Raw genomic sequence first — 57671 nt, forward strand, 5'->3', positions numbered from 1 at the left:
TGGAAAAGGCTCGCGCCCTCGGCCACGAGTTCGAAATTCTCGCGAAGCCCGTTCACCCCACAGACCTGCTCGCCAAGCTCCGCTCGTAAATTCCCCACCTTATGCGGGCGGTCTGCGTCGATTCTTGATGCGGACCGCTGGCGAACCAGCATAGACCGTCCAAGGTTCGAGCGTGTGGGTCGCCACGGACCCAAGCCCGAGCACCGCGCCTTCGCCCATCGAGACGCCAGGCGCGACTGACGCGCGCGCACACACCCATCCATAGGCTCCAAATTCCATCGCATAGGCCAGAAGCGGAAACGCAGGGTCATCATAATCGTGCGTGGCTCCGCAGAGAAAACCATCCTGAGAGAGGATGAAGTGCGAGCCGAGCCGCATTGGAGCAGGATTGTAAATCTCGGCTCCATCCGCGGCGGTCACCTGGTCAGCGCAGACCAGGTTCCAGGGTGCCCAGACTTTGGACTTCGGGTAAAAGTGACAGTTCGGTCCCAGTTTCGCTCCGAAGAGCCGAAGGAGCCCTGATCGCCAGGCGTGAAGCGGGCGTGGGGAGGTTCGATAAAGAAGCGCGTGACAGACGTTCCAGGCCAGACGCCGAGCGCGATCGCTTGGGCGAAAGGCGGGACGGAGATAGGGGTCCGCGGCGCAGCTTTCTGAGACGTTCTCCGCCGCGTTGTAATACGGTTGACGCGCCAACGAGCTACCTCATATCCGTAGCCAGTGCGGGCAACTCGCCGGCATGAATCGCAGCCAACTCGAAGAGGCGCATGATGGCCTTGGCGTTTTCGCGCATGTCGTAGCGCGAGCGGAAGATGGCAAGGGCGTTGTCGGACATCTCCCTGCGTTCCTCGGACGTGGTTTGTATCCAGCGCCGCAGGAGGGCTTCCGTTCCCGCGACGGTGTCCGGTTCCATGTAGCCCGCACCTTCAAGGCTGATCTCCGGCGCAATGTTGACCTTGTCGGAGAGAAGAGTGGGCTTGCCGCAGGATAGCGCCTCAGCGACGGCGATCCCGAAGTTCTCCTGGTGCGAGGGAAGGATGAACGCCTCGGAGCCGTAGAACGCGCCCCACTTGACGTCTCCAAGGACGATGCCGGGCCAATGAATCCTGTCGGCGCAACCCGACTTGACAGCGCGTTCTACAAGCTTCGGACGCCAGTTGCGTGCATCCGGACCAGCCATGACAAGATGAAGGCCGGGGTCGAGTAGTGCTGTAGCCGCGAAGGCTTCGATCAGTAGATCGCAGCCCTTTTTCCTGTCGATTCTTCCCAGGAAGAGAAGGTAGCGCTTATGCCGAACTCCGGGGCAGACCTCAAAAAAACTCTCGACCATCTGATCACGATCGCCGGTGGATCCTTGAGCTCCGTAGGGCACGACATAGGGCTTCCAGCTGTGCAACCAGAAGCTCTGCTTCGCAAGCTCGCTTTCCGCCTTGCAGGTGAAGAGGACCCGGTAAGCGCCCCGAAGGATCCAGTATTCGGCGGGCACCCAGTAGAGCCACTTCTTGATGTGCTTCAGGGGGTACCGATGCTTGAAATAAGGGTCGAGCATACCGTGGGTGAAGACCATGTAAGGCCTGTGTCCCTTGATCGTCCACAGTGTAGCGAGGCCAGTGTATTGCCATAGGCCGTTGACGACGACGCCATCGAAGCGATCTCGGTTCTCGCGAAGCCAGGGAAGCAATTTTCGATTGAAGCCGTAGACCGAGGTTTGCGGACCGAGCGCATGGACGCGAAACGGCAGATCTTGCAGGAAGGGTGCCCCGGGATCATCAAGAGTCACGACCTCGCCCTCGTAACCGAGATCCCGGTACCCCAGCAGCATTCGCACCGATTCGGTCGGTCCACCCGCTGCCGGATTGAGGGTTCCGATGACGTGCAGGATGCGCATGGGACTGGCCTTGCTGCTATGGACGGTGTCGGGCTGCATAAGACTCATGGATGCGTGCTTTTATGGGTAATGTGAGCGATAGCTTTCCGCAAGCCTAAAACATCTTCTTCAAAGCTCCACTTGTCAATTCGAGCCCTTGCGTTTTCTCCCATCCTGGCAACCGCCCCAGGGACGGCGAGCACTCGAAGCAAGGCATTTACGAGCGCGTCCACATCACCGGCCGGGAAGACACACCCTTCAACGCCGTCCGTGACGAGATCGGGTTGACAACCCGCGTCGCTTGAAAGGACGACAGCGCGTCCAGCGTTCATGACCTCGTTGACGATAAGCCCCCACGGTTCATGCCGGGACGGAAGCACGAAGACGCTCGCAAGATCGAAGAAGCGCGGCAACTCCGACTGATTTCTAAATCCGCAGAACCGAATACTATCGGAACCTGTCGATTGTGCCTGCTTCTCAAGCGTCAAACGCTGCTCCCCGTCGCCAACAATGACAAGGTAGGGAAGCGGAGCGAGCGCCTGTAGCCGTGCGTAGGCCGCAATCAGGTCCGCGCAGTTCTTCCGCTCCTGCAGCTTAGAGGCGAAGAGGATGACAGGCCGCTTTGGATCGAGCCCAAGCTCCGCTTGAAGATCGCTACGCCGCAACGAAGCCGCAGCGGAGCGCTCCTGGAAAAAGCGGTTGTCGACAGCGTAGGGCATTCGAATCCGCGGGATTTCGTCGCCGAGATAGCGGCTCCAGTACGCATCGTTCAGCGATCCTATCGGCATGACGCCAGAGACGAAGGGTCGAAGCAAAGCGAAGAAGCCCCGTTTGGCGGCGAGCTTCCAACGGGAACGTGTCCGGTCGCGAAGCCACGATTCAGCGCGCAACAACACCGGAATGCCAAGCGCGCGGGCGGCGATCATGCCGTGGAGTGCGTTCGCGGTTGCATACCCGTGGACCCAGAGAACGTCGAAGTTCCCCCGTCGAAGGCGGGTAAAGAGGCCGTAGCTCAAGGGGCTGAAGACTGTCGGCCGTCCGGTGTCGTGTATCGAGGGAAGAAACTCATATCGATATCCCTCGAGCAGCGGAATATCCCACTGAATGTCTACTCCAAAGCCCTCGTCCTGGTAGTTGCGGACGGAGAAGCCGGAGCCGAAGAAGACGGTCAGGTCGATATCCGGTTCCTGTGCAATGCGCCGCAGAAGAGGCGCCTGATACTGGATGGGGTGACTTACGAGATAGGCCAGACGCAATGCGCGTCCGGCTCCTGTCTGGCTTCCCTGGCGTGCCGGTTGTGTCGTGGCTTTCAGTGCGACCGCCTTCAGCGCACCGCGATGAGCAGAAGAGAGATGAGACTGAAGAGTGTTCCGACCCCACCCGCACTGAGGACGGTTTTCATCGCGGAGGTCGGCAGGAAGACGATGTCGCCAGCCTGCAGAATCGGATCCGGTGCCTTGCCATAAAGCACCTTCTTGATGTCTACCTTGACCTCGGTCCGCTCTGTCCCGGTTGTTCGAACGATGCGAAGATCGTTGTATTTCCCGTTAAAAACGGGTCCTCCGCTGACTGCCGCAACCTGCATGAGCGTCATTGGCCCATTGGCCAGCGGTATAAGGCCAGTCGTTTTGAAGGCGCCCACGACATAAATGACGCCTGACCTGCCGATATAGATTGTGTCGTGCGGGTAGACCGGCACATCCGCCTTGGCCATCTCCTGCGGCGTGTTTCCGAGATCGATCAGGATTGGCTGCTCGACCCCAGGCCGAATGATGGTGACTGTACGGCCAGCCGTTGGTGGAATTCCTCCCTGGCTCGAGATCACTTCGAAGAGGGTGTGCGGTTTGGACGTCAGGGGCACCACGGCGTGAAGCTCTCCGGCCAGCGTGATGATCTGCTGGGTCTGGGGCTCCGCCAGCGTGATGATGATCTCAGGGTTCTGATACATCTGAGCTTCCCTCAGCCTGCCTGCAATCAGAAGTTCCGCGTTCACGATTGTCAGGTCTGAAAGCTTTAGCTGCCCGATCAGCGGAAGGGTAACCGTGCCATCCTTGCTGAGTCGTACCGTCTCGAAATAGTCGGCCGAAGCGAAGAGCCTGACGTTGATAAGGTCACCCGCGGAAAGAACATACTCCTTGGGGTCGGGATAGAAGACTGCCGCACCGGACCCCGGGCCGCCCTGCGGCTGCGACGCCTGCGGGCCCTGAACACCTGGTGCCATTGGATTCTGGATGCCTTGAATCATCCCATTTGGCGTCTGGCCGTTGACGCCTGGAGCCGTGACGGTGTAAGGGTTCACCGTGTTTCCCCCGTTCGAACCCTGTGCAAGAGCCACTCCCGTCGAGATCAGCCCAAGCATGAGGAGGGCCGTCACTGGCGACAACCAAAGCGGGATCATCCGACAAAGCAGGGAGACGATGCGATTGTGGCTCGTCGTCTGACGTTGACTCATCGTACCTCCCTCTTCTCTTCCTTTTCGATCTTCTCTGCCTGGCTCTTTTCCCCGGTTGGCGGCTTCGTCTGCCAACTATCCGAGTCGACCCCGGAATAGGAGTAGCCCTGATATCCGTAGTACCCGTAATACTCCGGAGAATTGAGATCGACCGCGTTGAGGACAAGTCCAGCGATCGGAGCGCCCGAGCGGATGAGAAGGTCGCGGGCCCGGCGAACGATCTGCCTGCTGGATTTGCCGTGACGAACGACAAGAACGACCGCATCCGCGAGGCGCGCGAGGATCACGCCGTCGGTCACGGACAGGACTGGTGGCGAGTCAACCACGACGTGGGTATACAGGTTGCCGCAGCGTTCCAGCAGCTGGGTCATCGCGCCGGAGCTGAGCATCTCGGTCGGGAAGGGAGGTACCGGTCCACTTGCCAGGATGTCGAGGTTCGGAACTTCCGTGACGTGCTGCAGCGAATCCTCGAGGGTTGAGCCACCCGAGAGGACGGTTGAGAGTCCCACTTTGCCAGAGAGGCCGAAACGGTGATGAACATTCGGGCGGCGGAGGTCGGCGTCGATCAGGAGAACGCGCACATCGCCCTGGGCCAGAATGCAGGCAAGGTTGCAGGCCGTGGTGGTTTTGCCTTCGGAGGGGGTGGAACTGGTAAAGAGGATAAACTTCGGTGGTTGTCCCGTGGTTGAAAGCAGAAGCGAGGTCCGCAGCGAACGGAATGACTCGGCGAATTGAGACTTGGGCTGCGTCAGGACGCTGATGTTGCGCTGGGCCACGGACAGGTTTGCGGCTTGATCGGCGGCGGTGCGGCGGGCTTTGGGAATAACGGCCAGCGAGGGCAGTTCGATGACGCTCTCGATCTCGGCGATGCTGCGCAGACCGGTATCGAGACTGTCGAGCACGAATGCCACAACGATGCCGACAATCAAAGCGAAGAGAACGTTCGTGGTGATGATGCTCGAGTAAGGTTGCAGCGTCGGATAGGCGGGCAGGAGCGCCTGGTCGACCACATCGATCTCAAGCGACTCGAGCCCGGCCTGAACGCCGGCGGTCCGAAGGCGCTCGAGCAGGCCCTCATATAAGGTGCGGCTCGATTCGAACTCACGCTGCTTGATCGTGTATTCGATCAGGTCGTCGCGCATTTTGTAGGCGTCGGCCTTCTGCTTCTCGAGCGCCGCGGTTGTCTGCTCTTCGTTGGCTTTGGCTGCGTTGAAATTTTCTCTCGCCTGAGTGAGAAGGCGTTCCTGTTCGGCTTTGAGTTGCTTTTCCAGCTCGGCGAGTTCGTTCGACTGGGCTTTGACGAGGGGATGATTGGCTCCATACGTCGTCAGTAACTGGGCGAGGTTTGACCTGGCAAAGGCGACCTGGCCGCGCAGGGCGGAGAACTCGCCTGGAGCGGTTCCTGGCGTCGTCTCGATCGAGTTGTCGATCGAGTCCGGGTCCATGCCGCTCAACATGCGGTAACGGGACTCCGCGACGATGCGGGCGATCTTGGCGGTTCCCGAAGCCTTCGACAGATCTTCGAGCGACGACGAAATCTGGTTATCTTTTGGATCGAAGCCGAGCACGCCGAGCCGTTTCTGCAGGTCCATCATCTGTTCCTGAGAGAGCTCGACTTGCGCTTTCAGATCGTCCAACTGGCCGGAAAGCCACTGCGATACACGCTGGGTCGAAGCGAACCTGGTCTCGTAGCTCCTTTGGATGTAGTCCGATACAACCTTGTTGACGATGTCTGCCGACAGCTTTGGACTGAGGCTGCTGTAGCTGATCCGCATAATCTCGGTCTTGGGGACGAGCTGGATGCGAAGGCTGCTTTGCAGGCGATGGATCGTGCCCTGACGAACGCCAGGATCGTCAAGTGAAGCGTGCGGAACCTTGCCCTTTACGCCGAGAAACTCAGGATTGTTCGCTAGATTCATCTCGCGCGCGACGGTCAACATCAACGTGTCGCTTTGCAGGATGGCGATCTCCGTCATCATCTTTGTCTGCGGATCGGAGATTCCGGTGCTGGCGCTCACCTTGTATTCGTTGGAGGAGCCGCTGCGCACCTGGATGCGGGCGTAGGCTTCAAACAGGCGGGGCTGAGAGGACGCCTTCCAGTAGCCGTACGCGAAGCCGATGAGGACGGCCAGGATAAGGACCCATTTTCGTTTTCGGAGGGTGGTAAGAGCCTCGGCAAGAGTTGTTTCGGAGCCGGATGTGGATAAACCCCCCAGCGGAGCATGGGGTGTACCCGTGCCGGGACCGTCGTCTGCCATTCTTGGGGCCATTACTCCCAGTCTAACCCGAGGGGCCGTTGTCGTGAACACATATGACGTTGTGCGAAGCAATTCATATCCGCGCATTGGAAATGGAACAAAATACTCTAGAATCAACTCAAACCTCCAACCAAAAGGACTGAGTACCCATAAAGCTATGCCAAAACAAACTCAAATCGCTGTCGTCGGTTCTGGCTATGTTGGTCTTGTAGCCGCTGTCTGCTTCGCTGAGATGGGCCACAATGTCATCTGTGTCGATAACGATGAGCGGAAGGTCTCTGCCCTACAGGGAGGCGACACCCTCATTCACGAGATCTATCTCCCCGAGTTGCTGCAGCGCTATCGGAATACCAAGGTTCGCTTTATGACGGACCTTGCCGAAGCCACACGAGAGTGCGAGGCGATCTTTATTGCCGTCGGCACTCCCCAGAGCGAGACTGGTGACGCTGACCTCTCGTACGTTGAGGCGGTTGCGTGCGAGATCGCGCGCTCCATCACGTCGTACAAGGTCATTGTTGAGAAGAGCACCGTTCCGGTGTACACGAACGAGTGGATCCGCAGGGCGATCGAGCGCAATGGCGTAGCACGGGACATGTTTGATGTCGTCTCAAACCCGGAGTTCCTTCGCGAAGGAACCGCAGTATCGGACTTCCTTCATCCCGACCGCATCGTAGTCGGCGCGGACAGTGATCGCGCGGCGGCCGTGCTCCGCGAGATCTACGCTCCGCTCACCAGCGGCGAGTACTACACCAAAGAGGACGCGATCCCCGGGCCGTGTGGCGTGAATGCCGCGCCTCCGCTGCTCAACACTTCCACCAAGAGCGCCGAGATCATCAAGCATGCCTCGAACGCTTTCCTGGCGGTGAAGATCTCGTTCATCAACGCAGTTTCCAACCTCTGCGAAGCGACCGACGCCAACGTGGAGCAGGTTGCGATCGGCATGGGGCTCGATGCCCGCATCGGGCCGCGCTTTCTACGGCCGGGTATCGGTTATGGCGGATCCTGCTTCCCCAAGGACGTCGCCGCGTTCCGGTCGGTAGCCGATCAACTCGGTGTTGACTTCAGCCTCCTCTCCGAAGTGGAGAAGATCAACGGCCAGCAGAAGAAGCGCTTCCTCAACAAGGTGCGCACCGCTCTCTGGACATTGCGCGGAAAGAAGCTCGGCGTTCTTGGACTCTCCTTTAAGGGAGAGACGGACGATATCCGCGAATCACCGGCGATCGAGCTGGTGGAGATGCTGCTCGCGGAAGGCTGTTCGGTAAAGGCCTTCGATCCGGCTGCGATGGAACGGACGGCGGAACGTCTGCCCGCCGGCCCCAACCTCGAGTACGTCGAGTCATCGTATGCGGCGGCTGACGACGCGGACGCTCTTTTGATCCTGACCGACTGGGCGGAGTTCGCCAAGCTCGATCTGAAGCGTCTCAACACCGCGCTGCGCTACCCGATCGTCATCGACGGGCGAAATCTTTATGATCCGCACGCGATGGTGGAGCATGGAATGACGTACATCAGCGTTGGTCGTCCGACAGCGAATCCGCCGCGCGAACACGCCTGATCGGTTGATCTCAATCACTTCGCACCTGCGCTGGCCCACAGCGCAGGTGCGAAGCTTCTCACCTTCCAACTACTTGTGCGAGGACACCTATTGAGCGCTCAGACCGTACAGACAATTCTTGTTACAGGAGCGGCCGGATTTCTCGGATCGCACCTGTGTGATCACCTGCTCGCCGATGGGCATAGCATCGTCGGCGTCGATAACCTTTCGACCGGCAGTCACGCCAATCTCGCACACCTGGCGGGCAATCCCCGCTTCCGCTTTGTCGAGGCAGACATCTGCCAACCCTTTGACGTAGGACCAGTGGACTACATTTTCAACTTTGCCTCCCCTGCGAGCCCGGTCGATTACACGCGTCTTGGCATCGAGACGCTCCTGGTCGGATCGGCTGGGACGATCAATACGCTGGAATTGGCGAAGAAGTATGGTGCGGGCTATCTGCATGCCTCCACCTCGGAGTGCTACGGCGATCCGGAGGTGCATCCGCAGGTTGAGACCTATTGGGGCAACGTCAACCCGATCGGACCGCGTTCGGTGTATGACGAAGCAAAACGGTTCTCCGAGGCCGCGGTCGTGGCCTATCATCGCTATCACGGGGTGAACACCCACCTCGTTCGGATCTTCAACACCTACGGACCGCGTCTACAGGCCAACGATGGGCGCGTTATCTCGAATCTCATGATCCAGGCCCTCAAGGGTGAGCCTCTGACGATCTATGGTGACGGATCGCAGACGCGCAGCTTCTGCTTTGCGTCGGATCTGATCAGTGGGATCGTGCTGCTTTCGCGTTCCGAGGAGCACATGCCGGTGAATATCGGCAACCCTGTCGAATGGACCATTCTCGAGTGCGCGAAGGAAATTCTCGATCTCACGGGATCAACCTCGAAGATCATCTTCAAACCTTTGCCGCAGGATGATCCTACCCGTCGCCGGCCGGACATCACCCGCGCACGCACACTTCTTGGCTGGGAGCCGAAGGTCAAGCTGCGTGAAGGACTGGAGCGGTCGTTGTCCTACTTCCAGGCATGTGTCAACACACCCCAGGCTGTTTAGCAGATGCATCTGCAACGGGCCGGCGATCCTTCGTGATCGCCGGCCCGTTGTGCATTGTCTACCGCGACCATGAATGCAGCTTGGGGTAGTAGTTGAGTTGAACCGCGATGGTCGTATCGTTGCGCTGGGCGGGAAGATAGATCGGGGCCTTCCAGCGTTCGTACTGCACCCAGTAGTTCAGTTCGTAGTCCCTCGCAAAGCGCTTGACGAAGGTGAACTTCAGCGACCCCTGCGTCGTACCCTGGCTGATGAAGTCCTTGGCGTTCTTCTTGTCCAGGTACTCTAATTCGTACCGCTCAGTGGGTGACGCATGGTAAGTGAGCCAGGCCTGCCCGCCCTTGGCCTCGCGCCCGATCCAGTCGCCCATAATGAATCCTTTGTTCGTGTAACCCTGCTTCTGAATCGTCTCGAAGTAGTTGAATTGTCCGCCGAAACTTCTGGAGACACCAGGATCGGTCGAAACCGCTTCAACACGCAGATCCCATTTGTTGAAGTGCGGAATCTGCGACAGGTAAATTCCAGTACGGTAGCTCGCGCGACGTGGTGCGCTGATTGGCGTCACGTCATCGTGAGCGATGGAGTCCACGTAGAACGTCGCATACTTGCGAACGAAGGGGAGACGATACGAGGCATTGAACGCGGTGAACCTCGCGCCCGGATCATCGCGCGAGTACTTGAGATCCACGGTTGTATCGGCCGTGCTGAAGAAGCTCTTGAAGAACTTCGCGACGGTCACCGGTGAGTGTCCCGCGCCACCGAAGATAATCGTGCGCTGGAAGCCGAACTCGAAGTTTGATGTGGGCCGGAAGGAGAACATCTCCGAGTGGGTGTACGGATGGTTGGGCGAGGTGTGGCCTTTCAGGCTGCCGTAGAAGAAGTCGTATCGCAACGGTCCAACGAGACGGGAGAGGAGAGGGACATTCAGCGGCTCGACCCGGTTGATGCGAAACGAATAGATGTTCTCGGCATTGTTCGACCAGGCCATCGCGCCGCCCTGTGCCGGGCCAAGCCAGGCGTCATTCTTGCCACCCGAGATCTCGTGTCCCGCGACATGAAACGAGAGCGAACCTTCGACGATGCGGAAGGGATTCTGCGCATCGATGGGCCCACGCGGAATAGTGGCCTGGTTGTGGTTCGGCCCGCTTGGATCGATCTGATCCAGAATCGACAGGGCATCAGCCAGCGTATCGGTATAGCCTGCTGCCGAGGGGGCGTGCTGGTACTCCGCGCGAGCATAGAACGAGAAACGTCCTAGCTCTGCAAGATAAGAGCCGCCAAGAATGTTGTTAAAGCCCTTCTGGTAGGGCCGGCCATAATCATTCACGATCGTTTGACCAAGATGATAGCTATCGCGCAACGGATCGCCGGTGATGTACATGCCGCGATCGTAGACTTGATGAACTCCATAGACGAGCGCCCGGTTGCTCGGTCCGGCCGGTTTCTCCGCCTGTAACTCCCGCAGAAGTCGGGCGAGGATATCCTGCGCCTGGTCGTCCTTGCTGTTCAGGATCGCCTGTTGCGAGTCCTCCAGCATGTGCAGGACGCTGCGCCTCGTATAAGGACGCATGGCCAGGAACATCGTGTTGAGATATCCCAGCGAGTAAAGCCGCGAGAGCTCCGGGTAGACCCAGCTATCAAGGGAGATGTAAGCCGAACCATCGTGATCCTTTTTTCTCTCCTCCCCGGGCTTGCCATACGGCTCGTAGGCGGAGTAGGCCGGCGGAGTTCCGGACGGTGGAGGAATCACGACCGGGGAAGCGCTTTGATTCGGAGCTGGCACTGTTGATGCCGGCGCCGTCTGGCCGCCATACGCATTCCGAGATGGAGCATCGTCTGCTGGCTGGCTGGTCGGGGCGGGTATCGTTGTTACCGGCGCCGGAGCAGGCGTGGTCTGGGCTAGCGCGCCCTGCAGACCGAAGGCCGCGATACTGGCCGGTAAAAGAAAAAATCGCTTACGCACGTATACCTCGCCGATTGAGCCTTGGGGTTCCCGGACAGTGTACCCTCTCGCCCGTCGCTCGAACGTCCGGATTCTAATCCGCTACGCCAAAGATCAGGATGCGATGCTGTTCATCCAGCTCTGCTTCGCGACACCGCGTCGCAGCAGGTATTTTCCAAGCTCTTCAACTGCAGTCGACGCCACGGCACTTTTATCAGCACCCTTCGAGAGCCGGAAGCGCACGCCCTCGATAAGGGCCGCGCCGCCATGCGCCCGCGCGCGTCCGATCGACTCTTGCGCTACGCGGTAAAGCGCGACCGCATCCTGGCCATCGACAGGGATCCCGGGAACTCCCGCATCGCGTGCCTCCCGGCACAGATCGCCTTCGTTCTCACGGCCTTTCCAGCGCGGCAGAACGACAACGATCAGGGGAAGTTCCACCGCATACCGGAGTGCTTCCACCCATCCACTCTTTTCCACCTCGTGCCGCTCGAAGAACCCAACCGCGAGACGTGATCCTCGCAGCGTCCTGGCCGCACCGATGGCCGCGTAAAGCCGCTCTACGCCACCCTGGATGATCGTGTCCTTCCTGGTGACCTGCGAGAGCCCCCGGGCTATGGCGAGTGCCTGGTCTTCTCTGCATCCGAAGACCACATCTTCTTCGTTGGTACCGGCAAGCGTACTCACCCAGCAGGCAACATCATCCATGCCTGGTTTTTTCCGACGCGTCGAACCGAGCATTGCGCGCACCTTGACCATGCGCGAGTACATGGCACGCAGGGTCTTGTTGCTCATCAGGGGGTGCTCTTCTGGAGTCGTCCCCACAGTCTTGTCTACTGCCATGCTTCGCCACCCTGATCTGAGGAAAAGGCGGGCGCTGTGTCATGGCGCCCACCGCCAAGCTCTAGGCCCGCGCCGGGTCGCCTGCTTCAATATTCACGCCAAGCTCAGACAGGGCTTCCTGTGCCTTGCCGCCGTCGAACTTGCCGTCGCGTGCGAGCTTCGAAAGTGTCGCTCCCACGATCGAAGCGGCATTCACCTCAAAGTGGCTGCGGAGATGCTCGCGGTTGTCGCTGCGTCCGAAGCCATCCGTGCCAAGCGTCACGAGACGTCCGGGGAGCCAGGAGGACAGGCCATCGGGGATCACCTTCATGTAGTCACTTGCAGCGATGATTGGTCCGTTCGCGCCTTCGAGCACGGTCTCGAGATAGGACTTCCGCGCGGGCTCGGCAGGATGCAAGCGGTTCCAGCGCTCGATGGCAAGCGCGTCGCGGCGAACCTCGGTATAGCTCGGCACGCTCCATACCGTCGTCGGCACGCCGTACTTGGTCGCGAGAATCTCCTGAGCCTTGACCACCTCGTTCAGGATCGGACCCGATCCGAACAACTGCGCCACGGCCTCGCCTTCGGCGGCCTTGAACTTGTAAAGGCCCTTCAGGATGCCCTCGGCGCAGCCTTCCGGCATCGCGGGCATGGCGTAGTCCTCGTTGTACATGGTCACGTAGTAGAAGACGTCTTCCATGTCTTCGTACATGCGCTTGATGCCGTTCTGCAGAACAACCGCAAGTTCGTAAGCGTAGGCCGGGTCGTACGTGACACAGGTCGGGATCGTGCTCGACAGCACGAGGCTGTGACCATCCTGGTGCTGCAGGCCCTCCCCAAGCATGGTCGTTCGGCCTGCCGTGCCACCCATCAGGAAGCCCTTGCCGCGGGAGTCCGCGAACGCCCAGGCCATGTCGCCGATGCGCTGGAAGCCGAACATCGAGTAATACATGTAGAACGGGATTGTCGGGATGCCGTAGTTCGAATAGGCCGTCCCGGCAGCGGTAAAGGAAGCCATGGAACCGGCCTCGGTGATGCCTTCTTCGAGGATCTGCCCGTCCTTGTCTTCGCGATAGAAGAGAAGCATGTCGGCGTCGTGCGGCGAATACTTCTGACCCTCCGGCGCATAGATGCCGACCTGGCGAATGACGGACTCGAGCCCGAAGGTGCGTCCTTCGTCAGGGACGATGGGCACGATGAGTTTGCCGACAGTTGTGTCCTTCAAGAGCGCACGCAGAACACTGACAAAGCCAAGCGTAGTTGAGACGGACCGACCGCCCGAACCACCGAGCCACTCCTTGAAGAACTCGATGCCCGGAGCCTTGAAATCGATCGCGGGAACCTTACGCGAAGGCATATAGCCGCCCAGTTCCTTGCGCCTCTGCTGCATGTACTGAATCTCGGGGGCGTCCTGCGAAGGGCGGTAGGGAACTCCGTCTTTTGCCGCCTGCTCGGGAATTGGAATATCGAAGCGCTTGACGAAAGCCGCGAGTCCGTCGTCCGCAAGCTTCTTCTCGGAGTGCGTCGCGTTGCGTGCCTGCGCGGATCCGAGGCCGTAGCCCTTGACCGTCTTCGCGAGGATGACGGTCGGGCCGCCTTTGAACTCGATGGCCTGCTTATAGGCGTTGTAGATCTTGGCCGGATCATGTCCGCCGCGATGCAGCATGCCGAGCTGCTCGTCCGTTTTGTCCTTCACAAGCTCCAGCAATTCGGGATATTTGCCGAAGAAGTGCTCACGAAGATAAGCGCCGTCTTTTGCCTTGAAGGTCTGGTAGTCGCCATCGACGCATTCTTCCATGCGCTTCAGAAGAAGACCACTCTTGTCCTTCGCGAAGAGCTCGTCCCAGTCCGAACCCCAGATGACCTTGATGACGTTCCACTTGGCTCCGCGGAACATGCCCTCGAGCTCATCGATGATGCGCTTATTGCCGCGGACTGGACCGTCGAGGCGCTGCAGGTTGCAGTTGATGACAAAAATCAAGTTGTCGAGCTTCTCGCGTGCGCCGAGAGAGATGGCACCGAGGGTGTCGACTTCGTCGGTCTCGCCGTCGCCGACGAACGCCCACACCTTGCGATCCGTCTTCTCGATGAGCCCACGATTCTCGAGATACTTCATGAAGCGCGCCTGATAGATCGCGTTTAGCGGCCCGATGCCCATCGAGACGGTGGGGAAGCGCCAGAAGTCCGGCATCAGCCACGGGTGCGGATAGCTCGAGAGACCGGGCGTGTCGCGGAGTTCGTGGCGGAAGTTCTTGAGATGGTCGTCGGTCAGGCGATCTTCAAGATAGGCCCTGGCATAAACGCCGGGCGAGGCGTGCCCCTGGAAGTAGATGAAGTCTCCCGGCTGCTCGCCGTACTTCGCATGAAAGAAGTGGTTGAAGCCGACTTCCAGCAGCGTTGCCAGCGAAGAGTATGTCGAGATGTGGCCGCCGATACCGGCGTCCTTCTTATTCTGCCCATGGACCATCGCCATGGCGTTCCAACGGATGAGGCTTTCGACGCGGCGCTCCATGGCGCGGTCGCCGGGGTAGGGAACTTCGTCGTCCTTGTCGATCGTGTTCTTATAGGGCGTCGACACGCCGGCGGGTGTGGCGACACCGGCTTCGTGCGCACGCTGCCGAAGTGCCTCCAGAAGCTCCGTCCCCAGCTCCCGCCCTTCTGCCACTACATCATCAAACGCTTCAATCCACTCCGCGACCTGTGCGGTAAAGTCCTGCCGTTGGGCGTCATCCATCTTCGTCATAGGGTTCCGTTGCAGCTCCAGTTTTCGCAAAAACGCATCGTTGGTGAGCCGGCACATGGTCCTGCCGGGCAGCGTCGCTTATAACGATATAAGGCTTAGGCTAAAACGTCATCTACGCGGGTCGGTCAACGCTGCCTCACGGATTCCGCCTGAAGGTCCTTGAGGTACTGTTTTACCGGCGAATCCTCTTTCGTGACGTAGTGCTCGATGAAGCGCCAGACCGGCGACCGCTTCCTGGTGTGTTCGGTAATCGTTATGCGGGTTCGGGCCGGACCATCAGGCTCCAGATCCCAGATCCAGATTCCGCGGAACGGATTTGGCCCCTCACCTCTAGGTGCATGCGTCATCCGTATCACCTGCCGGAATGGCGGCTGCTGCTCCTGTATGCAGAAGGGAATGGAGAGCTCACTCTGTTGCTCCTCCCAGCAGAATTCGCCATCCTGCGGATCGAGGTGCCGGAGGTAGTGAATGCCGGTGCGCCAGTTTGAATTTTGTGGAGTGTCGCTCACGAGCTCCCATACGCGATCGATCGAGGCGGGAACGATGCCGGTAACGCTGGCTATACGCTCCTCGGGAACACGCCGCCCCATGACCTCGACGGCCGCAAAGCCGCACATGGCAACTACGAGCAACGCGACCCATGCACTCTTCCAGCTCATCTGCCCTCTAGGTTGAGTAGTCCGCATTGATTCGAACGTACTCTTCGGTGAGGTCGCAGGTCAGGAAACGGCACTCGGCTTCGCCCTCGCCCAGGTCGATCGCAATAGTGTACTTCCGCGCAGTCATGGCTTTGTGTGCTGCTTCCTTATCAAAGGAAGGCGAACGCGTTCCGAGTGCGAACACCTGGAGGCCGCCTATCGAGATCGTTACCCGCTCCGGCTTAAACGCCACCCCACTGTACCCAGCCGCTGCAAGCAGACGCCCCCAGTTCGGATCCGCGCTTGACCAGGCCGTCTTGCACAGGGGAGAATGCGCGATCGCCCGCGCCACTCGCTTCGCGTCCGCCGTAGTTGCCGCGCCAGTGATATGCAGCGTCACAACATGCCCGACGCCTTCTCCGTCATCGACGATCTGATGCGCGAGCGACTCGCAGACCAGCTTGAGCGCGTTATCGAAGGCCTCGGAGACGCGGTCCGTCAGCCTCACCCCGCTCGCCCCGCTCGCCAGCAGAAGCACCGTATCGTTGGTCGAGGTATCCCCGTCGATCGAGATCGAGTTGAAGCTGCCCTCAATGGCCGCAGGCATGATCTCGCGTAACTGCGATGCCTCCGCGTAAACATCGGTGAAGAGATAAACCAGCATTGTGGCGTGCGCGGGCATGGTCGGAGCCCCAAGCTGCGGATGAATCATCCCCGCACCCTTCGCCGCGCCAAAGATCCGCACCTCGGTTCCATCGATGTCGATCACCGCCCGCGCGACCTTCATCCTGGTATCCGTCGTCATGATCGCCCGCGCAAAAGCCTCGGCATGGTCCGGAGTCTGTCCAAGCGCGTCCTGCATCGCAGGCATTGCGCGAATCACCTTTTCGGCCGGAAACGGTACGCCAATGATCCCGGTCGACGACGGGAACACCTCATCGAAGATGCATTGGAACGTCTCGGCTGCCGCCACGCAGGTTTGCTGGCAGGCTTCAATGCCCGCCTCACCGGTCGCACAGTTGGCATTGCCCGCGTTGACGAGAACTGCCATCACACGCCCGCCGGTTGCCGCGAGATGTCTCCGCCCGACGGTCACCGGCGCGGCCACCACCTGGTTGCTCGTAAACATCGCCGCCGCTGTCGCACCCTGTGGCGCAAGAGCGACCGCGAGATCCGGATTCCCACTTGCTTTGATCCCCGCCTTCACTGCTCCCCAGAAGAACCCCCGGGGCAAAGCTCCTCCACCCGCTGCCATTGTCTCTACCCCAACCGCCTCGCTCGCGAAGCCGAAGCCGCGTTCATTGTCCATGCCCCACTTTATCCCACGGACGCAGTATCCTGAAGGAGCCGGTAGCCCGTAAACGTTTCCCCGAAACCACCTGCAACTCGCCAAGGACACCATCATGCTTCTCGAATCGCTCCGCGCTGAAGTCCTCGAATCCAACCTCGAACTCGTTCGCCGCGGCCTCGTCCTCTACACCTTCGGCAACGCCAGTGGCGTCGACCGCGAGCAGGGACTCGTCGTCATCAAGCCTTCAGGCGTCGACTACGACGACCTGCGCCCCGAGCACATGGTTGTCACCGACCTGAATGGCAAGATCGTCGAAGGCAATCTCCGTCCATCTTCCGACCTCGACACGCACACGCTGCTCTACCGCGAGTTCCCAACGATAGGTGCGGTCGTCCATACTCACTCCGAGTACGCCACAAGCTGGGCGCAGGCTGGCCTCGATATCCCCGCGCTTGGCACCACGCACGCCGACTACTTCTACGGACCCATCCCATGCACCGAACCGTTGACCGATGAGGCCATTGCGGGTGACTACGTTCACGAGACCGGTCTGGCCATCGTTCGACGGTTTCGTGCCAACCCATCGGGCTCGACGTCCCAGGCCGCAGTCCCCGGAGACGCCACCCACGCCGCCTCCGCCGGTGGACGCATGAGCCCCGACCCAAGCGGCTTCGCCATTGACCCGCTCGCTGTCCCCGCCTGCATCGTCGCCGGCCATGCCCCGTTTGCCTGGGGGCGCACCCCACACGAGGCAGCCCACAACGCCGTTGTGCTCGAATACGTCGCCAAGATGGCCTACCGCACGGTCACGCTGCAAGCCGAAGCAGGCGTCTCGCAGTCGCTTCTTGATCGCCACTACTTCCGCAAGCACGGCGCGAAGGCGACCTACGGACAGAAGTAATCCTGTGGGATGGGTGGCCCCTACTGCCCATCCCCGTCCAGGTCCGTGCGCTCCCGCACCACCTCGAGATGATCCCCCGCATCGTGCATCTCGTAGAGCTTCCCACGTGCCTGCCGGAAGGGCCGATGCAGCACCATCATCAGCTTCCCGTCAAAGCTCGTGAAGAGCATGCCGTGACCGCTGTCCTGTTTCACCAGCGGTTCTCCCTGCACCCACGGACCTTTCAACTCGCCCGAAACGGATCGTGCCTGCGTCTGCACGTAGTGGCTTCCTGAAATGCCATCGGTCTGGTGTTCGTAGCTCGACCAAAGCATCAGCAGGTGGCCGTCCTTCGAGCGATACAGCTCCGGCCCGTCCGTGACGTAGGTCGCACCCTTCGCCGTGGGCATAGCCTCCTCGTTGATCCACGGCGCGTCGGACGCCTTGAACAGCGAGACCGGCTTTCCATCGGAGCCCGAGAGATCGGCCTTCAACGGAACCGCTTCGATCGTCCCATCGATAACCTGGAGCCACTCATGCGCATAGACCATCCACGGCTTGCCGGAGTAATCGACGAAAAGCGTGCCATCAAGCGTCATGAAGTTGTCTGGAGCGATTGGGCCATCGGTTTTGACCGGAGAAAACGGCCCTTCCGGCGAGTCGGCCACGGCGATGATCGTGCCACGCATGTAGGTCGCGTGGCCGAGTGGAGTCTCCTGCGCAATCGTCTTCGTGTCGTTATGTAGCGTTGTCAGCAGGTAGAACTTGCCATGATATGCGTGGACCTCTGGAGCCCACCCACCCTTCTCCGCCCAGAAGCCCTCCGGTACCGCGAAGACGACCTTCGGCTTCGTCCAGTGCTTGAGGTCCTTGCTTGTGTAGACCATCGTGCCCACCCGCTTCGTCTCGGTCAGCGTGGGCACGTTCGAGGTGTACAGGTAGTAGGTCTTCGTCGGCGCATAGGCCAGGATGAAGGGATCGTGCAGAGGCATGGAGGGCAACTCCATCGAAGCCGCATCCTGCGCCGCGGCGCGGAAGGACGGCAAGGCTCCGACGACCGCGGCGAGAAGCAGGAGGGAGCGCAACGGTGCGGCAAAAAACTTATCCATGGATCCCCTCTTGTCGCGCCTAGAAATCTACCGGCACCGTTCTGCCTTCCGCCGAACTCACCCTTGCAAGTTCCAGCAGCCGAATGACCGTAAAGCCATCCTCGGAGGTCACTTGCAGCGGAGCGACGCCCCAGATCGCGTCGCGAACGTTCGCATAGAAGCTGCGATAGTCCCCAAGCTCGGTCTTGACGTCGCGCTTCACCAGATTCCCCGGATCAGCCGGCACCGGAGCGACGGTTAAAGTTCCCCACTCCGCACGATCCTCCTGCAGCCACACGCCTGGCGTACCCATCACCGGAACCTTCGCTCCGGCAAGAAGCGCCGGCTCCTGCGGGTCGACGCCGAACTTCTTGAAGCTTCCATGGGTTCCGTGGACTAGATACCGGGGAGACGGATCAGCTGCCAGCATGGTCGATCGGCAATGCATCAACACTTTGCCGTAATGCAGCGTGATGTCGAACGCATCTTCGATATCTGTCTTATCGCGATCCGTGCGGACCGAAGCCGTGACGGCGGAAGGTTTGCCGAAGAGCGCGACTCCCTGGTCGACCAGGTGTGGTCCAAGGTCGAACAGGAGCCCATTCATGGTTCCTGCCGACTCCTTCCACGAGTTCTCGCGCTGGATGGGCCGGAAGCGGTCGAAGTGAGACTCGATCGTCACCACGCGGCCAAGCTCGCCGCTGGCCAGGATCTTCTTTAGCGTGAGAAAGTCACCATCCCAGCGCCGGTTGTGGAACGGGGCGACGACCAGCTTGTGCTCAGCCGCAATGTCGATCAACTCACGCGCCTCGACACTGGATCCGGCAAACGGCTTGTCGATCACGACATGCTTCCCCGCAAGCAGGGCCTGCCTGGCCAGGTCAAAGTGCGTGCCATTCGGCGTGCCCACGACGATCATCTTCGCGTCCGATGCCAGCGCTTCCTCAAAAGACCGCAGCACTGTCGTCTCCGGGTAAGCAGCCGCAGCCTCGTCCCCTTTGCGTTGGACGATGCCCTGAAGCTTCAACCCTGGAACCGCGCTCACGAACGGCGCGTGAAAAACGCGGCCCGCAAGCCCGAAACCGATCACAATGACGCCAATCTGCGTACCCTGTGCCTCTGCCATCAAGCCCTCCCAATCTCTTTGAGCGCCGGGTAGATCCGGCGGTATTGACGATAACCCTTCTCCATGACAGCGGTGTTCTTCGGCTCGATCACCTCCGCTGCTCGCACCGTCGCCTCGCAAGCCGCCTCGACGCTCGGCCACGCCCCGACCCCGGTTCCTGCAAGAAGCGCCGCGCCGAACGCTCCACCCTCTTCCGCTTCGAGCCGCTCAACGGCCATGCCATAGACGTCCGCCTGGATCTGCCGCCACAGCGGACCACGTGCGCCACCTCCGCCAAGCCGGATCGACGAGACTGGGATCCCAAGCTCTGCGAACAGAGTGAACGTGTCCTTAAGGCTGAAGGCCACGCCCTCGAGCACCGCCCGGATAAAGTGAGCCCGTGTGTGCGATGCGGTGATGCCGACGAAGGCAGCCCGTGCCTCAGCGTCGAGGTGGGGGGTGCGTTCTCCGAAAAGGTATGGAGCCCACAGCAACCCGTTGCTTCCCGGAGGCGCGTCTGCCGCGAGGATCGATAGTTCGTCGTAGCTGTTGATCGGCGTGAACGTATCGCGGAAGTAGCGCAGGCTGAGGCCAGCCCCGTTGGTGACGCCCATGACGTGCCAGCGGCCCGGAGCCGCATGGCAGAAGGTGTGTAGACGTCCCAGGCGATCCATCGTTGGTGCATCCGTCGCGGCAAAGACGACGCCGCTCGTTCCAATCGTGGCAGAGACCGAGCCTGGGGTAAGGATTCCCATGCCGACCGCCCCGGCACCCTGGTCTCCGGACCCGGCTGCCACGGGCGTTCCCACATCAAGCCCCGTCGCTGCCGCGCCCTCCTCCGAGATACGCGAGCATATCTCGGGCCCCTCGAACAGCCGTGGAAGCCAACTCATCGGGATCCCTGCCGCCTCCGCCACCTCGGGCGACCAGCGTCGATGGGCGACGTCGAGCAGAAGCGTTCCACTCGCCTCCTGCATATCCATGGCGAACTCGCCCGTCATGCGGTAACGAACGTAGTCCTTCGGACAGAGGACATGCGCGATCCTGGCGAAGATTTCCGGCTGGTGCTCCTTCACCCAGAGCAGCTTGGTCAGCGTGAAGTTGGGCAGTGCCGGGTTGCAGGTGAGCTCGATCATCCGCTCAAACCCGACCTTCTCGTTCAACCAGTCGCATTGCGGCTGCGTTCTCTGGTCGGCCCAGATCAACGCCGGCCGAAGCACGCGCCCGTCGGCGTCCAGCATCACGGCACCGTGCATCTGCCCGGTCAGACCAGCGGCTTCGATCCTGACCTTGGTCTCCAGCCCGGCGTTTGCCTGTTGGATCGCTGCGCCGATAGCCGTCTGGGCCGCCTCCCACCAATTCTCAGGTTCCTGTTCGGCCCACCCGATATGCTCCGAATGAATCGGAGCGTGCTCCCGCGCCTGCGAGGCGATCACCTTGCCAGACCGGTCGATCACGATCGCCCGGGTTCCACCCGTCCCGACGTCTACGCCAAGAAACATCCTGCCTCCATATGATTCGGTACCGAAACTAAGCCCGCCTGAGTCTGCACACGAGTGTATCCGCGAACCCGCAGGACGGACCAATCTGGCCCCGGAAAGGGTGTTAACAACAAATCACGATACTTTTTGAACAAGTTGGCGTCTTTCGCGCATCTGGAATAACACCGGGGCAAAAGCCGGTAAACCCACGAAGACTCCACACCATAGAAGCCCAAAGAGGTACAGGTACCATACTTACGATGAGTCAAAGCAAATCAGCCTCAAGTCGACGATGTATCCCATTGGCGGTCACGGCCCTGGCACTTCTCGGCGTTCCCGCTGTCCTGGCCCAGGCGCCAGGAAGCAATGGACCGGCAAACGCCGGCTCCAGCGGAGCCTCCGGATCGAACGGATCGAACGTTCAGACGGCCCAGCAGCAGCTCGGATCCGCCACCGGCCAGAGCTCCGGCGTCAGTTCCGATTCCTTCAAAGGCAGTATCGTTTCCGGAAAGTCCACCGGAACCACCATCGATCTCTCGCTCGACGACGCCATTCAGCGCGGCCTCAAGCAGAATCTTGGCCTCATCCTGCAGACCTCGGCCGTCAAAAACGCCAACGGCCAACGCCTCGAGATGCTTCAGGCTCTCCTTCCGACGGTCACCGGTCAGGCCTCAATAGAAGTCGAGCAGGTCAACCTCGCCGCCTATGGCCTTAAGTTTCCCGGACTGAACCCCATCATCGGTCCCTTCCAGGTCGTGGACTTTCGCGCCTACCTTACCCAGAAGGTCGTCAACATCAGCTCGCTGCAGGACTATCTTCAGTCCAAGCACAACTTCCAGAGTGCCAAGCTCACCGCCGAAGACGCCCGCGACATGGTCACCCTGACCGTCGGCAATGCGTACCTCCTCTGCATCGCCGACGCCGCCCGCATCGAGGCGGTCAAGGCAGAATTGGCCACCTCGAAGGTCTCGCTTGACCAGGCGGTCGCCAACCACGACGCCGGCACCAGCCCCCGTCTCGACGTCCTCCGCGCCCAGGTCGACTACCAGAACGAACAGCAAACCCTCATCTCGACCACGAACCAACTCGCGAAGGATAAGCTGGCTCTGGCGCGCACCATCGGCCTGCCGCTCGACCAGGAGTTCGCCCTCACCACCCTGGCTCCCTATGCGGCCCTCGATAATGTCGATCCCGAAGCCGCCTTTGAACAGGCCCTGAAGACCCGCAAGGATCTTGCCGGTTCCGAAGAAGCGCTGAAGGCCGCCAAGGCAGGGAAGGCCTCCGCCCGCGCCACCCAGTACCCCACTGCCGGTATCATCGGCGACTTCGGCGATCTCGGCACCACCCCCGGCCACTCCCACGGAACCTACACCGCCACGGGCGAGGTCTCGGCCCCGATCCTGCAAATCGCCAAAACCCGCGGCGCCGAGCAGACCGCAGCAGCCAACTACGACAACGCCCAGGCGAAGCTCTCCGACCAGATACAGCAGGTGAACGCCGACGTCCGCGATAACATCCTCGACGTCCAGGCCGCCGCCAAACTCGTCGAAGCCGCCCAGTCGAACGTTGCGCTCGCCAAGGAAGCCCTCAGCGAGGCGCAGCAGCGCTTCTCCGCCGGTGTCGCCGACGACCTGCCCGTCTCCCAGGCTCAGAGCCAGACCGAGCAGGCAAACGACCAATTCATCAGCGCGCTCTACCAGCACAACGTCGCGAAGCTTTCGCTCGCCCGTGCCATTGGCGTCGCGCAGACCAGCTATAAGACCTATCTTGGAGGAAAGTAACTGTGGCAGACGATCAAAATCAAAATAAGCAGGGCGGCGGTCAGACCGCTCAGATCAGCGGCACCGTCCAGATCCAGCCGCAAGATGGCGACCAGGGCCAAAAGGGAAAGCCGAACGGCGGCGATGACGCCCCCGAGCCGGAGAAGAAAAACCCCCTTCGCACCCTCATCGTCGTTGCCGTCGTCCTCCTGCTCATCGCCGGAGCCGGCTTCTATTACTGGCGCTCCACCTTCTCCGAAGACACCGACGATGCTCAGGTTGATGGCGACCTTTACCAGGTAAGCTCTCGCGTCACCGGTCAGGTGGTCAAGGTCTACGTCGACGACAACCAGACGGTGCAGGCTGGCCAGATCATCGCCGAAGTCGACCCCACCGACTACCAGGTCGCGCTCAACCAGGCGAAGGCCAACCTTGCCAGCGCGGAGGCTGCCGCCACCCAGGCGAACGTCAACGTCCCCATAACCTCGGTCACCAGCACAACAAGCATCAACACCTCCGGATCCGATGTCCGCTCGGTTCAGGCGCAGATTGCGCAGTCGCAGAGCCAGGCGACTGCCGCCGTCGCACGCGTCGTCCAGGCGAAGGCCAATGCCGAAAAGGCCCAACTCGACGTCGACCGCTACACGCCGCTCGTCGCGAAGGACGTCATCTCCAAGCAGCAGTTCGACACCGCCGTCGCCCAGGCTGCCGCCACCAAGGCTGCCGTAGCCGAGGCAGAGGCCACGGTGATCGCTCAGCAGGAAGCCACCCGGCAGGCTCAGCAGAAGCTCGCCCAGTCCCGCTTCCAGGAAATCGAGTCGCAGCGCAACGGACCGCAGCAGGTGAAGGCGCAGCAGGCAAAGGCCAATTCGGCGATCGCCGATGTCCTCCAGGCCCAGGCTAGGGTAAAGCAGGCTGAACTCAACCTCTCCTACACCCGCATCACCGCGCCCACGGCCGGTGTTGTCAACAAGAAGAATGTGCAGGTTGGCGCGAACCTGGGCATCGGCCAGGATCTCCTGACCATCATTCCCCTCACCGACCTCTGGGTCACTGCCAACTTCAAAGAGACGCAGCTTGGTCAGATGAAGGTCGGCCAGGAGGTCGACATCAAGGTGGACGCCCTCGGTGGTCGCCACTTCACCGGCAAGGTCACCCAGGTTGGCGGAGCTACCGGCTCGCGCCTGTCGCTTTTCCCGCCCGAGAACGCCACCGGTAACTACGTCAAGGTCGTCCAGCGTATTCCCGTCCGTATCGACTTCACCAACCTTCAGAAGGAGAACGGCGACTACGCCCTGCGCCCTGGCTTCTCGGTCACTCCTGAAGTCCGGGTGAAATAGGCAACGGCTTTCGTCCCATTGCATCTGAACCTCTGAAACGGGAATATGAGGTCCACTATGGCAGTCGCAATGAAGAAGCAAAACGTTACAGAACTCGATGTCACGCCTCACTGGCACGCGCAGGCGAAGGAAATTCAACAGTATGGTTCGGTAATCGAGGACATGCCTCACTACCTCGATGCCAAGGTTCGCACCAAGATGTGCGAGATGCTTAATCAGCTTCTCGCAGACTCCATCGCCATCCGCGACATGTACAAGAAGCATCACTGGCAGGTCTCTGGCCCGACCTTCTACCAGCTCCATCTCCTCTTCGATAAGCATTTCGAGGAGCAGGTGGAACTTGTTGACACGATCGCCGAGCGCATCCAGCTTCTTGGCGGCGTCACGATCGCGATGGGCGGCGACGTTGCCGAACTGACCAAGGTGCCTCGTCCGCCGCGCGGCAAGGAAGAGGTTCCGGTGCAGATCTCACGCCTGCTCGAAGCGCACAAGATCATCATGCAGCAGTGCAAGAAGATCGCAGATGCAGCGGACGACGCGGGAGATGATGGCACGAACGATCTCGCGATCTCGGACATCCTTCGTCCCAACGAGCTTCAATCCTGGTTCATCGGTCAGCATCTCGTAGAGATGCCCCTGGTGTTCCCGAAATAATTGCTTTTATTCGTACGACCGAACGGCCCGGCGAATCAGTCGGGCCGTTCGCTTTTGGAAATTCGCAACGCTTTCACCAACAGCACATCTACACTTATAGATAAGTCCATGGCCCTCGCTCTCCAACTCTTCGTCCAGCACGCCTATCTGATCCTGTTTGCCTGGGTTCTGATCGAACAGCTTGGCATCCCCATCCCCAGTATCCCCGTGCTTCTCACCGCGGGGACGCTCACAGCCACCCATCGCCTCCACCTCAGCTATTCGCTGATCGCCGTTCTCGCGTCGTGCCTTCTCTCCGACAGCTTCTGGTACTTTCTCGGCCTGAAATTTGGCGGTAGCGTTCTTCGCCTGCTCTGTCGATTCTCGTTTGAGGCATCCACCTGTGTTTCGAAGACTGAGGGTTACTTCACCCGGCGTGGCCCTGTTACGCTTCTCTTCGCCAAGTTCGTCCCCGGGCTCTCCACCGTTGCCGCCCCCATCGCCGGTCAGACCGGCATGCCCTACCAGCGTTTCCTCCTCTTCGACCTCGGCGGTTCCGCCATTTGGGCGTTGACGTTCCTTCTCGCCGGTCGATTCTTCGTTGACGTCGCCAAGCGCAGTCAGGAGTTCTTCTCCTTGCTCAGCCACTTTGCTGGAGCTGTCTTCGTTCTCATGGTCCTCGGCCTCCTCGGCTACCGCATTATGAAGCAGCGGCGCTTCCTCAACGGCGTTCGCGCCCTGCGTCTCGAACCGGCTGAACTGAAAGCAATGTACGACCAGGCAAAGCTAGCGGGCCTGCCCGCCCCCTTTGTTGTCGACCTGCGCCACCCGCTCGACTACCTCCCCGACCCGCGCGTCCTCCCCGGCGCACTGCGGATTCTGCCCTCGGATCTGGCACAGCAGAGCGACAGCATCCCACGCGACCGGGATGTCGTTCTCTACTGCACCTGCCCGAGTGAAGAGACGAGCGGCAAGGTCGCACTTCAGCTTCATAAGCTCGGCGTGAGTCGCGTGCGGCCCTTGCGTGGAGGCTTCGACGGCTGGAAGGAAGCAGGCTACCCCCTCTGCGAATACAGCGAGCCGCACGTCAACGATCAACCGGTCACAGAGTCCACAGTACTGCACATCGTCCCGCAGTCCGAGACAGCCTAGGATCCCAGCCGGAAGACCACCGTAACGGTCGTCTGAACCTCGGTGGCTTCTCCATTGAGCCGGTACGGCTTGTACCGAGCCAGCTTGACGGCTTCGATGGCTGCCCCCTGTAGCATCGCTGGCCCGCTCAGGACGTGCGCACTCTCGATCGCGCCCGTCTTCGAGATCGTCGCCTCGATCATTACGGTACCCTCCTGACGGGCGGCAACCGCGATTCTCGGATAAACGGGCTTGATCTCCGTCAGGAGCAGTCCAGCCGAAATACCGGATGAAACGCGCACCGGACCGGTCTTCTTCGGCGGAGCGACTGTCACATTCAGGCCGGTTCCGGTCGAGGGGCCAAAAATTTCCGTCCCTGTGCCCGGGCCGCTCGTCATGCTTCCGATTGTTACGGGCGGGGGATCTCCCATCGCCAACTCGGGATCGGACGGATGCAGGGAGGGAAGCATGGCCGCCCGCGTCGCCGTTTGAATCACCGGCAGGGATGCCGCCGAAGATTGCCGCGCCACCGGCCGCACCTGTTCGACGACCACAGGTGGCTTCTTCAACGCTGGCACCACCACAACTGGCGCTATCGAACGAAACGCAAGCGCCTCGGGCCTTACCAGGGGCACCATGACAATCGCCCCAGCAATCAGGCACTGAAGCCCGACCGAACCCACCGTAATCCACCGCCGGCTCTTGGACACAAGCCGGTTCCGCGACTCCATAAGGCTATCTTCGAACATGGAAAGCACCTCACTCCAGACACGCAGTTCCGGCCGAATCGCCGGTTCCGGTGCGCATTGAGCGAGAATGCGTCCGTAGCCACTTAGACACCGCGAACCCACCGCAAGGTTCCGGAGGCAGGGCGCTACCTCGATATCTGGCATCGCTGCTCGCATCCAACTGGAAATGACGTTGATGGTAAAAGAAGTCATGGCCAGCATCCCCGTCGTCGAGGCTTCGCTGAACCCGGCCGTTTCCGCCGCCCCGGTTTCCATGACGCGTCCGGCGTCCTCCCGCGTCCTCGCCATCGACATACTCCGCGGAGTGACCGTAGCCTTCATGATCCTGGTCAACGACCCAGGCGACGGAACACACGTCTACGCGCAGCTCGAGCATGCCTCCTGGAATGGATGGACGCTCACCGACCTCGTCTTCCCTAACTTCTTATTTCTCGTCGGTGCGGCCACGATCTTTTCGCTCGATGGCCGCATCCGCAAAGGCGATTCCCGCGCGGAGCTTGCAAAACATCTCTTCCTCCGCTCTGGCAAGATCTTCCTGCTCAAGATGATCCTGACCGCCGTGCCCTACTTCCACATGACTCACCTGCGGATTTACGGCGTCCTCACCCGCATCGCACTCTGCTATCTCGCGGGCGGCCTCATCCTCCTGGGAACCCGCAGCATGCGCATCCTCGCGCCCCTCGCGGCTGCCATCCTCGCCGCTTACTGGGCCATCCTGCGCTTCGTCCCTGTCCCCGGTTATGGCCTTCCGGGACGAGACGTTCCGTTCCTCGACAAGGACGGAAATCTGGTCGCCTGGATCGATCGCGGGATCAATGCTTTCCTCCAGCGCACGATCCACACTGGCGCGCTGTATGAGCACACTCGCGATCCCGAAGGTCTGCTCTCCACCCTGCCTGCTATCGCCACGGTCCTCATTGGGGCTATGGCGGCCCTATGGCTGCGCGAAAACGTCAACGATCGCAGCCGTGCGCGCAATGGGCTCCTGCTCGCTGGTGTCGTCTCCTTCGCCGCCGGAATCTTCTGGGGTCAGTGGTTTCCGATCAACAAAAACCTGTGGACGAGTTCTTTTGTCCTGATGGCGGCAGGATGGGCGATGACCGGACTTGGCCTCTTCTACTGGCTCATTGACGACCGCCGGCTCCATGAGACAAACCGGGTCGGCCGCTGGCTCACGAAGCCAGCCCTTATCTTCGGCTCGAACGCCATCACCGCCTACGCCATGTCCTCCATCTTCGTGAAGACGCTTCTCTTCATTAAGGTCCACGATGGCGACAAGATCACCAACGGATGGGGCTATGCCTATCACCGTCTGCTTGCCCCGAACAACAACAGCACAGAGTTCAAGTCACTCGCGTTCGCGATCGGCTTTGTCGCCGTCTGCTTCATCCCAAACTGGCTCCTCTTTCGCAAGAAGATCTTTATCAAGATCTGAAGGAAAAGTGGACCTCCTGAAACGAAGTCCACCCCTAAAGTATCTGGATCGAATACTTTAGGACCAAACCCCGGGTGGGGGTGCAGGTCCGTTTACCATGGAAGCACATGGCTTACACCGACCTGCGCGACTGGATCAAGCAACTCGAACGCTCGAACGAACTCAAGCGCATCGCCCTCCCCGTTTCGCCCCACCTCGAAATGGCCGAGATCGCCGACCGCACTGCCAAGCTGCACAAGGGAACCAGGGATGCCGGTGGTCCTGCCCTCCTCTTCGAAAACGTCACCGGCTTTCCTGGCGCTCGCGTTCTGATGAACCAGTTCGGCTCCGAACGCCGGATGAAGCTTGCCCTCAACGTGGACTCGCTCGATGCTATCGCCGACCGTATCCGCGTCCTGCTTCATCCCGTCACACCGGTGACCATGATGGATAAGCTCAAACTCCTGCCGAAGCTCGCGGAGGTTGGGAGCTTCTTCCCCAAGGTGATCTCCCGCGAACAGGCCCGCTGCAAGGAAGTCATTCACAAGGGAGCTGACGTGGACCTGAACAAGCTTCCGATCCTCCAGACGTGGCCGCAGGACGGAGGCCGCTTCATCACTCTTCCATGCGTTATCACACGCGACCCGAAGTCCGGGAAGCGGAATGTTGGGATGTACCGCATGCAGGTCTACGATGGCCAGACTACCGGGATGCACTGGCAGCGCCAGAAGGTCGCGGCGGAGCATATGCGGGAGAGGCTGCGGGCTGCATCTCCGGATACGGCCTCTGCGATTGACCTTATGGCGCTCACTGCCGGTGGAACAGCTTCGGCTACGAATGTGGGCAGCGTCTCGACACAGACGGTGACGCGGATTCATGGCGAGCGCATGGAAGTTGCGGTTGCGATCGGGACTGATCCTGCTACGACGTTCTCAGCGATCGTTCCTGCTCCGCCTGAGGCTGAGGAGTATCTCATCGCCGGTTTCCTGCGGCAGAAGCCGGTGGAACTCGTCAAGGCTGAGACGGTCGATCTCGAGGTTCCGGCGCATGCGGAGTTCATCCTCGAAGGGTTCGTCAATCTTGGCGAGTTGCGGACCGAGGGGCCGTTCGGCGATCACACCGGCTTCTACACGATGGAGGACGATTATCCGGTCTTTCACGTGACGTGCATCACCCACCGGAAGAATCCGATCTATGCGGCGACTGTCGTGGGGAAGCCTCCGATGGAGGATGCGTGGATGGGCAAGGCGGTTGAGCGCATCTTCCTGCCGCTGATGCAGCTCACGATGCCGGAGATCGTCGATGTCAATCTGCCTTCCGAGGGCGTCTTCCACAACCTCATGATCGTGTCGATTCGCAAGTCCTACGCGGGCCATGCGCGCAAGGTGATGAACGGGATCTGGGCGATGGGTCAGGCGATGTTCACCAAGTGCATCATCGTCGTGGACGAGGACTGCGATGTGCAGGATGTGGCTGAAGTTACGCTGCGGACGGCCAATAACATCGATCCGGAGCGTGATATCCAGTTCACGCTTGGTCCTGTGGATTCACTGGATCATGCGAGCAGGCTCCCGAACTTCGGGAGTAAGATGGGCATCGATGCCACCGGTAAGTGGGCTGCCGAAGGATTTACACGGCCGTGGCCTCCGATGCTCAGGATGCCTTCGGACGTGAAGGCTCGCGTTGATGCGATGTGGAAGAAACTTGGGATTAGCTGAAGTTTGACGGCAATCCCCGCATATTCACAGCCACATAACAACCGGTCTCGTAGGATAATAGTTATCGAAGAGGAGACTTCTCATGGCAGATCACAACGGAAGCAATGGCAACAAGCTTAATCAGGGCGGAAGCACGCGTATCGGCAGCGAATCGCCTGTCGGCAACGGTTCCAAGGGACCTGGAGCGACGGATGACGGTGCGACGCACATCAATCCGATCCTGACGACGAACCAGGGGCGCCCCATTGGGGACAACCAGAACTCGGTGACTGCCGGCCGCCGTGGTCCGATCACGCTTGACGACTTCCAGCTCTTCGAGAAGATGGCTCAGTTCAACCGGGAACGGACTCCTGAGCGCGTTGTGCATGCCAAGGGCTCGGGCGCGCATGGCAACTTCGTCGTGACGCATGACATTACCAAGTACACCAAGGCTGCTATCTTCTCGAAGATCGGCAACACCTGCCCGGTGTTTGCACGCTTCTCGACCGTTGGTGGTGAGAAGGGCTCAGCCGATACGGCGCGCGATCCGCGTGGCTTCGCGGTCAAGTTCTACACCGAGGAAGGGAACTGGGACATGGTTGGCAACAACACGCCCACGTTCTTCATCCGCGACGCGATCAAGTTCGGCGACTTCATCCACACGCAGAAGCGCGAGCCGGGCTCGAACCTGAAGTCCGCGACGATGATGTGGGACTTCTGGTCGCTCTCGCCTGAGTCGCTGCACCAGGTGACGATCCTGATGTCCGACCGTGGCATTCCGGATGGCTATCGCCACATGCACGGATACTCCTCTCACACCTTCTCGCTGATCAACGACGCGGGCGAGCTGCACTATTGCAAGTGGCACTTCCGCTGCAACCAGGGCATCAAGAACCTCATGAACGCCGAGGCCGATACGCTGGCCGGAACCGATCCGGATTACTCGCAGCGCGACCTGCTCCATGCGATCGACCAGAAGGACTTTCCTTCGTGGACGGTTCAGATCCAGGTGATGAAGGAGTCGGAGATCGACAACTTCAAGTACGATCCTTTCGATCTCACCAAGGTCTGGCCGCATGGAGAGTATCCGCTGATCGATGTCGGTGTGATGACGCTCGACCGCAAGCCTTCGAACTACCATGCTGAAGTCGAGCAGGCTGCGTTCAATCCTTCGAACATCGTTCCGGGCATGGGCTACTCGCCGGACAAGATGCTGCAGGGACGTCTGCTCTCGTACCCGGATGCTCATCGCTATCGCATCGGAACGAACTACGATCTGCTTCCGATCAATGCGCGCAAGAACAACGGCTACACCTATAACCGCGATGGGCTGATGCGCTTCGATGGCAACGGCGGCGATCTGCCGAACTACGAGCCGAACAGCTTCGGCGGACCGAAGGAAGATCCGAAGTACATCGAGCGTCCCTACTCGACGGCGACGACGGAGAAGGTCGGCCGCTACGATCACCGCGAGGAGAACGACGACTACACGCAGGCGGGGAATCTCTGGCGGTTGTTCGACGACGGCGAGAAGGATCGGACGGCCGAGACGATTTCCAAGAGCCTTGGACAGACTCCGCTGCGCATCCAGAAGCTGCAGCTTTCGCACTTCAAGAAGGCTGATCCTGACTACGCGGCTCGCGTCGCGAAGGCGCTCAACAACAACGAGCATCCGGAGTACCTGCACGCGGATGATGCGGCAACTGTGCCTGCGGGAGCTCGTCTGCACGAGAAGTAGATTTCGATTGTCAAAGAAAAAAGGGCTGCCTTTGGGCAGCCCTTTTTTGTTCTTCCAGGGGGTATACCCCCCCTCCCCATAGCCCGCGTCCAAGTGATTTCTTTTCTTTGACTTACAGGGAACATGCCGCTGTAAATATAAGATAGGAAAGAGGTTGCGGCTAAATATTAGATATCAAACAAGTTAGCCTCGTATGTCAAATAAAAAGAGGCCCATGACGGGCCTTTTTTCTTCTTTGCTTTCAGTGTATCAAGCTGGCCGAAACTAAATGGACAACGACTTTTCCTTTTTGAATGTTGGAGTTACGGCATTCAGGGGCTTGACATGCGTTTTTGCTGAGGAAAATGACGAAAGAAAGTTATGGCACGCGCTCCAGGAGGTCCGAACGAGGATGCGATGGCGATGCGGATCGAGGGCGAAGACTATGATTGGAATGTTCAACGATGGCCGAATGGCCCAGGGAGTGGGTTGATTATGTTCGCTGATGTGACTGAGGCGGTTGCGGAGATCAAGGCCGGGCGAATGGTAGTGGTCGTCGATGACGAGGACCGGGAGAATGAAGGGGATCTGACCCTGGCGGCGGAGTTTGTGACACCCGAGGCGGTGAACTTCATGGCACGGTTTGGGCGTGGGTTGATCTGCCTGACTCTGACAGAGGAGCGAGCCGACTATCTCCGGCTGGGGCCGATGACGCAGGAGAATACGTCGCGGTTTGGAACGGCGTTCACGGAGAGCGTGGAGGCTCGGGAAGGGGTGACGACGGGGATTTCGGCGGCGGACAGGGCGCATACGATGCGGGTAGCGATCGACCCGGGGTCGACGGCGCATGACCTGGCCCGACCTGGGCACGTGTTTCCGCTGCGGGCGCGGAAGGGTGGGGTGCTGGTGAGGGCGGGGCAGACGGAGGCATCGGTGGACCTGGCGCGGATGGCGGGGCTGATTCCAGCGGGGGTGATCTGCGAGATTATGAACGAGGATGGCACGATGGCCCGGGTGCCGGATCTCGTCGGGTTCTGCGCGGAACATGGGCTGAAGATGGTGACGGTCGCTGATTTGATCCGGTATCGGCTGCAGCATGAGCGTTTGATACGGGCGGTGGCGGAGGGTGTGCTGCCTACGGAGCACGGGGAGTTTCGGATGATCGCGTATGCGAGCGAGGTGGATGAGGGCGAGTCGCACGTAGCGCTGGTGTATGGCGATGTGGCGGGGGACGAGGTGGCGACGGTAAGGGTGCATACGCATAACCTGGCAGCCGACGTGTTTGGGACGACGCTTGGGAATGGGCATGCCGTGATCGATGAATCGCTGCGCAGGATTGCGGAGGCTGGCCGGGGAGCATTGATTTATCTGCATAACGGCACGCCGGGGTTCGGGATCGATAAGGGAGCCGGCCTGATCGGCGGGCGGGAGAAGATCGTGGTTTGTTCCGAGAATCGGGGTGGGGAACAGAGGACGCTACGCCAGGTTGGGCTGGGAGGGCAGATCTTGTCGGATCTGGGCATTCACAAGATCCGGCTGCTGACGAATACGGTGACGCATGTGCCTGCGCTCCAGGGGTTCGGGATTGAGATTGTGGAGCAGGTGTTGGTGGGATCGGGTTCAGCTAAGGCCTCGTCTGGGCGGTGATGATGAGGCTGGCGGTGACCGTCTGGGTGATCGGCGTGCCGGTGGTGGATGTGGCGGTGACGGTGAAGAGGTAAGAGCCGGGGACGGCGTAGCGGAGGTTGGGTTCGGGGCCTCCGCCACAGGATGACAAGAGGAGAAGGGCCAGCGTGGCGAAGATGGCGCGGGGGCGGGGGCGCGTCTTTTTGCGGAAGAGAAGGAGGAGGGGCAGGAGGTAGGCGGCGTTGAGGTTGGTGAGGGTGGTGAGGGTGAGGGCGGCGGTTTGGGGTGCGCCGGCAAGGGTAAGGGATGTGGGGGCGATGGCGCAGGTGACGTTAGGGGTTGGGGCTGCGGGGGCGCAGGCGAGGGTGACGGGTCCGGTGAAACCGTTGATGGGTGTGGCGGTGAGGGCGTAGGTGGCGGTGGCTCCCTGGGTGACGGTGGCGATGGCGGATTGAGAGTTTTCTATGGTGAGGGTGAAGCTGGGGGTGCCCGGGGTGGCGTTGGTGCCGGTTCCGGTGAGGGGGATCGTTGTGCCGTTGACGACGAGGGTGCCGGGGCGGGTGCCTGACGCGGTGGGAGTGAAGGTGATGGTGGGAGTGCAGACCTGGGCTGGAGCGAGGGTGGCGGGGCAGGGGCTGGAGGAGTAGTCGCCGGTAGTGGCGAGGGTGAGTGAGATGGGCACGGTGGCGTTATTGGCGAGGGTGACAGGTAGGTTGGCGGAGGAGCCGATGGGGACGGAGCCGAAGTTCAGAGAGGACGGGCTGATCTGGAGCTGGGGTTGAATGCCAGTGCCGGAGAGGGGAATCGAAACGATTGGGGCGGAGGTAAAAAGGACCACTACACCAAGGCGGGCGGCGGTGGCGGTCGGGGTGAAGGTGACCTGGATGGTGCAGGTGGCGGCTGGTGCGAGGCTGGAGCAGGAGTTGGTCTGGGTGTAGTCGCCGCCGGGGGCGATGTTAAGAAAGGTGACGGAGACCTGGCCGGTGTTGGTGACGGTGAGGGTTTGAGTGGAAGAAGAGCCGACCTGGATGAAGCCAAATTGGAGAGTGGTGGGGGTGACCTGGATTTGAGGCTGGGGCGGGGCGGTTGTGGTCGTGCCTATGCCGGTGAGGGAGACGGTAAGGGGCGAGGCGGTCGAGGTTGAGATGCTGAGGGTTCCGGGGCGGGGGCCGGTGGTGGTGGGGGTGAAGGTGAGCTGGAAGGTGCAGGTGTCTCCTGCGGGCAGGGTAGTGTTGGGGGAAGGGCAGTTGTTGGTCTGGGTGTAGTCGCCGGTGAGGTTTGCGGTGTAGAAGGTGACGGGTACGATGCCGGGGTTGGTGATGGTGACGGACTGGGTTGAGGGGGTGCCGACCTGAATCGATCCGAAATCCAGAGCGGTGGGGGTGATCTGGAGCCGGGGCTGGGTTCCTGCATCCGCGCCTATGCCGGTGAGGGTGACCGTGATGGGGCTGGTGGAGGCGGAGGTGGCTACGGTGAGGGTTCCGGGGCGCGTGCCGGTGGCGGCTGGGGTGAAGGCGATCTCCACAGCGCAGGAGGCCCCTGGGGAGAGAGTGCCGTTGGGGGCTGGGCAGGTGGTTATCCGGGTGTAGTCGCCGGTGAGGGTTATGGCGGCGAAGGTGATGGGGATTTCGCCGGTGTTGGTGACGGTGACGCTTTTGGTGGAGGACGCGCCGACCTGGATGGAGCCAAAGTCGAGGGTGGTGGGGTTGATCTCGATCTGGGGTTGCGTGAGTGTCCCTGTGCCGGTGAGGGTGACCGTCAGGGGGAGGGTTGAGGCTGAGGTGGAGACGCTCAGGACGCCGGGACGGGGGCCGGCGGCGGTGGGGGTGAAGGTGACCTGGATGGTGCAGGTGGAGTTAGTGGGAAGGGTGGCGTTGGGGGCGGGGCAATCGCTGGTCTGGGCGTAGTCGCCGGTGAGTGTGATGGCGGTGAAGGTGACGGGAACGAGACCGTTGTTGGTGACGGTGACGGTTTGGGTGGAGGGAGTGCCGACGAGGATGGTGCCGAAATCGACAGAAAGCGGGGCCAGGAGAAGGGACGGAGCGGAGGCTATTCCGTAGAGGGTGAGGACGTCAAGGGAGATGCCGGAGTCGGTGGCGACTTCGAGGGCGGCGGTGCGGGGTCCGTTGGCTTGCGGGATGAAGGTGAGGGAGATGGTGCAGGTGGCGGCGGGAGCGATGGGCTGGGAGCAGGTGGTGGTGACGGGGAACTCGGGGGTGGTAGTGAGGGTGCCGAGGTGAAGGGTGGTGTTTCCGGTGTTGGTGAGGGTGACAGTTTGGGGCGGGGAGATTTCTCCGACGGCGGTGGTAAAGAAGGTGAGGGAGCCCTGGGTGAGGGTATAGCTCGACAGGACTGGGGTTTGGGAGAGATTGCCGAACGAGATGGGAGAGGCTCGGCCGGTGAGGGGAATGAGGTTTGGGCTGGAGACGGCGTCGCTTTCGATGATGAGGGAGCCGATGTCCTGGGAGGGTGGGCCGACGGGGGAGCCGGTTGGAATTTGATTGATGGGGGCGTAGGTGAGGGTGATGTTGCAGGTTTGGGTTGGGCCGAGGGGCGGGCCGCAGGTGGTGGTGGAAAGGAATGGAGGCTGGCTGGTGATGCGGCGGATGGAGATGGGCTGAGTCGTGGATTGATTGGTGAGGGTGAGGGTAGTGGTGGCGGTTTGGCCGGAGTTGAGCTGGCCGAAGTCTATGAGGCCGGTGCCGGACGAGATGGGGCTTGTGACAGCGAGGATGGAGTCGTCGGGCGCTTGGCCGTAGGACTGGAGGTAGGCGAGGGTGGTGCTGGGTGAGGAGCCGTCGGTGGGGGTGGCGGTGGCGAAGAGGGTTCCGGTGGGGTCGCCGGTGGTGAGGGGGATCGAATCGACGTTGAAGGTGCAGGAGGCGTTGGGGGTGAGAGTGGCGCAGGGGTTCGCGTCGGTGACGGCGAACTGGGCGGGGACGGTGAGGGCTACGGAGACCGTTTTGGAGGTGAGGTTGTTGAGGGTGATGGTGCGAGTGCCGGCGAGGGCGCCGGTGGGGGCGGGGCCGAAATCTATCTGGGCGGGGAGAAGCTGGAGGCCGGCATTTTGGCTGGTGTAGGCGCCGGTGAGAGGGATGGTGTAAGTGCTGGAGCCGGCGGGGATCTGGAGGGCGGCGGTTGCTTCGGCGTTCGATGGGATGTAGGTGACGGTGACGGTGCAGGTTGCGGTGGGGGCGAGAGTGGCGCAGGTGGTGGTTGCGGTGAAGTTTGCGGTGGATGTTGTGGGAACGCCGATGGTGAGGGCGTTCGCGCTGGTGTTGGTGAGGGTGAGGAGTTGCCGGGTTGCGGTGGGGCCGGGGACGTTCTGGAAGGTGAGGGCGGTTGGGTTGAGGGAGAGGCCGGGGTCCGGCGAGCCGGTGCCGGTGAGGGAGACGGCGGTGGTCGCGGTGGGGGACTGGAAGGTGAGGGTGCCGGTTGTGGCGCCGGTTGCGGTGGGTGAGAAGGCGATGTTGGTGAAGCAGGTGGAGGAGGGTGCCAGGGTTCCGGTGCAGGCTGGGCCGCCGGTGGGGGTTGGGCTGATCGAAAAGCCTGGGGCGATGGTGGGGGGGCTCAGGGTGACGGAGTCCGCGGTTAAGTTGGTGAGGGCTATGAGGGTGGGTGGGCTTGTGCTGTTGACGGGGATGGTGCCGAAGTCCTGGGTGGCGGGGGTGGCTATGAGGCCGGTGAGAGGAGTGGCGGTTCCGGTGAGGGGGACTAAGGAGGGAGAGCCGGTGGACCAGAGGGTGAGGGTGCCGGGTTGGGGGCCCGTTGTTGTGGGGGAGAAGCGGAGGCCGAGATAGCAGTTGAAGCAGGTGCTGGTGGCGGTGGAGGAGAAGGCGGATGGGGCTGGGCTGCCGTGGCCGTAGCCGGTGTCTTCGACGAGGATGGTTTGGTAGGGGGAGGCAGTTGTGGCGGTGAGGGTTTGGAAGGCGTGGGTGATCTTCAGCCACTGGACGCTGGATTCGGTGATGGGGAGGGTGCCGAAGGGGATGGCACCGTTGGTGGTTTGGAGAATGGGAGTGGCGGTGCCGGTGAGGCCGACGTAGATGGGAGCGGCTCCGGAGGTGGAGGCGATGGTGAGGAGTCCGCCGCGGGTTCCGGGGGCGGTGGGAGCGAAGGTGAGATTGACGGTGCAGGTGGCCTGGGCGGGTAACGAGGCGGGGCAGGTGGTGGTGTCGGTGAAGTCTCCGGTGACGCCGATGGTGATGGGGTAGGGGGTTGTGCCGGTGTTGGTGAGGGTGATGGGCTGGGGTGCGGAGGTGGCCGTGATGGCGATGGCGGTGGAGAAGGTGAGGGTGGTGGGGGAAGCGGTGAGGCTGGTGGTTGGATTGGAGCCGGAGGTGGGTTGGGGGAGGGTTTGGCCGGTGACGAGGACGGAGATGTTCTGGTCGAGGGTGAGGGTCGCGGCGTCGTTCGATGGGGTGTTGGGGGGAGTGTAGTCGAGCTGGATCTGGCAGACGGAGTGAGGCGGGAGGGTGGCGGGGCAGAGGTCGGTGAGTGTGAAGGGAGTGGACGTGGTGGCGGGGGTGTGGGAGATGGCGGTATCGGAGTTGTTGGAGAGATAGAGGTAGCGGGAGGTGTGTGGGGTGAGGGGGTAGCGGGTGCCGAAGTCGATGGTGGTGGAGGATGGGGTGAGGGCGGCGGACTGGGCGAAAGCGGTGAAGAGGACGTCGTGATGGCCAGAGGCGGCGACGGTCCAGTTTGCTGTGACGGGGCCGTCGGGGGTGGAGGAGTTGAGGGCCAAGGCAAAGGTGATGTGGCAGGTGGCGTCGGGAGCGAGGACTTTGTCGATGAGCAGGACTGGCGATGGGCAATCGCTGAAGGACTCGGAGAAGGGCGAGGTGGTGGATGTGCTGTCGAGGATGGAGGTGAAGGTTTGGGGGGTTGAACTGAGGTTGGTGATGGTGAGGGTGCGGAGGATGGGGGCGCTGGAGGCGGTCTGGACGCCGAAGTCGAGCTCGTGGGGGGAGAAGACGATGGGAGTGGGGGTGGGGACGACTCCGGGGAAGACGGTCTGGGTGGGAGCGTTGTCGGCGATTGCGGTTAGGACGCCGGGTCCCGGTCCGGTGAGGGACAGGGCGCACTCGGTTCCGGGGGGAAGGCTTCCAGGGCAGTTGGTGTCGAAGGTGTAGCCGGTGGTGGTGAAGTGGAGGTTGGCGGCGGCGAGGCAGCCGAGGTTGCGGAGGGTAATGTTGGGCGAGGCTCCGGTGGAGAGGGCGAGGGTTGGGGCAGCGGTGGCCGCGAGCTGGGCGAGGTAGGCTGCGGAGCCGGTGCAGAGGCTTCCCTGGCAGGTGCCGGGGGCTTGGCCGGTGTCGGCAACAGAGGATGGGAGGAGTGGCGGCTGAGGGTCGGTGAGGGAGAGGTTGTACTGCTCGGTGGCGAGGAGGTCGGAGCTTGTGGTGGGGGTGAAAGAGCCGGCGAGGTAGGGTTGGCCGATGCTGTCGAGGGCGAGGGAGGTGAGGGTAACGGGAGCTGAGCTGTTGTTTGGGTTAGTCGCGGGCAGGCCGCCGAAGCGGGCGGTCTGGTCGATGGTGGCCTGGGCGGTGATGTGAGCGACGAAGGCGGTTCCGGTCGTCGAGAGCGGCGGGATGGGGAGGAGCGGCGAGGTGAGTGTTCCGGTGGTCCATGCGGTTGAGTTTGGACCGGGGACGACGACGGATTGCGTGCCGGGGGCGAGGAGCGTGGAGGCGGTGATGGTTGAGCCATCGAGCGAGATGCGGAGCAGGGATTGATAGGGGGTGTTGACCAGGGGTGTCTGGACGGTGGCTATGGGGAATTGAGAGAGCGAGATGGCTCCGGTGAGGAGGAGGGTCTGGGTGGCCGGGTCGAGGACGATAGAGGCGATGCCGTTGCCGGGAATGTAGGTGGAAAAGGTGAGAGCATCGCCGGTGGGGGTGAGTCTGGTGAGGAACCCCGAGGCGGTAGTGGACGTGGGGATGAGCGCGGCGGCGGTTGGGAAGGCAGCGGAGGTGGTGTAGCCGGCGATGTACGCGTCATCAGAGGAGTCGGCGGCGATGGCTCCGGGGGCGGTATTTCCGTTGGCGCCGCTTAGATAGGTGGCGTAGACGAGAGTGGTGCCGTCGGAGGAGAAGCGTTCGACGAAGCCGCTCTCGGTGCTGCCCTGAGCTGGGATTGGCTGGTAGGCGCTGGGGGTGGCGGGGAGAGTTGAGGCGAAGAGGCTTCCGGTGAGGAAGGCGGCGTCGGCGGTGACGGCCAGGCCTGTCGCGGCGAGGCGGCCGCTTCCGGCGAAGGTGACAAAGGTGGTGTTCAGCCCGGGATCGAACCTGGCCAGGAAGGAGTTGGTGGAGGCGTCGGCGCGGGTGGGGAACGCGGCGTTCTGGGTTCCGGCTAGGGTGGTGGAGGTTGTGGTTCCGGCGACGTACGGGTTTCCGGCGGGGTCGAGCGCGAGGGCGAGGCCCACGTCTCCCTGCGCGCCGAGGTGTGCTTCGGCGAGGACATTGGTTGCGGTGGGGTCGGTCTTGAGGAGACGGACGCCGTCGTGCTGGTCGAGGAGGAGGTAGAGGTTGCCGGAGGCGTCGGCCTGGATGGCGTTGAACTGGCCCTGGTTGGAGGCCGTGCGAAGGCCGGCGAACGCGAGGTGTTGCGGGGCGGTCTGGGCGCACGCGCTTGCCAGGACGATCGAGAAGGCGAGGCCGACGGATCGGGATACGGTGCGGCGCATGGGGTTCATCATGGCCTTGTGGCTGCGGTGCTGCTCTGAGTGCAGCCTGCTCTCAATCCATGGAACGGTCAGTTAGGGGTGAGCGTTTATCTCCGGGTGAAGGAGGGAATCGAGGCTACGGGAGTGCATCTCCTGCTCGAAGGCGGTGTGGGTGGTGTAGCGGAGGGTCTGCATGCCGGCAGCCTGGGCAGCGGCAATGTTGTCCTCGCGATCATCGATGAAGAGGATGTTTTCGGGTGGGGTCTCGAGGCCGGTGGCGGCGTGGGCGTAGATGGCGAGGTCGGGCTTGGCGGTGCCGAGGGTGTAGGAGAAGGTGCGGTGATAGAAGCCGTTGAGCCAGGGGTGTCGTGAGAGAACCCCCTCGGTCATGGCGTCGCCGAGGTTGGAGAGGATGCCGGTGCGTATGCCGGCTTTCTGCAGGGAGAGCGCCCAGTCGATCATGGGCTGATTGGGCTGGGTCCAGAGATCGGTGTCGGCGGCGATGAGGTGATCGATCAGCTGGTCGAAGGCGAGGTCAGTGTGGTTTTCACCGGCGGCTGCAACCTGGGTCCAATACTCGCGGCCGGTGAGGGCTCCGCGGTCGTAGTCGTGGCGTGGTTCCCAGTAGGCGTGGTGGAGGGTGGTTTCGTCGTGGCCGGTGAGCGAGCGCATACGAGCCCAGGCGGAGGGGTCCGCGGGGCCGGAGAGAACCATGCCGTAATCGAAGAGGACTGCCTGGATGGGGAGAATGCTTTCCATGGATGCGCCAATTGTAGGGGATACGAGGCGGTTAGGATGTGGGGATGCGTGGGTTTTCCAAGAGGACTGGTTGGGATACGTCGGAGAGTGCGTTTGCGGGGGCGATCCGGGAGGCGCGAGCGGCGGGGCGGGACGTTTGTGACCTAACGGTGTCGAACCCTACGGTTTGTGGGTTCGATTATGACGTTGAGGGGATCCTGGGAGCGCTTGGGGATCCGGGATCGATGGTCTACGACGCGGATCCGAGGGGGATGCGATCGGCCCGGGAGGCGGTCTGCGGTTACTACCGGGATCATGGGGCTGAGGTTGGCGTCGACCAGGTGCTGATGACGACCTCGACGAGCGAGGCGTATGGGTTCCTGTTTCGGCTGCTTTGCGATGCGGGGGATGAGGTGCTGGTGGCGTCGCCGGGGTATCCGCTGTTTGATTTTCTGGCGGATCTGGAGGATGTGCGGCTCAGGACATATCCGCTTTTCCACGACTACGGGTGGTGGATCGATTTTGGGGAGCTGGAGAGGCGGATCGGGCCCCGGACGAAGGCTGTGCTTGTGGTGCATCCGGCGAATCCCACGGGGCATTGGACTTCCGCCGCAGAGAGGACGCGGCTGGAAGAGATGTGTGCGCGGTATGGGCTGGCGCTGATTGTGGATGAGGTTTTTCTGGATTATCCGGTGGGCGAGGCGGAAGACAGCTTTGCTGTTGGGCAGGCTGAGTGTTTGACGTTTGTTTTGAGTGGATTGAGTAAGGTCGCGGGGTTGCCGCAGATGAAGGTGGGGTGGGTGGTGACGCTTGGGCCCATGGCGGCTCGGGAGGAGGCGCTGCGGCGGCTGGAGGTGATTGCGGATACGTTTCTGTCGATGGGGGCTCCGGCGCAGAGGGCTTTGCCGATGTGGATGGCGAGGCGAGCGGCGATTCAGGGGCAGATTCGGGGGCGGGTTCAGGAGAATCTTGGGGTGCTGGCTGGGTCGGGGTTGGGGTATCTGCCGGTTGCTGCGGGGTGGAGCGGGGTCTTGCTTTTGCCGGGAAAGCTGGGGGGCGCGGAGGAGATTTTCGCGGAGCTTGGGGTGGTGGTGCATCCGGGGAGCTTCTATGGGCTGGAGGGAGCGGGGCGGGTGGTGGTGAGTTTGATTGGTGGGGCTGAGGAGTTTAGGAGGGGAGTGGGGTTGCTGGGGCGGGCTTAGGACTATCGGCTGGGCGGTATGGGATCCCACCTTAGGCGCGTTGCGCCGAAGGTGGGGCACCCGGGTTTCTTTTTTGGGGGGAGAGGGTTAGTACCTTTTGAGGTGCCGGTAAGGTTCTGGTTTTGAGAGTGGCGGTAGGTTGTTGTTATGGCTTGGCTTGGAGGAACGGGTTCGACTCTCGCTCGGCTCCGATGGAGGTGGAGGGGCCGTGGCCGGGGATGACGCGGGTGGCGTCGGGGAGGATGAGGAGGCGGTCGTGGATGGAGGTGATTAGGGTGCGGGCGTCGCCGCCGGGCAGGTCGGTGCGGCCTACGGAGCCGGCGAAGAGGGTGTCTCCGGCGAGGAGAAGGTTTTCTGCGGGGAGGTGGAGACAGATGCTTCCGGGAGTGTGGCCGGGGGTGTGGATGACGGTTCCGGTTAGGCCGGCGATGGAGACGGTGCGGTTGTCGGCGAGGTGGTCGTCGGGTGGGAGGACTTCAGGGGTCTCGATTCCCAGCCAGCCGGCCTGGATGTCCATCATCTCGACGAGTGGGAGGTCCAGCTGGTTGTAGAAGATGGGAGCTCCGGTGAGGCGCTTGAGTTGCTGGGCCCCGGCGATGTGGTCGATGTGGGCGTGGGTGATGACGATCTGCTTCAGGGTAAGGCTGTGACGGGCGAGGATGGCGAGGATGCGGGGGATGTCGTCGCCGGGGTCGATGACCATGGCTTCGCGTGTAGTCTCGTCGCCGAGGATGGAGCAGTTGCACTGGAGAGGGCCGACTGGGAGGATTTGGTGGATCATGATCGTTTCCTGCTTTCGGGTGCGGCGAGCATGAAAAATGCGCAAGCCGTTTGGCCTGCGCATGGGGTTGCTGAACGGTTGACTACTTCTTGGCCGGGGTCGTCTGGGTGGTCTTCGTGCCCTGGAGGACCGAATGGTCGCCGCCGGAGCGGGAGAGCAGGATGGTGAGGCCGATGGAGGTCAGCATGAAGACGATGGCGGAGTAGGTGGTGAGCTTGGTGAGGAGATTCGAGGCTCCGCGCGGGCCGAAGGCAGTCTGGGAACCCTGTCCGCCGAAGGCGCCGGCGAGATCGGCCGACTTGCCCGTCTGGAGAAGGACAACTCCAATGAGGAAGAGGCAGACAACGATGTGGATGAAGACGAGAAAGTAGACCATCGGGGAAGCTCGATACCTCTTGTGGCTCAACCCCTTGGGGCGATGGCCTGAAATGTTGGATTGGTGCGGAGGAGGGGACTTGAACCCCTATGCCTTGCGGCGCTAGCACCTCAAGCTAGTGCGTCTGCCAATTTCGCCACCTCCGCTCGGAGTCGCCTGCACTTGTTATGGTGCAGGGCAATGACGAACAAATGCTCAATCCGAAGATGAGTATAGCATTTCCGAGGTTCGATTTTGGGTAAGCGGGTTGAGGATTTCCAGAGGTATTCAGCTACAAGGCGGGGGAGTGGCGGTGCGGGTCCAGGTTTCGGTGCGACCGAGGGTGGGGACGCCGATGTAGCCTCGGAGCTTGAGTGTGTCGCCCTTGCTCTCCATCTTGGCGCTGTAGGTCTTGCCGGACATGGGGTCGTAGATCTGGCCGCCGGACGCGGTGGTTGGGCTGTCGGGTTTGAAGCCGTCGCCAATCCTGAGGCCGCAGAGCGGGCGATCGCGGAGGGTGGCATCGGGGTTCATGGCGTCGGTGGTGCCGGGAGCGGTGGGGCTTACCCTGGCTACGGTAAAGCAGAGTTGCCTGGCGTCATTGGCGCACGTGGACACGGTGACGACATCGCCGGAGAGGGTGAGCCAGCTTCCAACGACGCCCTCTGGCGCAGCCCAGGCGGCCGTTGACGATGCGACGATGAGCAAGAGCACGAAGGCTATGAATCGATTTCTCTTCATGTTGTTCATGACCTCTGTTTGAACTCGTTTGTTGCTGCTCAACTTACATGAATGACGGGAAGGTGATCCGGATCCTTTACGGCTCGGCGTAGAACCTCGTGCGTGAGGGGAGCGGCGTCGCCCTCGCCGAGGAAGACGAAGCGGAAGGCATTGGCGACTGGATTGCCGTCCTTCCACTTGAAGTACGCGTGGGGGACGTTCCCGGTGCGCCTCTCGAGTTCGATGAGAAGGGCGGCGATGGAGTTGGCGACAACCGGGCTGCGGGCCTTGAGAATCTTGTTGTTGCCGAGGCGCTCGCCGTCGACGACGAGAGTGCAGTCGAATTCGGAGGCGTCTCCCTTTTCGACCTCGAAGAAGTAGACGGACTCCCTGGGATCGAGACCGTAGCGCTTGCGGACCGCGCGCTCGATGCGGTCGAGGTCTGCCGCGGTTTCGTTCTGGGGTCTGCGGGCGATGACGCGGATGACCTGGTCTTCGTCCTCGGCGAGCATGTCGAGGGCGCCTTCGGAGAGGTCGACGGACATGATGCGGAGTTCCGTGGAGCGCATGGCGCGGGAGACGAGAGAGACGGAGATCATGGTCAGGATGAAGAAGGACGCGATCTTCAGGCCTTCAGGGCGTTCCCAGATATTAAGGGCGGTGGTGTAAATGAAGATCGCCGTGATGAGCATGTAGGCATAGCGGCGTTTGCGCTTGCCGAGGGAGATGACGACGGCTACGGCGGCGGAGGTGATGAGGACGAGGACGCCGGTGGCGTAGGCTCCCCCCTGAGCGTCGACGTCGGCGTCGAACATGTACGTGACGAAGAAGGCGACGGCCATGAAGACGAGGACGAGAGGGCGCGAGGCGAGGGCCCACTCGGGCGCCATGCCCAGGCGTGGGAGGTAGCGTGGGATGAGGTTGAGGAGGCCGGCCATGGCGGAGGCTCCGGCGAAGGCGAGGATGAGGATGGTGCTGACGTCGTAGACCGTGCCGAAGGCGTTGCCGAGATACTGGTGGGCGAGATAGGCCATCGCGCGGCCGTTGGCGGGACCGTTTTCAGCGAAGAGCTCGGGCTTGATGAGGAGCGTGGTGACGACGCTGGTGAGCATGAGGAAGATGCTCATGATGACGGCGGCGGTCATGAGGAGCTTGCGAGTGTTGCGGATGCGCTGGCGGATGTCCGTGCCGGCGATGAGAGGCATGACGGCGACACCTGTTTCAAAGCCGGAGAGGCCGAGGGCGAGCTTGGGGAAGAGCAACAGGGAAATGCCGATCATGCCGAGGACGGTGGGGTGCTGGGCGAAGAGAGCACGCTTCCACTCGGGGATGAGATGAGGGTGGCGGAGGACTTCGCCCAGGGCTACGGTGGTCACGACGGCATTGAGGGCAAGGTAGATGCCGACCAGGACGACGGCAATGCCGATGGCTTCCTTGAAGCCGCGAAGGAAGATGGCGGAGAGGGCGGTGAGGAGGAGGAGGGTGATGAGCATCTGGCTTTGGAGCCAGTGTGGGGCGAAGGGATTGTGAACGAAGTGAGCGGCGGCATCGGCCGCCGAGAGCGTCATGGTGATGATGAAGTCGGTGGTGGCGAAACCGAGCAGGATGAGGACGAAGACCTTACCTCCCCAGCGGGGGAAAAGGCGCTCCAGCATCGCGATGCTGCCCTGGCCGTGAGGGCTGGCTCCAGCGACGCGGCGGTACAAGGGGAGAGCGGCGAAGAGGGTGACGAGGACGAGAACGAGGGTGGCGATGGGGCTGAGGAGGCCGGCGGCGAGGAAGGCGATGCCAGGCTGGTAACCGAGGGTAGAGAAGTAGTCGACACCAGTGAGGCACATGACGCGCCACCAAGTGTGGACGGATTCGGGTTCGCTGTGAACTCCCTTGGGCAGAAGGATATCTGCCAGCAACCAATCTCGTAGTCCGCTCTTCGTCACTGGGCCTCTTAGGTCGCTTCCTGGTTGTACGGCGAGACCCGTTGGGTGTCCCGGATGTTCTCGCGCTCTTCCTATTGTAGAAGTCAGCGGGCGCACAGGGTGAGATGCAGTTTTGAGCTTTATCGCTTACGGATAGACTGGGGTTCGGCCCGATGCTACCACTTGCCCATCGACGGATTGTGATTACGCGGAGCCGCCACCAGGCTTCCGAACTGGCAGCGCGGGTGGAGGCGCTGGGCGGGACAGCGATCTTGATTCCTACGATCGAACTTGTTCCGCCGGAGTCGTATGCGGGGCTGGATGCTGCTATCGGGGAAGTGGAAGGCTTTGATTGGGTGGTGTTTACAAGTGCGAATGCGGTGAAGGTTTTTGTTGAGCGCAGGAATCACCTGGGTGCGGGGTTGGAGCCTGCACGGGTTGCGGTGATTGGTGGGGCTACGGCGCGGGTTGCGCGGGATGCGGGGCTGCGAGTGGACCTGGTGCCGGAGGTTGCCGTGGCGGAGGCACTTGCGGTCGAGATGCTGCTGGTGGTGGGGGCGGGGGCGAAAGTTTTGCTGGTGAGGGCGGCGGTGGGGCGGGATTACTTGGTCAGCGCGCTGCGGGAAGCTGACGTCGAGGTGACGATTGCCGAGGCATACCGGACGGTAGCTCCGGAGGCTTCCGTGACGACGTTGCGGAAGATTTTTGGGGATGCAGGCCAGTATCCAGATGCGATTACTTTTACCAGTTCGTCGACCGCGGGAAACCTGAGGAGGCTATTGGAGGCGGCGGGAGTGGAGTTGCCGCGAGAGGTAGTGCGGGGTTCGATTGGGCCGATTACTTCGGGGACTTTGCGGGAGCTGGGGTGGGGGGTGGATCTTGAGGCTCGGGAGGCGACCTTTGCCAGTCTCGCGGAGGGATTGGCGGAGTATTTCAGCGTTAGCGAGATTTCATCCCGACGGCCTTGAGGGTGTCGGGCGTAATGCTTTGTTTCTTCACGCCGAGGGACTTCCAGGGGTCAGTGGACTCGAGGCGGCCACCCCATTCAGGGAAGGTGGCGAGGCGGAAGATGGGGCGGGTCTCGCCGCCTAGTTCGGACCAGTCGAGAGGGACGGCGATGCCGACGCCGGGACGCGCGCGGGTGCTGTAGGGGGCGACGGCGGTGGCTCCGCGCTCGTTTCGGAGGTAGTCGAGGTAGATCTTGCCGGTGCGGGCGGCTTTGGTCATCTTGGTGAGGTAAAGCCTGGGGTTCTGGCGCTCGAGGGCGTTGACGACGGCGTGGGCGAAGTCCTTGATGATGGGCCAGTCGTAGCCGGGGGTGATGGCGAGGACGACGTGGAGGCCCTTGCCGCCGGTGGTCTTGACGAAAGATTCGAGGCCGAGGGTTTGCAGGTAGGCGCAGACCTCCTGGGCGGCGGCGGTGACTGTCGGCCACGAGAGGGATTCGTCGGGGTCGAGATCGATGACGAGGCGATCGGGGTGTTCGAGGTCTTCGTTGCGGGAGCCCCAGGGATGAAGTTCGAGGACGGACATCTGGGCGAGGGAGGCTAGTTGTTCGGGCGTGTTGAGGGTGATGTAGGGCTCGGGAACGCCGGTCTTTTTGTTGGGGATGTCGACGGAGCCGAGGTTGGGGAAGGACTTGCTGGTGTGCTTCTGGAAGAAGGTTTCGCCGGAGACGCCATCGGGGGTGCGGACGAGGGTGAGGGGGCGGTCGGCGATGTGGGGGAGGATGCGGGGGGCGGCGGACCAGAAGTAATCGGCAAGCTGTTGCTTCGTGATCTTGGATTCGGGGTCGAGGATCTTGTCGGGGTGCGTGAGGCGGACTGGGGCTTTCTCGAGGGGCTTCGCGGGGAGGAGTTTGGCGGCTTTTGGTTGAGGGGCTTTGTGGGTTGCGGAGGATTTTGCGCGCTTCGGGGTGGGGGCGGAGGTTTCCCTGACGACTTCGGTTGCAGGCTTGTCTTCGCGGAGGCCGAGGAAGGCGGCCTGGCGGAGCTGATGGTCGGCGGTCCAGGTGGCGAAGCGGACCTGGGCTACGAGGGTGGGGGTGACCCAGATGGCTCCGCGACGAGCTTCGGCCGGGGTTGAGTCGAAGGCGGGTTTTTCGGAGCGGAGAGGTTCGAGCTGCTGGCGGATCTGCTTGCTGGACTTCTGGGTGAAGCCGGTTCCGCTGCGGCCGGCGTAGATGAGCTTCTTGTCGCGGTAATAGCCGAGGAGCAGGGCACCGATGCCTCCGCTTCCGTTCGAGGGGAGGGTGAAGCCTCCGATGACGAACTCCTGCTCGTGGAGGCATTTCATCTTGAGCCAGTCGCTGGCGCGGCCGCTCTGGTATTTGCCTTCGGCGCGCTTGGAGATGATGCCCTCGGCGCCGAGTTCGCAGGCTTTCTTGAACATGAGCGGGCCACCGGATTCGAGGTGCTCGGAGAGCTGGAGGTGGTCGGAGACGGCGGGGGTGAGGATGTCGACGAGGAGGGCTTTGCGGGCGCGGAGGGGCAGGGCTCGTGGGTCGCGGCCTTCGACATGGAGGAGGTCGAAGACGAAGTAGGTGAGGGGATTCTTGGCTCCGTCCTGGAAGGAGGCCTGGAGGTCGGCGAAGTTGGTAGTGCCGTCGGGAGAGAGGACGACGACTTCGCCGTCGAGGGTGAGGTCTTCGGTTGGGAGGGCGGCTACGGCGGCGGCTACCGAGGGGATGCGGGCGGTCCAGTCGAGGCCGGAGCGGGTGAGCATCTGGACCTTCGTGCCGGACTTGCGGGCCTGGATGCGGTAGCCGTCGAGTTTTAGCTCGTGGAGCCAGCCGGGGCCGTCGGGGGCGTTTTCAGATTGCTGGGCTAGCTGCGGGGTGAGGAAGGTGGGCTGGTTTTCTTTTGGGAGGGCGGCCAGGTCGAGTTTTGGTGCGGGTTGAGGGGTGGGGGCTTCGCCTTTGGAGGGTTGGCGGTACCAGGCTTTGGGGCCGGATTGCGTGTCCTTGGAGTTCCAGACGTGGTCTTCGCTGTGGGCGATCTGATCCATGGTGCGGTTGGTGACGACGGAGTCGGGCTCTTCGTCGGTGATGGATGGGCCGTCGGGACGTTCGAAGTCGTCGTGCTCCTTGATGAGGAGCCAGTTGGGTTTGCGCTCGGTCGCGGCCTTGCCGCCCATGCGGATGAGGGCCCATTTCCCCTTGATCTTGGCGCCGTGCATGATGAACTTGATCTGGCCATCGCGCAGGGCGGCGTCGACGTCGGTGTGGCCGGGCTGTGGTTCCCAGGTGCCCTGGTCCCAGACCATGACGGTGCCCCCGCCGTACTGGCCGGCGGGGATGATGCCCTCGAAGCCGCCGTATTCCATGGGATGGTCTTCGACCTGGACGGCGAGGCGCTTGTCCTTGACGTTGTAGGACGGGCCCTTGGCGCAGGCCCAGGATTTGAGGACGCCGTTCCAGCCGAGGCGGAAATCGTAGTGGAGGTGGCTGGCGGCGTGCTTCTGGATCACAAACGGCCATTGCATGGAGCGGACTTTTTCGCCGGCTTGTTGCCCGGCAGTGGAGGCCCCGGAGGGCTCGGCGGTGATGCCGAAGTCGCGCATGGAGCGGTAGCGGGCGAGCTGCTCGTCGACGGCGTCGGAAGGAGTAGCTTTGGCGACTGTCTTTGCAGCCTTCGCCGTACTGGCTTTCTTCGCGACCTTTTTCGCAGTCGTCATTGTCAGGCGGACTTGCGGCGGCTCGCAGGCTTCGTCGGCTTGGTCTCAGGCTTGTCGGCCTCCTCTGACTTGACGAGGGTGATGCCTTTCTTTGCTTCGGCCTTCGCTGGGGACTTCTTCTTTGAGGCGACGGGAGCAGGCGACTCCAATACGAGGTCGTCGGCCTTGACGCTGCTGACCGACTTGCGCAGGGCGTCCATGAGGTTGATGACCTTGCCGCGCTGCGGAGCGGGGGCTTCGTCCTTGGGGATGGGGGCGTGTTCGATCTTGGCTTCTACGAGTTCCTTTAGAGCGACTTCGTAGCCGTCGACGAACTTAGTTGGGTCAAACTTCGCGGCTTTGCGCTTGATGAGTTCCTTGGCGAGGCCGAGGGAATCCTCGTCGACGTCGGGCTTCTTGATGTCGCGGAAGTACTCTTTGGGGTCGCGGAGTTCCTGGGCGTAGCGCATGGTGTAGGCCATCATGCCGCCGAGAGAGTCGTCCTGCGTGGGGGTGAGAGCGACGACGTGCTCGCGGCCGGAGAAGGCGATCTTGGTGAGGGCGACCTTCTTCGTCTCCTTGAGAGCCTGACGGACTACGGCGAAGGCTTGTGCCTGGGCGTCGTTTTCGGGTGTGACGAAGTAGGGCTTCTCGAAGAACTCGGGGTCGATGTCGCTCTCGTCGACGAACTGGGTGATCTCCATGGTGTGCTTGGAGGGGACGCGAAGCTGCTCGAGCTCTTTGGGCTCGATGGTGATGTATTCGCCCTTGCGGTACTCGTAGCCCTTGACGATCTCGTCCTTTTCGACAACGGCGGCGGGGGACTCGCTTTCCTCGGACGGATTGTCCACCGCGGAGGCGAGAACCTTCTGGTGGCGGACACGTTCGCCGGTCTTGCGGGAGATCTGATGGAAGCGGATTTCGCTCTTGGCTTCGGTCGCGACGTAGAGCTTGACGCCGAATTGAACGAGCGAGATCTGGATTTGACCGGTCCAGTACGGGCGTATCGCCATTTCTTGGCCTCACGGAGTGCTGTGATTTTGATTCCTAACTATAAGGCCAAGATGTCTTTACTGGTTGGTACATAGGCTCTTCTTGGTACATAGGCCAGGGATTACAGCGATCTAGTTAGCTTCCCGTGGCTGGTCCGCTGCTACGAGGACAAGTTCTCCGAGGCGGTTCGCGAAGGGAACGTGTTCCAGAAGGCGTGAGAGGCCGACTGTGGGCAGGCGCAGGGTGCGGGACATGGGGAAGTAGATCTGGATGGGCCGCGCGTGAACTTTCTTGAAATACGGCTTGACCTCGGCGGCTGCTTCCGAGAGATCGAAGGCGTAGCGGTAGATGCCGCCGGGGGTGTAGTGCTCGGACTTCTTCTGGCCGGAGAGGGCGTGGCGGATTCCCTGCAGATGACCGCTGTAGACGAAGCGTCCGCGCGGCTGGAGGGCGGTCTGCGCGAGACGATAGAGGGCGTCTCGATGCCTGCGCGTGGGGAGGTTCGAGGTGAGCGTGGAAAAGACGTAGTCGAACTTGCGGGTCGCCGTCTTGATTGTGGTGACGTCGCCGAGGACCAGGCCTACGTTTTTTGTTCCCTGTGGTAAGCGGCGCTGCAGGATTCGGAGTAAGCCAATGGAAAAGTCGACGGCAAGTACGTTTGCACGGCCGGCAAGGACTGTCGTGTAGCGGCCCTCGCCGCAGCCTACTTCGAGGATCGTCTGGGAGATGGTGAGGGGCAGGGCTTCGAGTGTCGGGGACATCTCCATCTCGTGATGGGCGCGCTGATCCGGCGTATCCATGGCGTCGAAGGTGAACTGGCTTTCATTCCGCTGGCGCTGTTCGTTGACGCTTTCCTCGTCGAGAGAGGATTGGTCGAGCAGATTGAGGATGCCGTTGTCGATGTGAAAGGTTGCGCCGCACGCGCAGCATACGACCTCGCCGCAGTGGACCCAAGCGTCCTGGGCGGACGTTGGAGTGTATCCCTCCGATAGATTCAGTTCCGCGCCGTCGTAAAGGCACCGCGTGAACGAGATGAGTTTCTTCGGGAAACCGGGGACACGCTGTTCTTCAGTCATGGTTTCTTTTGGACGAGGATCAACCTGCTCGCCGTTCAGATATCCCCTATCGGCAAAAGCTGGACCGCGCTACAGCCCCTCGGCGAAGACCTGATCGTAGGCCGGAAGGGTGAGGAAGGTGGTGAACTTCCGGCTGGCGATGAGGTCGCGCATAAGGTCGGCGGCCTGCAGATAGGCCTGAAAGCGGGTGTCGTCAACCTTGGGGCGGGTGAGGGCTAGTTCGTCTTCGATGACCTGTTCGACGAGTTCGGTGGTGACGGGTAGGCCGTCGTCCATGACGGCATGGTGGTGGACCCACTGCCAAAGCTGGGCGCGGCTGATCTCGGCCGTCGCGGCGTCTTCCATGAGGTTGAAGAGGGGGACGCAGCCGATGCCTCGGAGCCATGCTTCGACGTAGCCGAGGCCTACTGCTACGTTCTGGCGGACGCCTGCTTCTGAGATTGTGCCTTCGGGGATGCGGAGGAGGTCTTCGGCGGTGCAGGTGTATTCGGGGAGTTGTTTCGAGATCTGGTTGGGCTGGGGCATGACGCGGTCGAAGACTTCGAGGGCGATGGGGACGAGGCCAGGGTGGGCGACCCAGGTGCCGTCGTGGCCATCGGTTGCCTCGCGTTCCTTGTCGGCGCGGACCTGGGTGAGGGCGCGTTCGTTGGCTTCGAGGTCGGACTTGATGGGAATGAATGCGGACATGCCACCCATGGCGGGTGCCTTGCGGTGGTGGCAGGTCTTGATGGCGAGCCTGGAGTAGCTGCGCATGAAGTGGGTGGTCATGGTGACCTGGCCGCGGTCCGGCAGGAGGATGCTGGTGTCGGCGGCGAATTTTTTAATGAAGGAGAAGATGTAGTCCCAGCGTCCGCAGTTGAGGCCGGCGGAGTGGTCCCGGAGTTCGTAGAGGATCTCGTCCATCTCGAAGGTGGCGAGGATGGTCTCGATGAGGACGGTGGCTTTGATGCTGCCCTTGGGTAGGTCGAGGGCGGCCTCGGCTACGGTGAAGACGTCGTTCCAGAGACGAGCTTCGAGGTGCGACTCCATCTTGGGGAGATAGAAGTAGGGGCCGGAGCCTCGGTGGAGGAGCTCTTTCGCGTTGTGGAAGAGATAGAGGCCGAAGTCGAAGAGGCCGCCGGACATGGGGACGCCGTCGACGAGGAGGTGGCGCTCTTCGAGATGCCAGCCACGGGCGCGGACGAAGAGGACGGCTACCTGGTCGTTCAGCTTGTAGGATTTTTTCGTTTTGGGGTCTTCATACGTGATGGTGCGGCGGACGGCGTCGCGGAGGTTGAGTTGGCCTTCGAGGACGTTGTCCCAGGTCGGGGTGGTGGAGTCTTCGAAGTCGGCCATGAAGACTTTCGCGCCGCAGTTGAGGGCGTTGATGATCATCTTGCGGTCGACGGGGCCGGTGATCTCGACGCGGCGGTCGAGGAGGTCGGCGGGGAGCGGGGCGATGTGCCAGTCGGCGTCGCGGATGTGCCTGGTTTCGGGGAGGAAGTCGGGCTTTTCGCCGGCGTCGAGGCGGGCCTGGCGAGTGTCGCGGGCGGCGAGGAGTTCAAGGCGGCGGGCGTTGAAGGTGCGATGCAGGTTCGCGAGGAAGGCGATCGCTTCGGGCGTGAGAACCTCGGCGTGACGGAGCGAGAGCGGGGTCGAGAAGGTGATGCCTTCCGGGTACTCGGACATGCGTGAGACCTTTCTTATGCTGCGGCTTACGGGGAAGACGGCCCATCCTGCTTTTGCAACAGAGGGATCCACATCGTGCGGCTAGTCTTCGACGGAGTAGCGCAAGGTGACGCGGCCAGCGGTGTGGAAGCGAACGTCGACGCTGGATTGTCCCATGGCGAGGGTGTTGCCGGTCCAGGAGCCGGTGGTGATCCATTGGCCGGCATAGAGGCCCCGGGTACGGATGGCGCCTTCGTTGGCGAGCCAGGGGAGCAGCTTGACGAAGTCGCCGGAGGTGTTGGATCCGGTTCGCTCGACGCGGATGCTTCCGTCGACGGCGAGGGCCACCGTTTCCTGAGTCCAGTCGATGGACTGCCATTCGGGGACGGGTGCGCCGTAGACGAGGCCGCCGTGCATCTGCAGGTCGGCGAGCATGGACATGCGATCGGCCTTCATGGGATCGAGCAGGCCGGACTCGAGGACCTCGATGACTGGATGGCAGGAGGCGACGGCGGCGAGGACCTCTTCGCGGGTGTAGGGTGTGTCGGAGCGGGGCGGGAGGTCGGCTCCGAGGAGGAAGGCGATCTCGGCTTCGAGACCGCGATAACGCCACTGCGAGCCGGAGAGTAAGGCTCCGGAGGGGGCAATCCAGACTTTGGGCAAGGGGGCGTAGGCGGGCGTGGCCTCGGGATTGGGCGCGCCGATCTTCCAGCCGCCGATGCCGTCTTCCGGCGTGGTGTAGGCCTGGGCGATGAGGCCCTGGACGAAATAGACCTCGTCCATGGTGGTGGGGCGAAGCTCGACGGGAAGGTCGTCGATGAGGACGCCGGTGCGGCGTGCGTCAAGCAGGATGTTCGAGGTTTCGATCAACTGGGCTTCGCGTGGTCCGGTGGGTTCGATCATGGGGTGTCGCTCCTGGATATTGTGATGCGCCGGAGTCAGTGTCGCCGATGGGGGTTGGTTCTGTCTCGTCTCCAGGACCGCGACGGGCTGAATGCGCTTTTGGGTGAGTTCCTGTGTGGGTACCCCCTGCCGGTGGCGCTTCGAATGGATCGGCGTCGAGGCTATAGTGAGGGAGATACGGGCCAGGTTGCGGCAGGGTGTGGGTTCGCGGCGGGCGTGCGAAGTCAGGAAGAGTCGATTATGGCCATGCAGGCGATCAGAGAAGAACGGTATGCGGACTCGGAGACGGGCAGGGCGGGGCAGCGGATCGGCACCGTTCCGGAACGGAAGCTGCGCCGTGCCTATGGAGAGAGTGCGACCGGTGGCAGCGAGGTTCCGGGTCTCAGCAAGACGCGGCGTTCGGGATTCGGGTCGGGGTTCCGGCTGACATTTCGACGGGGAGCCGTTCCGAAGACGACGCGGGGGCGGGTGCTGGCGGGGGTGGCGCTGGTTGCGGGGCTCGGTTTGGTGGCGACTGCCGCGTACGAGACCCAGAAGTTTTTGCTGCATGATGAGCGATTTGTCATTCCGGCGTCTTCGTCGATCCAGATCGAGGGGAACAGCCACCTGACGCGGGCGCAGTTGTTGAGCGTGTTCGGCGAGGATGTGGAACGGAACGTTTTCAATATCTCGTTGGCGGATCGGCGGGAAGAACTCGAACGTCTGCCGTGGGTGGCGCATGCGACGGTGATGCGCCTTCTGCCGAATCGGCTGCGGGTGTCGATCGTGGAGCGTACGCCGGTGGCGTTTGTGCGGCAGGGAAGCCAGATCGGGCTGGTGGATAAGAACGGTGTGCTTCTGGATATGGTCGGCGATTCGGCTTCGGATGCGGCCGACTCGAAGGATTTTGGGAAGCGGTATTCGTTTCCTGTCGTGACGGGGATCAGCGCCGACGAGCCGCTTTCAGTGCGGGCGGCGCGGATGAAAATCTTCGAGAGGTTCACCGGGGATCTGGACAGCACGAATGAGAACATCTCAGCGAGATTGAGCGAGGTGGATCTTTCGAATCCGGAGGATGTGAAGGCGCTCATTCCAGACCAGGCGACGGAGATCATGGTTCATTTTGGGGAAACGGACTTCCTGCAGCGGTACCGGAAGTTCGAGGAGCAGTTGCCGGGGTGGAGAACGCAGTATCCGAAGCTTGCCTCGGCCGATATGCGCTATGAGCGGCAGGTCGTGCTCGAGATGCAGCAGGGGGCGGCGATTCCGGTGGCCGGCGGGTCGGGCGAGGTCGGTCCGGCCGCGCATCTGAAGGCTCCCGCGAAGGCGGTGGCTCATCCTGTTACCGCTCATCCTGTTACCGCTCATCCTGTTACCGTTCATCCTGTTACCGTTCATCCTGTTACCGTTCATCCTGTTACCGTTCATCCTGTTACCGTTCATCCTGTTACCGTTCATCCTGTTACCGTTCATCCTGTTACCGTTCATCCTGCCGTGGCAAAGGCGAAGAGTGTTTTTGGGTCGCCGCACTTTCCGGATGCGAAGACGGGGCGGTAATGGGTGGTGGTTCAGGCGGGGCGGCTGGTCCTTTCCGGGATGACGGCCTGATGCGGAGACAGAAGCGGGGACGTCAGCTTATCGTAATCGTGCATGATGATGCAGAGACGTAGCAGTGGGGACGATGAATCAGAAGCCTGAAAACCTGATTACGGTGCTGGATGCGGGGAATGCGAAGAGCTGCGTGCTGGTGGCCGAGGTCGCCGACGGTGTGCTGCGGTATCGCGGGCATGGCATCGAGGTGTCGCGTGGGATGCGCAAGGGGCTGATCGCGGAGCTTGGGCCGGCGGCTGAGGCGATCAACCGGGCGGCGCTAACGGCGGAGCGGCTGGCACGGGCGGGGATCGAGTCGTGCGTTGTCGGGATTGGCGGGGCGCATGTGAAGGGGATCAACAGCCGGGGCGGCATTTCGATGGGAAGCCGGATGCGCGAGATTACGCGCGAGGAGGTTCGGGCGGCGGTTGACCGGGCGCGTTCGATTGCACTGCCGCCGGACCGGGAGGTACTTCATCTTCTGCCGCAGGAGTTCATCCTCGACGACCAGGCGGGGATTCACGATCCGGTGGGGATGGTGGGGAACAAGCTTGAGGTGAATCTGCATCTTTCTACCTGCTCGGGTGGGGTGGCGCAGAGCGTGATTACGTGCGCGAACCGGGCAGGGCTCGAGGTGACGGATACGGTGTATGAGGGGATCGCGTCGGCGGAGGCTGTACTTTCAGCCGACGAGCGTGAGCTTGGGGTGTGCGTCGCGGATATTGGGGCTAGTACGACCGAGCTGGCTGTGTTCTTTGAGGGGTCGATCGCGCACACGGCTGTCATTCCACTTGGCGGGGATCACTTCACGAACGACCTTGCGGTCGGACTGCATGTGACGGTCGAAGAAGCGGAAGAGTTGAAGAAGGTGTACGGAAACTGCGTGGTGACGTCCGTGCCGCAGTTGAACGAGATCGAGATCGGGCGAGAGCAGCCGAGGCTGGTGCGGCAGAGGTTTCTGGCCGAGATTCTGGAGCCGAGGGCGCGGGAGCTGTTCACGATGCTGCGCGACAACCTGCGGCAGGGTGGGGTGCTGGAGGCGCTTGGGGCTGGATGCGTCCTGACTGGCGGGGGGGCGCGGATGGTGGGGTTGCAGGATAACGCGGAGAGCCTGCTGCGCGTGCCGGTGCGGATCGGGTTGCCGGTGCCGATGTCGAGGATGCCGGCGGAGCTGGCGGGGCCGGAGTTCGCGACGGCGGTTGGGATGCTGCTCTATACCCATCGGACGCAGATCCGGCGGGCGCACGAGACGCAGGGGTTCCGGGCCAAGCTGCGTGGGATCTTTGCGGGAAATGCCTAGGTCGTCGAATCGGGACTGATTCCAGGAAACGATGCGTCTCTTTGTCCTGGATGGAGCATCCAGGTTATAGGTACGGGCTCGGGCATTAGACTTTAGTTGTAGAGCAACGGTCTGACAGGCTGAAATGAAGCTTGTGGAATCGAGTTGGGTACCTCGCATTCGAGCTTTCGCTTCTCCTCGACCATTGGCGATGACAGAATCAGATCACGGAATCACGGGTTTAGGCCCCTTAGGAGTATGAGACATGTCGAATGCAGCGGATGACCTTCGGATTCACTTCCACGACGAAACGCCGCGCGGGGCGCGGATCAAGGTCATCGGGGTCGGCGGCGGCGGAAACAACGCCGTGAACCGGATGATCGCGGCGAAGGTGGAAGGCGTCGAGTTCATCGTGGCGAACACGGATGCGCAGGCGCTGGAGATGTCGAATGCACCGGTGAAGCTGCAGCTTGGGGTGAAGCTGACGAGCGGGCTGGGAGCAGGGTCGAACCCCGATGTGGGGCGGCGGGCCGCGCTTGAGGATTCGGACAAGATTATCGAGGCGCTCGAGGGCGCGGACATGGTGTTTGTGACCACGGGGCTTGGCGGCGGAACCGGGACGGGTGCGGCTCCGGTGATCGCGTCGCTGGCTTCAGAGATGGGTGCGCTGACGGTTGCGGTGGTGACCAGGCCGTTCCTGTTCGAAGGCAAGCGGCGCATGATGCAGGCGGAACGCGGCATGCAGGAGCTTCTGGACTCGGTCGATACGGTGATCGTGATTCCGAACGAGAAGCTGCTTGCAGTGGCCAAGGACGCGGGCTTCTTCGAGAGTTTCCGCATTGCGGACGATGTGCTGCGGCAGGGCGTGCAGGGAATTTCGGACATTATTACGATTCCAGGCGTCATCAACCGGGACTTCGCCGACGTGAAGACGACCATGG

Annotated in this window: 41 protein-coding genes, 1 tRNA gene and 1 pseudogene (2 of these 43 running past the window's edge); 17 read left to right on the top strand and 26 right to left on the bottom strand. The window is 61.8% G+C overall.

The genetic code is table 11. The features are described 5' to 3' along the window. Positions 1–89 carry the final stretch of a response regulator gene (locus GRAN_RS13540; protein ID WP_128913549.1) on the top strand. It extends 295 nt beyond the left edge of the window, so 89 of the gene's 384 nt are visible here — the last part of the coding sequence; its start codon lies off the left edge, out of view; the stop codon is at positions 87–89. Positions 90–99: 10 nt separating this feature from the next. Here the strand turns inward: GRAN_RS13540 and GRAN_RS13545 are convergent, their stop codons facing one another. The 5 genes from GRAN_RS13545 to GRAN_RS13565 form a co-directional block, all read right to left on the bottom strand. Further along, positions 100–693, bottom strand: coding sequence for an LbetaH domain-containing protein (locus GRAN_RS13545; protein ID WP_128913550.1), 594 nt, complete (start codon positions 691–693; stop codon positions 100–102). Between the two features lie 4 nt (positions 694–697). Further along, the gene (locus GRAN_RS13550) at positions 698–1933 is read right to left on the bottom strand and encodes a glycosyltransferase (protein WP_241654570.1); all 1236 of its coding nucleotides are present in this window, start codon (positions 1931–1933) and stop codon (positions 698–700) included. Beyond that, the gene (locus GRAN_RS13555) at positions 1930–3120 is read right to left on the bottom strand and encodes a glycosyltransferase family 4 protein (RefSeq protein WP_241654572.1); all 1191 of its coding nucleotides are present in this window, start codon (positions 3118–3120) and stop codon (positions 1930–1932) included. The genes GRAN_RS13550 and GRAN_RS13555 overlap by 4 nt, the downstream gene beginning before the upstream one ends. A 68-nt stretch (positions 3121–3188) precedes the next feature. Continuing rightward, positions 3189–4316 (bottom strand): polysaccharide biosynthesis/export family protein, encoded by a 1128-nt coding sequence (locus GRAN_RS13560; RefSeq protein WP_128913552.1) that lies wholly within the window; start codon positions 4314–4316, stop codon positions 3189–3191. Continuing rightward, entirely contained in the window at positions 4313–6574 is a 2262-nt protein-coding gene (locus GRAN_RS13565) for a GumC family protein (RefSeq protein ID WP_128913553.1), read from the bottom strand. Before GRAN_RS13565 ends, GRAN_RS13560 begins: the two co-directional genes overlap by 4 nt. A gap of 157 nt (positions 6575–6731) precedes the next feature. On the opposite strand from GRAN_RS13565, the gene GRAN_RS13570 reads away from it, so the two are divergent. Together GRAN_RS13570 and GRAN_RS13575 are read left to right on the top strand one after the other, a co-directional pair. Further along, complete coding sequence (locus GRAN_RS13570) at positions 6732–8129, top strand: UDP-glucose dehydrogenase family protein (protein ID WP_128913554.1); 1398 nt, start codon at positions 6732–6734, stop codon at positions 8127–8129. Positions 8130–8219: 90 nt separating this feature from the next. Continuing rightward, complete coding sequence (locus GRAN_RS13575) at positions 8220–9182, top strand: UDP-glucuronic acid decarboxylase family protein (RefSeq protein WP_128913555.1); 963 nt, start codon at positions 8220–8222, stop codon at positions 9180–9182. 58 nt (positions 9183–9240) lie between these two features. Here the strand turns inward: GRAN_RS13575 and GRAN_RS13580 are convergent, their stop codons facing one another. The 5 genes from GRAN_RS13580 to argJ all read right to left on the bottom strand — a co-directional run bounded on the left by GRAN_RS13580 (position 9241) and on the right by argJ (position 16633). After that, a complete protein-coding gene (locus tag GRAN_RS13580; RefSeq protein ID WP_128913556.1) occupies positions 9241–11142 on the bottom strand; it encodes a capsule assembly Wzi family protein in 1902 nt (633 codons plus the stop codon). Between the two features lie 93 nt (positions 11143–11235). Then, on the bottom strand, positions 11236–11964 hold the full coding sequence (locus GRAN_RS13585) for a thiamine pyrophosphate-dependent enzyme (protein ID WP_128913557.1): 729 nt from the start codon (positions 11962–11964) through the stop codon (positions 11236–11238). Positions 11965–12025: 61 nt separating this feature from the next. Then, positions 12026–14686 carry a pyruvate dehydrogenase (acetyl-transferring), homodimeric type gene (gene aceE, locus GRAN_RS13590; RefSeq protein WP_128913558.1) on the bottom strand — a complete coding sequence of 887 codons (2661 nt, stop codon included), beginning with the start codon at positions 14684–14686 and terminating at the stop codon, positions 12026–12028. 125 nt (positions 14687–14811) lie between these two features. Then, the gene (locus GRAN_RS13595; RefSeq protein ID WP_161570970.1) at positions 14812–15345 is read right to left on the bottom strand and encodes an SRPBCC family protein; all 534 of its coding nucleotides are present in this window, start codon (positions 15343–15345) and stop codon (positions 14812–14814) included. Between the two features lie 7 nt (positions 15346–15352). After that, positions 15353–16633, bottom strand: coding sequence for a bifunctional glutamate N-acetyltransferase/amino-acid acetyltransferase ArgJ (gene argJ, locus GRAN_RS13600; protein WP_338323437.1), 1281 nt, complete (start codon positions 16631–16633; stop codon positions 15353–15355). A 94-nt stretch (positions 16634–16727) separates the two neighbouring features. Here argJ and GRAN_RS13605 point away from each other — a divergent pair, with 94 nt between their 5' ends. Beyond that, a complete protein-coding gene (locus GRAN_RS13605) occupies positions 16728–17516 on the top strand; it encodes an L-ribulose-5-phosphate 4-epimerase (protein ID WP_128913560.1) in 789 nt (262 codons plus the stop codon). 20 nt (positions 17517–17536) lie between these two features. Here the strand turns inward: GRAN_RS13605 and GRAN_RS13610 are convergent, their stop codons facing one another. Genes GRAN_RS13610 through xylB form a run of 3 tightly spaced genes read right to left on the bottom strand, consistent with a single transcriptional unit; the run spans position 17537 to position 21190 of the window. Then, positions 17537–18604: a glycoside hydrolase family 43 protein gene (locus GRAN_RS13610; protein ID WP_128913561.1), complete on the bottom strand. Its 1068-nt coding sequence runs from the start codon at positions 18602–18604 to the stop codon at positions 17537–17539. A 19-nt stretch (positions 18605–18623) separates the two neighbouring features. Then, on the bottom strand, positions 18624–19709 hold the full coding sequence (locus GRAN_RS13615) for a Gfo/Idh/MocA family oxidoreductase (RefSeq protein WP_128913562.1): 1086 nt from the start codon (positions 19707–19709) through the stop codon (positions 18624–18626). Beyond that, entirely contained in the window at positions 19709–21190 is a 1482-nt protein-coding gene (xylB, locus tag GRAN_RS13620) for a xylulokinase (RefSeq protein ID WP_128913563.1), read from the bottom strand. The genes GRAN_RS13615 and xylB overlap by 1 nt, the downstream gene beginning before the upstream one ends. A 281-nt stretch (positions 21191–21471) precedes the next feature. Between xylB and GRAN_RS13625 the strand changes: the two genes are divergently transcribed. The 4 genes from GRAN_RS13625 to GRAN_RS13640 all read left to right on the top strand — a co-directional run bounded on the left by GRAN_RS13625 (position 21472) and on the right by GRAN_RS13640 (position 26054). Continuing rightward, on the top strand, positions 21472–22950 hold the full coding sequence (locus GRAN_RS13625) for a TolC family protein (RefSeq protein WP_241654573.1): 1479 nt from the start codon (positions 21472–21474) through the stop codon (positions 22948–22950). Between the two features lie 2 nt (positions 22951–22952). Further along, positions 22953–24269, top strand: a complete 1317-nt coding sequence (locus GRAN_RS13630; protein ID WP_241654574.1) for an HlyD family secretion protein — start codon at positions 22953–22955, stop codon at positions 24267–24269. Positions 24270–24326: 57 nt separating this feature from the next. Continuing rightward, positions 24327–24923 carry a Dps family protein gene (locus GRAN_RS13635; RefSeq protein WP_128913565.1) on the top strand — a complete coding sequence of 199 codons (597 nt, stop codon included), beginning with the start codon at positions 24327–24329 and terminating at the stop codon, positions 24921–24923. 108 nt (positions 24924–25031) lie between these two features. Next, positions 25032–26054, top strand: coding sequence for a VTT domain-containing protein (locus GRAN_RS13640; protein WP_128913566.1), 1023 nt, complete (start codon positions 25032–25034; stop codon positions 26052–26054). Here GRAN_RS13640 and GRAN_RS13645 read toward each other — a convergent pair. Then, positions 26051–26974, bottom strand: coding sequence for an energy transducer TonB (locus GRAN_RS13645; protein WP_161570971.1), 924 nt, complete (start codon positions 26972–26974; stop codon positions 26051–26053). The two genes, GRAN_RS13640 and GRAN_RS13645, sit on opposite strands and share 4 nt — an antisense overlap. On the opposite strand from GRAN_RS13645, the gene GRAN_RS13650 reads away from it, so the two are divergent. From GRAN_RS13650 to ribB, 4 genes are all read left to right on the top strand, one after another. After that, entirely contained in the window at positions 26958–28217 is a 1260-nt protein-coding gene (locus GRAN_RS13650; RefSeq protein WP_192898029.1) for an acyltransferase family protein, read from the top strand. The two genes, GRAN_RS13645 and GRAN_RS13650, sit on opposite strands and share 17 nt — an antisense overlap. 107 nt (positions 28218–28324) lie before the next feature. Further along, positions 28325–29914, top strand: coding sequence for a UbiD family decarboxylase (locus tag GRAN_RS13655; RefSeq protein ID WP_128913569.1), 1590 nt, complete (start codon positions 28325–28327; stop codon positions 29912–29914). An 82-nt stretch (positions 29915–29996) separates the two neighbouring features. Next, on the top strand, positions 29997–31631 hold the full coding sequence (locus tag GRAN_RS13660) for a catalase (RefSeq protein ID WP_128913570.1): 1635 nt from the start codon (positions 29997–29999) through the stop codon (positions 31629–31631). A 474-nt stretch (positions 31632–32105) separates the two neighbouring features. After that, positions 32106–33257, top strand: a complete 1152-nt coding sequence (ribB, locus tag GRAN_RS13665; protein WP_128914195.1) for a 3,4-dihydroxy-2-butanone-4-phosphate synthase — start codon at positions 32106–32108, stop codon at positions 33255–33257. Here ribB and GRAN_RS26715 read toward each other — a convergent pair. Then, positions 33235–39918: a choice-of-anchor D domain-containing protein gene (locus GRAN_RS26715; RefSeq protein WP_161570972.1), complete on the bottom strand. Its 6684-nt coding sequence runs from the start codon at positions 39916–39918 to the stop codon at positions 33235–33237. The genes ribB and GRAN_RS26715 overlap by 23 nt on opposite strands. Before the next feature lie 72 nt (positions 39919–39990). Beyond that, positions 39991–40656, bottom strand: a complete 666-nt coding sequence (locus GRAN_RS13675; protein ID WP_128913572.1) for an HAD family hydrolase — start codon at positions 40654–40656, stop codon at positions 39991–39993. Between the two features lie 44 nt (positions 40657–40700). Between GRAN_RS13675 and GRAN_RS13680 the strand changes: the two genes are divergently transcribed. Then, positions 40701–41837, top strand: coding sequence for a pyridoxal phosphate-dependent aminotransferase (locus GRAN_RS13680; RefSeq protein WP_192898017.1), 1137 nt, complete (start codon positions 40701–40703; stop codon positions 41835–41837). A gap of 145 nt (positions 41838–41982) precedes the next feature. Here GRAN_RS13680 and GRAN_RS13685 read toward each other — a convergent pair whose 3' ends face one another. The 5 genes from GRAN_RS13685 to GRAN_RS13705 all read right to left on the bottom strand — a co-directional run bounded on the left by GRAN_RS13685 (position 41983) and on the right by GRAN_RS13705 (position 45603). Then, positions 41983–42618 carry an MBL fold metallo-hydrolase gene (locus tag GRAN_RS13685; RefSeq protein WP_128913574.1) on the bottom strand — a complete coding sequence of 212 codons (636 nt, stop codon included), beginning with the start codon at positions 42616–42618 and terminating at the stop codon, positions 41983–41985. An 82-nt stretch (positions 42619–42700) separates the two neighbouring features. After that, positions 42701–42994 carry a preprotein translocase subunit SecG gene (gene secG / locus GRAN_RS13690; protein WP_128913575.1) on the bottom strand — a complete coding sequence of 98 codons (294 nt, stop codon included), beginning with the start codon at positions 42992–42994 and terminating at the stop codon, positions 42701–42703. A 61-nt stretch (positions 42995–43055) separates the two neighbouring features. Beyond that, positions 43056–43140, bottom strand: a tRNA-Leu gene (locus GRAN_RS13695). 121 nt (positions 43141–43261) lie between these two features. Beyond that, the gene (locus tag GRAN_RS13700) at positions 43262–43714 is read right to left on the bottom strand and encodes a DUF2147 domain-containing protein (RefSeq protein WP_161570973.1); all 453 of its coding nucleotides are present in this window, start codon (positions 43712–43714) and stop codon (positions 43262–43264) included. 38 nt (positions 43715–43752) lie between these two features. Further along, positions 43753–45603, bottom strand: a complete 1851-nt coding sequence (locus GRAN_RS13705; RefSeq protein ID WP_241654576.1) for an APC family permease — start codon at positions 45601–45603, stop codon at positions 43753–43755. Between the two features lie 179 nt (positions 45604–45782). On the opposite strand from GRAN_RS13705, the gene GRAN_RS13710 reads away from it, so the two are divergent. Then, positions 45783–46577, top strand: coding sequence for a uroporphyrinogen-III synthase (locus GRAN_RS13710; RefSeq protein ID WP_128913578.1), 795 nt, complete (start codon positions 45783–45785; stop codon positions 46575–46577). Here the strand turns inward: GRAN_RS13710 and ligD are convergent. The 5 genes from ligD to GRAN_RS13735 form a co-directional block, all read right to left on the bottom strand. Further along, positions 46549–49284 carry a DNA ligase D gene (gene ligD / locus GRAN_RS13715; RefSeq protein WP_128913579.1) on the bottom strand — a complete coding sequence of 912 codons (2736 nt, stop codon included), beginning with the start codon at positions 49282–49284 and terminating at the stop codon, positions 46549–46551. The two genes, GRAN_RS13710 and ligD, sit on opposite strands and share 29 nt — an antisense overlap. 2 nt (positions 49285–49286) lie before the next feature. Beyond that, complete coding sequence (gene ku / locus GRAN_RS13720; protein ID WP_128913580.1) at positions 49287–50276, bottom strand: non-homologous end joining protein Ku; 990 nt, start codon at positions 50274–50276, stop codon at positions 49287–49289. Positions 50277–50387: 111 nt separating this feature from the next. Further along, positions 50388–51332 (bottom strand): class I SAM-dependent methyltransferase, encoded by a 945-nt coding sequence (locus GRAN_RS13725; RefSeq protein ID WP_128913581.1) that lies wholly within the window; start codon positions 51330–51332, stop codon positions 50388–50390. Positions 51333–51401: 69 nt separating this feature from the next. Beyond that, entirely contained in the window at positions 51402–53000 is a 1599-nt protein-coding gene (gene aceB, locus GRAN_RS13730; RefSeq protein ID WP_128913582.1) for a malate synthase A, read from the bottom strand. A gap of 81 nt (positions 53001–53081) precedes the next feature. Continuing rightward, a complete protein-coding gene (locus GRAN_RS13735; protein WP_128913583.1) occupies positions 53082–53882 on the bottom strand; it encodes a 2-keto-4-pentenoate hydratase in 801 nt (266 codons plus the stop codon). A 54-nt stretch (positions 53883–53936) separates the two neighbouring features. Between GRAN_RS13735 and GRAN_RS13740 the strand changes: the two genes are divergently transcribed. The 3 genes and pseudogenes from GRAN_RS13740 to ftsZ all read left to right on the top strand — a co-directional run. After that, complete coding sequence (locus GRAN_RS13740; protein ID WP_241654578.1) at positions 53937–55418, top strand: cell division protein FtsQ/DivIB; 1482 nt, start codon at positions 53937–53939, stop codon at positions 55416–55418. A gap of 124 nt (positions 55419–55542) precedes the next feature. Beyond that, positions 55543–56751, top strand: a complete 1209-nt coding sequence (ftsA, locus tag GRAN_RS13745) for a cell division protein FtsA (RefSeq protein ID WP_128913584.1) — start codon at positions 55543–55545, stop codon at positions 56749–56751. A gap of 244 nt (positions 56752–56995) precedes the next feature. Next, positions 56996–57671: pseudogene (gene ftsZ, locus GRAN_RS13750) on the top strand (cell division protein FtsZ) (its annotated part continues 551 nt past the right edge of the window); the annotation flags it as partial.

It is taken from the genome of Granulicella sibirica (assembly GCF_004115155.1).
GTDB lineage: Bacteria > Acidobacteriota > Terriglobia > Terriglobales > Acidobacteriaceae > Edaphobacter > Edaphobacter sibiricus.

Coding starts and splice junctions, on each gene's coding strand:
- GRAN_RS13550 (WP_241654570.1), bottom strand. CDS start 1,933: ATGAGTCTTATGCAGCCCGACACCGTCCATAGCAGCAAGGCCAGTCCC.
- GRAN_RS13560 (WP_128913552.1), bottom strand. CDS start 4,316: ATGAGTCAACGTCAGACGACGAGCCACAATCGCATCGTCTCCCTGCTT.
- GRAN_RS13565 (WP_128913553.1), bottom strand. CDS start 6,574: ATGGCAGACGACGGTCCCGGCACGGGTACACCCCATGCTCCGCTGGGG.
- GRAN_RS13570 (WP_128913554.1), top strand. CDS start 6,732: ATGCCAAAACAAACTCAAATCGCTGTCGTCGGTTCTGGCTATGTTGGT.
- GRAN_RS13585 (WP_128913557.1), bottom strand. CDS start 11,964: ATGGCAGTAGACAAGACTGTGGGGACGACTCCAGAAGAGCACCCCCTG.
- aceE (WP_128913558.1), bottom strand. CDS start 14,686: ATGACGAAGATGGATGACGCCCAACGGCAGGACTTTACCGCACAGGTC.
- GRAN_RS13595 (WP_161570970.1), bottom strand. CDS start 15,345: ATGAGCTGGAAGAGTGCATGGGTCGCGTTGCTCGTAGTTGCCATGTGC.
- argJ (WP_338323437.1), bottom strand. CDS start 16,633: ATGGACAATGAACGCGGCTTCGGCTTCGCGAGCGAGGCGGTTGGGGTA.
- GRAN_RS13605 (WP_128913560.1), top strand. CDS start 16,728: ATGCTTCTCGAATCGCTCCGCGCTGAAGTCCTCGAATCCAACCTCGAA.
- GRAN_RS13610 (WP_128913561.1), bottom strand. CDS start 18,604: ATGGATAAGTTTTTTGCCGCACCGTTGCGCTCCCTCCTGCTTCTCGCC.
- GRAN_RS13615 (WP_128913562.1), bottom strand. CDS start 19,709: ATGGCAGAGGCACAGGGTACGCAGATTGGCGTCATTGTGATCGGTTTC.
- xylB (WP_128913563.1), bottom strand. CDS start 21,190: ATGTTTCTTGGCGTAGACGTCGGGACGGGTGGAACCCGGGCGATCGTG.
- GRAN_RS13635 (WP_128913565.1), top strand. CDS start 24,327: ATGGCAGTCGCAATGAAGAAGCAAAACGTTACAGAACTCGATGTCACG.
- GRAN_RS13640 (WP_128913566.1), top strand. CDS start 25,032: ATGGCCCTCGCTCTCCAACTCTTCGTCCAGCACGCCTATCTGATCCTG.
- GRAN_RS13650 (WP_192898029.1), top strand. CDS start 26,958: ATGGTAAAAGAAGTCATGGCCAGCATCCCCGTCGTCGAGGCTTCGCTG.
- GRAN_RS13645 (WP_161570971.1), bottom strand. CDS start 26,974: ATGACTTCTTTTACCATCAACGTCATTTCCAGTTGGATGCGAGCAGCG.
- GRAN_RS13655 (WP_128913569.1), top strand. CDS start 28,325: ATGGCTTACACCGACCTGCGCGACTGGATCAAGCAACTCGAACGCTCG.
- GRAN_RS13660 (WP_128913570.1), top strand. CDS start 29,997: ATGGCAGATCACAACGGAAGCAATGGCAACAAGCTTAATCAGGGCGGA.
- ribB (WP_128914195.1), top strand. CDS start 32,106: ATGTTCGCTGATGTGACTGAGGCGGTTGCGGAGATCAAGGCCGGGCGA.
- GRAN_RS26715 (WP_161570972.1), bottom strand. CDS start 39,918: ATGCGCCGCACCGTATCCCGATCCGTCGGCCTCGCCTTCTCGATCGTC.
- GRAN_RS13675 (WP_128913572.1), bottom strand. CDS start 40,656: ATGGAAAGCATTCTCCCCATCCAGGCAGTCCTCTTCGATTACGGCATG.
- GRAN_RS13680 (WP_192898017.1), top strand. CDS start 40,701: ATGCGTGGGTTTTCCAAGAGGACTGGTTGGGATACGTCGGAGAGTGCG.
- GRAN_RS13685 (WP_128913574.1), bottom strand. CDS start 42,618: ATGATCCACCAAATCCTCCCAGTCGGCCCTCTCCAGTGCAACTGCTCC.
- secG (WP_128913575.1), bottom strand. CDS start 42,994: ATGGTCTACTTTCTCGTCTTCATCCACATCGTTGTCTGCCTCTTCCTC.
- GRAN_RS13700 (WP_161570973.1), bottom strand. CDS start 43,714: ATGAAGAGAAATCGATTCATAGCCTTCGTGCTCTTGCTCATCGTCGCA.
- GRAN_RS13710 (WP_128913578.1), top strand. CDS start 45,783: ATGCTACCACTTGCCCATCGACGGATTGTGATTACGCGGAGCCGCCAC.
- ligD (WP_128913579.1), bottom strand. CDS start 49,284: ATGACGACTGCGAAAAAGGTCGCGAAGAAAGCCAGTACGGCGAAGGCT.
- ku (WP_128913580.1), bottom strand. CDS start 50,276: ATGGCGATACGCCCGTACTGGACCGGTCAAATCCAGATCTCGCTCGTT.
- GRAN_RS13725 (WP_128913581.1), bottom strand. CDS start 51,332: ATGACTGAAGAACAGCGTGTCCCCGGTTTCCCGAAGAAACTCATCTCG.
- aceB (WP_128913582.1), bottom strand. CDS start 53,000: ATGTCCGAGTACCCGGAAGGCATCACCTTCTCGACCCCGCTCTCGCTC.
- GRAN_RS13735 (WP_128913583.1), bottom strand. CDS start 53,882: ATGATCGAACCCACCGGACCACGCGAAGCCCAGTTGATCGAAACCTCG.
- ftsA (WP_128913584.1), top strand. CDS start 55,543: ATGAATCAGAAGCCTGAAAACCTGATTACGGTGCTGGATGCGGGGAAT.